This window comes from Vibrio sp. 2096 (assembly GCF_033339595.1).
GTDB classification, from domain to species: Bacteria; Pseudomonadota; Gammaproteobacteria; order Enterobacterales; family Vibrionaceae; genus Vibrio; species Vibrio alginolyticus.
In genome coordinates, this window is sequence record NZ_JAWOUX010000007.1 from 171,268 (window position 1) to 228,938 (window position 57,671).

The window sequence follows — 57,671 nt, forward strand, 5'->3', positions numbered from 1 at the left end:
TGATAGGCACCTCTTCATAGATATCATCACGCCAACCTGATATATGAGTTAACTTCGCTGCGTTTAGCAATCCTTGCTGTGTTATCACGCCTTGATAGCCTGCATTGGTCTGATGGTAGGCATAATCACGTTTAACACGTTTCATTTCACTCAGTGCATCTTCAATGGTTTCAGCGCGAACACAGTACGAAGGTGGCTGCATCAGCGTTTCGACCGTCAGTGCTCGCGCTCTATTGACGTCTTTTACAAAGGCTTCAACGTACTCATCGGCAGGATGCAGTAAAATTTCGTCTGGTGAACCTTGTTGGACAAGTTCACCGTCTTTAAGAATCGCGATGCGATCGCCAAGTCGAAGCGCTTCATCTAAATCATGAGTAATGAAAATAATGGTTTTGTGCAGCTTCTGTTGCAGCTCTACCAACTGATCTTGCATTTCGCTCCGAATCAGAGGGTCCAATGCTGAGAAAGCCTCGTCCATCAACAGTATTTCGGCGTCGGTAGCCAGTGCCCGTGCAAGGCCCACTCGCTGTTGCTGTCCACCCGATAGTTGAGCAGGATACCGGTGCTCATAACCCGTCAGTCCAACGGTTTCTAACCATTCATTTGCTTTTTCTAAGCGCGCCTCTTTATTCATTCCCTGAACTTCCAAACCATATGCGATGTTGTCGATAACAGTGCGATGAGGCAGCAAGCCAAAGCGTTGGAACACCATAGACATCTTGTGACGGCGAAACTGTTCAAGTTCTTTGTTAGAAAGTTGCATGACATCCACCCCTTCTACCAAGATCTGCCCCATGGTTGGATCGATTAATCGGTTGAAGTGGCGAATCATGGTGGATTTTCCAGAACCGGATAACCCCATAATGACAAAAATTTCACCCTTTTGAATTTGCAGGTTGATGCCTTTTAGTCCGACCGTATGGCCCGTTTCCGCTAAAACCTGCTCTTTACTATGTCCCAACTTAACGCGCTCAATCACGCTATTGGGCTTGGGGCCGAAGATTTTATACAGACCGCTGATTTCGATAAGTGGACTAGTCATGTTTTGAGTCTCCTAAATGAGCTTGAGTGCGTTTCGCATACGCTTGTGAAGCACGATCAAAAAGGATTGCTAGGGCGACAATTGCTAAACCATTGAGAAGACCAAGAGTGAAATATTGATTGGTAATAGACTTTAGAACAGGCTGACCTAAACCTTTTACCCCAATCATTGATGCGATGACCACCATTGACAGTGCCATCATGATCGTTTGGTTAATTCCCGCCATGATGGTTGGCATTGCAAGCGGAAGCTGAACCCCAAAAAGCCGTTGCCGAGTGCTGGCACCAAATGCGGTTGCGGCTTCCAATACTTCTTTATCAACTAGACGAATGCCCAAATTGGTTAAACGAATAACCGGTGGAATCGCGTAGATCACTACTGCGATAAGGCCAGGAATTTTCCCGATGCCCAATAACATCACAACTGGAATGAGATACACAAATGCTGGCATGGTTTGCATGACGTCGAGTAATGGTGTTACCACCGACTGAATGCGATTAGAGCGCGCCATAGCGATGCCGATAGGGATACCAAGTGCGATGGCAAGCATGGTACACACAGTGATGATACTGAGCGTGCGCATAGTATCTTCCCACATTCCAAAATAGCCAATCAGAATCAGCGAACCAAAACATGCAGCGGCCAGTTTCCAAGAGCGGCTAGCGGCATAAACGAGAGTGGTGCAGACACCTAAAATAATGAACCAAGGTGTAGAAATCAGAAGTTTTTCAAACCAGACAAGAAACGCAAGGAGCGGATCAAACAGAGACTCAATGAGTTCACCATACTCGCGAGAGAAATCTCTATAGGCGCCGTCGAGTGTTTTGCGAATCGCCCTGAGATCAGAGGCATCCATTTCCGGGAATTCGCTGAGCCAATTTGAGTCAGACATGTGTACTTCCTTTTTCTGATATACCTAAGCGCTTTCAAGAAACTTAATTTGGCAAGAAGAGTAGGGCACCTAGGCCAAGTAATGGTCGTTCGACAGGTTCTTTATCGAACGTATTACTCTTTAAGCTCAGGCGAATATCGTCAAACTTCTCTTTTTCGTTCCTTAGGTATACATCCTTTAAAATAAAACAATCATTAGTGTTCAAACTAATGATTTGCTTGGATTATAGTTTTTCTTCTTCAATAAAATGAACACATTAGCGTGTATTTGTATGAAAAATCTGCGCAAACTAACGTTTTTATTATCCGGTTAATTAGAATTGATCTTTTTGCTCGTTTGTCATCGAAATTTCTAAATTATTAGATGTCTAATTAATGCTGATGTATTACGTATTTGTCGTGTTGATTTTTGCAAACTTAGTTTATTGGCATATGCTAAAAATGTTATTGGCATATGCCAGTTTAAGGCGTAATTTGACTCTGTGTTTTTGAGGGACAATGATGGCAAGACCAAAGATAGAAAGACGAATATGCGGACGTGCGGCTCACCACTGCTTTAAGCCCAATGGCATTCCATTTAATCAGTTGGAGCAAGTCGCCATATTACCAGAAGAGTTAGAAGCGCTACGTTTAGCCGACTTAGAGGGGCTTAGCCAGCAGCAAGCTGCGGAGCAGATGGGCGTTTCTAGACAAACTTTTGGTAACACAGTAAAAAGTGCAAGATTGAAAGTCGCAAAAAGTTTAGTTGAAGGTCATGCATTAGTTTTTCCGAATGAGGAGTCAAACTTATGATTTATGCTATTCCTAATGATGGTGAGCGGGTGGCAAACCACTTTGTAAAAGCACCATACATCGCTATTTATTCTGATACTGACGGTATGCTAAAAAACTTAGCGAACATTGCTTCTATGCCACAAGCGGGTTGTAATGCGAAGTCTCAGTTGATTCAGTCTCTACAAGGGTACAATGTGGATGCTGTTCTTGTGCGAAATATTGGTGAACGTGTATTGGCAAAGCTACTTAGCAGTGGCACGCCAGTATTTAGGCTGTCTACTCGTAGTTCATTGGAAGATGTGCTTGCGGTTCCAAGAGAGCCTTTGATTGAGCCCTCTCAAGGACGCCCATCAAACAATCATAAGAAAAGTGTTCACAAACAAAAAGGCGGCTGCGGCTCCTGTGGTTGTGGTGGCCAAAAATCAAAAACCTCCTTGTTGGCAAGACCTAAAGCGCTACTCAAAGCAACATCTAGCCCTGCTATACTTAAGCTAGAGTCGATGGCTAATAAGGCAGGTTAATATGGTTTGGTTATTTACCTTTCTTGGTTTTCTCGCAATCATTTTGTTGATGTCACTTGGCGTCATTTTTCATAACAAGCGTATTCAAGGAAGTTGCGGCGGTTTAAACAACGTCGGTGTTGATAAAGTATGCAACTGCGAAACCTCATGCGCAGAACCTGAAAGGCGTTTATATCAAATCTCAGAGCCTAACTCATCACCTGAGCACTAAGGCTTTTGGCCCATTGCGGCAAGGTTTGCCGAAACCAGTCCAAATATTTGCTGGTCTGCGGATTCTCTCTGGAGACCAGTATGTTGACTACCTCGACAACGATCCACGCTTTTGCTAGTCCGATATCGCGCGCCAATTCTGTTGTTTCACCTCTCTCTGCGCACTTTATATATTTGTCTGCTACGTTCAAGTAATCATCAAATGTGCCCATGCCCTCGATGAGCGGCGCTAAATCTATCGCGACATGCCCTGTAGAAAAGCGCTCCCAGTCGAACAGCACCAGCTCGCCATTTTCGCGCTGTCCCCAGTTTCCTGCATTGGTGTCTCCGGAGATCAAGTTCCGCCTATCAAAAAGGTGCGCCGATCGTTGTTGTAGCTGGTGGAAGAACTGTTCTGTCTCTGAGCCCAGCTTAAGTGTAGTGAGTGCTTGTTGAGTCGCTTGTGGTGTCCACTGGTGGCGGTGATAAACACCATCTGATGTTGGTGGAAGTTGGTGCAGTTTGACGAGTTGTTCAATGACTCGATCATCTTCAAGTAAGAATGCTTGCTCGACTGCGTGGGGAACGTATTCAATGTGCAGAACGTTTTTCTGGTCGTCGAATTGAATCAAGCGCGGTACGTGTATTCCAAGCGCGTTAAACTGTTCGGCATAGCGTTGATAAAACGCGACTTCTATTTGAGTAGGGTTACGTTTTTCTATTACTTGGACGCCATCTTTTTCGATGAGAAAAACTTTGGCACTGCCCATTTGGTTGAGTTCTTGCTGCGACACCGGACTTCCTGTCTTCATGTAGAGAGAGCTCACCTTAATCGCTGCACTCACGTTTGCCAATAGCCACGACAAAGTGCCTCAAAAATATTAAATGCAACTGTTTAAATATGATTTTGTCGTTGGTGTCTAAATTTTACACAGTTACGCCTGTACTCCGATAAATTCGTTCTACGCTTACTATTCGTCTTAATAAAGGAGAACCAAAATGGCTGTAATGAAGCAGGATATTCCAAATCGTGTAACGGTTTACCATGACAATATCGATCAAGAACAAGAGCTGAAAAATGCGATGCTGCCAGAGAAACCGCGCTACTTTAACGGTGCTCCGACTTACAAAGCGAACAGCATCGAAGAGTTTGAAAGCAAAATCAGTCAGATAGGTTTGTCTCTCGATAAATAATTTTTCTTTTACCTAAAAGCGCCCTCAAAATGAGGGCGCTTTTTTGTTTATGTGATTGATTTGAATCTTAGGGAATTAACCTTGTTGTGTACTGCCTTGGCAGACCTGTTTTTGCACTGCTGGTGGCGCAGGCTCGTAATGGCTTAAGGTCATACTAAAGCTGCCTTCACCACCCGTGATAGAGCGTAATCGACGAGCGTAATCTTGCAGCTCGTTTACAGGTGACTTGGCTCTGAGTAAGGTGAAGCTGCTGTCGATTGGCTCGGTGCCTTCGATTAAGCCTCGGTTTCCAGATAAATCTCCAGAAACATCGCCAACGTTCGCGGTTGGGATGTGCAGTTCCATCTGGACAATGGGTTCTAGCACAATAGGATCTGCGTTGTTAATCGCATCTAAAAAGGCTTTCTTACCTGCGATGACAAACGCAATTTCTTTCGAATCGACGGAGTGATATTTACCGTCATAAACGGTGACTTCCACATCCTTAATTGGGTTGCCAGAAATCGCGCCTTCCTCTAACGCTTGCAAAATACCTTTTTCTACAGCAGGAATGAGCGCGGTTGGAATGGCGCCACCCACCACTTTGTTGATGAACTTAAATCCGGCACCACGTTCGAGTGGACGAACCTTCAATTGCACTTCACCAAACTGGCCTGCACCGCCACTTTGTTTTTTGTGTCGATAATGCCCTTCGGCAGGTTTGGTGATGGTTTCAAAGTATTCGACGCTTGGTTGGCAGGTTTCGACGTCCAGTTTGTACACGTTCGCCATCTTTTCTAATGCGACTTTGAGGTGAAACTCCCCTTGGCCGCTGATGATGGTTTCGTTGGTGCGAGCGCGATGTTCGATGCGCAGCGAAGGATCTTCACTGGCAATTTTATTCAGCACATCTCCTAATTTTTGCTCATCTCCACGCTTAAGAGGCTTCAAGCACAAAGAATACATGGAGTCAGGAAGGTCCAACGTTTTGAGTTGAACTCCATCTTCTTCGTGAGAGTCATGAACGATTGAATCGAATTCGAGATCATCCACTTTGGCTAAAACGCAGAAGTCGCCTGCAAGCGCGCGAGGGATCTCGGTTCTATCTTTGCCCTGCAGTTGATATAAGTGCCCAACTTTAAATGCCTTGTTGCTTTCGCCAATATAAAGCTGGCTGCCCGCATTGATTTCACCCTGATACACACGTAAGTAGGCAAGTTTTCCCATATATGGGTCGACGCTGACTTTGTACACGTGTGCGACGGTGTGCTCTAAGGTTTCGCAATTTACTTTGATTTTTTTGCCGTTCTTTTCCAGTAGAGGAGGGTTACCCTCGTTTGGCATGGGCATGATCTCCGCCAAGGTGCGCAGCAGCAACTCGACGCCCGCGCCGGTTTGTGCTGAGACAAAACAGACCGGAATCACATGTCCAGTTCTCAGTGCTTCTTCAAACGGATCATGCAGTTGCTCTGCGGTGAGTTCGGAGCCTTGTTCCAGATACAGCTCCATCAGTTCTTCATCGACTTCGATGACTTGGTCAATTAAGGTCTCATGAGCTTCATCTACCGTTGCAAGTAAGGTTTCTCGTCCCAATTCTGGTTCGAAATAGCAGTCAACTACAGATTCCCCGTCAGCCGAAGGTAAGTTGATCGGCAAGCAGTGGTCACCAAAATGCTCAACGATGTTCTCCATCAATCTTTCTAACTGATTACCGTGGTTATCGAGCTTATTGATAATGATCATCTGACATTTTTGCTGCTCTTTAGCAAAGGTGAATAAGCGATCGGAAGTTTGGTTAAGTGGGGTTTGAGGGTCGATGACAAGGGCAGATGTTTCAACGGCAGGAAAAACGCTGATAGTACGGCCAAGTAACTCGTTTTGTCCCGGAGTGTCGATGATATTGAGCCGGTGTTTATTCCAGCGCAGTGCGACTGGCGTTGCTTCAATACTGTGTTGATATTGGATGGATTGAGGGTCGAAGTCGGTAACGGTATCGCCTTTTTCTACGCTGCCTAAATGGTGCGTGGCATCGCAGGTGAAGAGCAGTTTTTCTATCAGCGTGGTTTTACCGGTCCCGGTTTGGCCGACAAAAGCGATATTGCGTATTTTGTTGATAGGCATAGAGCCTCCTTGCAAGATGGCGTGAAAAACCTACGAATTGCTAGGAAGTGGGTTGTTATAGAAACCCACGCACTGCATTGGAGTAGGGCGGGATTACCGCCTATTCGTTTTCCACGTCATTTTCCGGATGACTCGATGCATAAGACCACCTTCTTGGACTACTGGAATCTTAGCATGCCTCAATAACCATATAATTTATGTGACTTATTTCATGATGGGGCTGATTGTCTTTTAATCGAGATCATAAACTCAGAGGTTCTGACTTTTGGAGCAAAACCTCTGGATTGTTTAGGCTATTTGGAAAGAACGATTTCGCCGTCGCAATAAACCAAGCTTGGCGTTACATCTTGTCCGAGCAGCACCGGGCCATCAAGATCGACAACGCTTGCCTGAGCTGCAATAGGTAACGCGGCTCGCATCGCCAGCGACGTCCCCAACATACAACCGGACATGAGGCTAAAACCGAGTTTTTGGGCGTCGTCGGCTAATAATAGTGCTTCAGTGAGCCCGCCAGTTTTATCTAGCTTAATATTCACCATTTCATATTTGCCAACCAACTGATGCAATTGCTCTCTGGTGTGACAACTTTCATCGGCGCAAAGTGGAATGGGGTGCGGAATGCTGGCGAGTACGTCATCGCAGTCTTGTGGCAACGGTTGTTCGATCATGGTGATGTCTAGCGGTTCGAGTTGAGCAAATACCGTCGCGAGGTCGAGGCCTTGCCATGCTTCATTCGCATCTAAAACAATTTGCGCGTGCGGCGCAGCATCGCGTACTGCTGCAACGCGATCAAGTACGTGTTCACCATCCAGTTTTACCTTTAGCAGTTTTGCGCCTTGACTAACGTAAGCTTGCGCCTGTTTGGCCATCGCTTGCGGCGTGTCGATAGAAACCGTCATCGCCGTCACAATCGCCTCTGGTAACGTAAAGAGGTCGTTAACCTGCTGCTTGTGGCTCAAAAGCGCGTGAAGATGCCAAAGGGCGCAATCCAATGCATTTCTTGCCGCCCCCGCGGGCAATAACGATTGAAGCTGGCTTTTGAGAACCATGACATCAGCTTCGCCTTTGGCATACAAACTTTGCAGTTCATGTGCGGCGTGAGAAATCGCCTTAATCACCGATTCAACCGATTCACCATAACGAGGGTATGGCGTGCATTCACCTTGGGCGGTCATGCCTCGATGTTCAATTGTCACTCGGACTACGTGGCACTCTGTCCGACTGCCGCGAGAGATGCGAAATGGTGTCGCCATGGCAATCGTGACAGGTTCTACATGAATTTTCATCTCACTAGTTTTCCCTAAACCGCAGTTATTTTCTAAACCGTAAATGTTTCTTAAATCGTAAGGAGCCTATCTGCAACCGCATCAACGCCAAAACGTACAGGGTCGGTGACGGGCACTTGGTATTTGTCGCTCCAATCCTGGCATAACTGGGCAGCATCTTCTTCGCTGAGCGCCGAAGTGTTTAAGCAAATACCCACTAATTGAGCGTTTGGATTTGTTAGGCGAGCAGCGGCCAGATTCGCTTCTATCGTTTGTTCAATGGTTGGCAAGCTCGCATGTGGTAAGTTGCGGATGTGCGGGCGACCAATCTCATGGCACAGTATCAGAGCGTCAGCTTGTGCGCCGTGAAGTAAGCCCAAACTTACGCCAGCAAACGAAGGGTTAAACAATGAACCTTGCCCTTCGATGATGTCCCAATCGTGATCGGTGAACTCAGGGCTGATCGCTTCTACTGCGCCGGAGATAAAATCGGCAACTACGGCATCAATCGAAATGCCACTGCCTGCGATGAGAATTCCGGTTTGACCCGTTGCTTTGAACTCTGCACGACAGTTTTTACGCTTCAATGCATGCTCAATGGCAAGGGCAGAGTACATTTTGCCAACGGAGCAATCTGTCCCTACAGTAAGTACTCGCTTGCCTGCACGAGCTTTGCCATTGCCGACCTTGAGCGGGGCATCATAATGGCGAACATCATACAGTTTGGTTAATCCGCGTTGTTCTAGATCGGCAAGAGGAGCAAATTCCGCCAAACGTTGGTGCATGCCCGATGCAATTTCAAATCCCATTTCTGCGGCTTCAAGTAAGGTTGTTTGCCAAGCTTCGGGAATGACGCCTCCTGGATTTGCCGTGCCGAGCACCAGCGTTTTTGCTCCTTGCTGCTGCGCTTGTTGTATTGTCATGTCGGTTAAACCAAGCGATACGGTTTCTGGCGTCAGGCGGATTTGGCCAAGGCAAATCTCAGGTCGCCATTGGTAAATGCCACGCGCGGTTTTTGCTGCAAGTGGATCGGTTACATCGCCAAGAAAAAGTAGGTAAGGTTGAGCAATTTGCATGATGGTTCCCTTCGTCATCGTTATTGCTCATTAATTTAGCCAGACTGATTTAGGAAACCGAATGCTTATTTGTTAGGCAGGTATAACTTCAGGTTATACCTTTAAACCATCTGTTGTTTTAGAGCGGTGATAAATTGCTTTGTCGCAATGGATTGAGGTGTGTGCTCTGCGAATAAAATAGAGACAGAGAAGGACATATTTGGCTCCAAAGCATGCACGGAAACGGCATTATCTTGGCGATATTGTTTTGCAGTCCAAGGGTCTACAATCGCGAATCCTGCTTCGTTTTTCACCAGTTCAGCCGCCGCGGAGTAGCTGCGGACGGTAATGGCATGTTGATAATGCTCGTCACGCGCTGACAAGGTTTGATGTAACAGCAAGCCCAGAGGGTCTCGGCTATCTAAACCGATAATGGGTAAATCGTGACTGATGAGTTCTTCTAAAATGACGGTTTTTTCTGCGGGTATCGCTGCGCTTTTAGGAGCGATCAGTGCTAAGTTTTCTTTCAATAACACGTGCCCCATGATCGCTGGTGGTGTTTCTTCACCGAACGCAATGGCGACATCCAGTTCATGTTTCAGTAATCCTGAGCACAGCTCATCGCGATTGGCCGTTAATAGCTCAAAGGAGATGCCGTGCTCTTTCGACAACAACGCGACAGTCGGCGCTAACAAGTGCGCGGCCAAAACAGGCGGGGCACCGACTCGTAAATGTTGAGTTCCCTGTTTGACTTTGTTGGTCAGAGAGCGAAATTGTCCGAGTTGTTGATAGACTTTTTCAGCCTCTGGCAATAAGGCTTTGGCTTCTTGAGTGGGAACGAGGCGACCTTTTACACGCTCAAATAAAGCGAAGCTCAGTTGTTGTTCTGTATGGGCGAGAACTCGAGTGACATTAGGTTGGGAAACGTGCAGTAAGCGAGCCGCGCCTGACACCGTTCCTGCTTGCATAATGGCGTAAAAGACTTCTAATTGCCTTAAGTTCACTGCGATTTCCCCCTGCTCATGTTGGTCACCTCAGAATACCCAACCTTGCTGATAAGCGATAGAGGCAAAAGTGCTGGCGTAAAAAATAGGAAGACGATGTTGGTTGCCTTCTTATCTCGCTTTTTCAATTTCTCAACTTCTCAACTTCTCAACTTCTCAACTTCTCAACTTCTATGCTTCACTTTGCTGCTGCATGAAGGGGCAGGTCGTTAAACGGCTCGACGTCTCGGCTGAGTAATCCCATCAAAACCACTGCTAACACCATGACAACAGCTGCTATTGCAAAACCGTATTGTGTTAGCTCGTAATGACTTAACATCGCGATTAACACGTAACTGAGAGATTGAATGGTGGTGGCAAACATGCTGATGCCGCCATCGACGCGACCTCGTTGATGAACCGCTACGGTATGATGCATCCAGTTGACTCTCGCAATGCGATTTAGCGCGTTAAATACGCCAAACAGCGCCGTAAACAATAAGATGGTCAGCGGGCTCATCGCAAAACTCATACCGATAAGCGCAAAAGAGACCATAACCATCGAAGCGAACATAATGTGGCTATGGGAGGCACGGCTTAGCACTTTGGTGACAATAAAGCCGGTTAGCAACGAGCCGAGGCCAAAACTGATGTTGAACCCTGCAAACCAATCGCCAGAGATGCCTTGTTCAGAAAACCAAATCGGCACCAGTTTGCTCAAATACGTCAATGCAGGATAAGAGAGGCAAGAGAGCAGAATAAAGCCATAAAATCGAGGTTCGAGACGGAATATTTGTTTGCTCTCTTTGAGTTGCGCGATGAAAGCAACGGATTTTGATGCCCTTAATTGTTGGGTATAAGGCGTCAGAATATAGAACATCGCTGCTAACGCAGAGGCGCTGGCCGCAAACAAAGCAAACTCTTTCATACCCCACATTTCAAGCAAAACAATACCCAACGCGCCAGCTCCGAGGGTTGTGGATTGCATTACAATTTCTTGCTGACCCGAAATTTTCGCATACTCATGGTGCTGATAATTTTCTTGGGTGAAGGCGTTGTTGGTCGTCCATGCAAAATTACTCGAAACCCAATACACCAATTGTGCAAAAGCCAGTAACCAGTGTGACTCAAACCCTAACCAATAAGCAATGAACACCACCAAAGCCATACCCGATTGAATCCATTGATTGAGCACGAGTAGTACTTTGCGTGAATGTCGGTCAATTAAAGTGGAAAAGAAAGGCGTTGCTAGAAAAGAAATCGCGGTGCAGCTCAGAGAAACTAAAGCGACGAATGTACCCATGTTAGGTTCGGAAAGCATGACCCATGGCAGCGCCATCATGAATAAGCCAGAGGAGATACTGTCGAAGAAGCGGCCAGCTAAGTACGGCTGAGTTTTATTTTTCATTATGTTTGCCTCTAACTCCCGATGTATTTCAAAAGGTTGATGTCCAACTGTCTTGTGTTTAACAACCAAGTCGTTCGCGCTGAACACATTATCTTGAGCTCGCCGGGGTTTAGCGTTAATTAAGATGGTGCAACTTTAAAACCTCAAGTAAACTTGAGGTAAAGCGTTTTTTTAACAAAATTGATATACAGGGAGTCAAGGATGGAAATCAGCGTAGGAGAAGTGGCAAAACGTTCTGGAGTGAAAGTATCTGCCCTACATTTTTACGAGCAAAAAGGACTGATTTCGAGTTGGAGAAATCAAGGTAATCAGCGTCGCTACCATCGCAGTGTGTTGCGCCGTGTTGCGGTGATCAAAGCAGCGCAGCAAGTTGGGTTGTCGTTAGAAGAAATTAAACATGCGTTAGATGAACTGCCGAAACACCAAGCCCCTAACAAAGCGCAATGGGAAGAAATGGCAAGCCATTGGCATGAACAGTTAGAACAAAAGATTCAAAAACTTAAAGCGTTGCAAAACGATTTAGGCGGATGCATTGGCTGCGGGTGCTTGTCGTTAGAAACCTGCGCACTGCGAAACCCAGAAGATGTATTAGGGAAAGACCACTCGGGGTCGAACTTAACGTTAGAAGAAGAGTAGCGATTATCTCTATTCTTTGTCGAAACTGTCGACTACGATCGCGCCCATCGAAGCAGGCATTGTGATGACGATAACGCGCTTTATCGCAACCAAAGGCTCATTCATGAGTGGCAGCTTATCAAGACAGAAAAGAACTAACGCTACCACAACTGCCGCAATGAGGTACGCGATAACCACACGAAAAATAAAGATGGATACGCGATTCTTGATGTGGCTTTGAAACACGCTTTGATACGCGAAAAAACTGAGGAAAATGACAGAAAGACTTAACAGCATGAGCAAGTTTGCCATTGGTAGGCTCTCACCCAATCGCCACGCTTCCTCCGAAAATGAGATCGGGACTGCTAGGGCAAAAGCGCCAACCAATACTTGGCTAGCGTCTTCTAGATTAAAGTGGCTGCTCATGCTGTTTATTCCATTATTCGCTTGCTAGATGTAAGAGCTTTTCAAAACGCTCATTACCGTGCAGCAATTCGAGGTCTCGTTCTTCGGCAAGTAAATCACGAATGGATGGGCTGTATTCAATTGCGCGTTCCAAGTCTTCAATAGCTTGCTCTTCGATACCAAGGCGAGAGTATGCACACGCGCGTTGATACAGTGCAGGGCCGTTGGTGTAATCGACTTCAAGTACGCGGTTACAAATGCTAAGTGCCCAATGGTATTCGTTGATTTCCATCGCTGCGTCGGCTTTGTAAGTCAACGCTTCTAAATCACCTGGACGAATTAATAAGATTTCATCATAGATCTCAATACGTTGTTCTGGAGTTTGAGAGCTTTGTGCACGTAGCCATAAGTTATGGATCTCGTTGATTTTCTCAATCTCTTTGTTGTTTTCGCTGATAATGCGAGTTTTGCGTTTTAAATCTCGCTCAAGGGCGACAAACTTTTTCTCGTATTCTTGGGCGATCTTCTCCAATCGTTTATCAGCCATCTCTTTGGTGTTGTGTTTAAACTCGCGCAGAGATTGCCATCCGACAAAGGCAATCAGCGATGCGACACCAGCAATGATGTAGAAGAAGTATGTAACGGTCACGTTGGCATAGTTCAACGATTTATCTGCGACCGTTAGCTCGCGATCGGTGATCTCTGTGATCATTCGCTTTTCTAGGCTTTGATAGTCCTGACGCAGCGCTTTTAGTTCATCTAAAATATAGCGTTCCATTAATGGTCTATCTAACAGATCCGATTCTGAATACTTTTCCTCCGATGCCATTGTTGGCAAGGCAAGTATCAGCGAGAAAAAAATACCAATAAATAAGCGCATATAACGTCCTTTCACGAGAAGAGTACAGATAGACCATGCAACAATAGCAAATAGCACAAACGTTTAGCAAAGTTATTACAAAAGAAATAACAGTCGTCTTCGTAGAAGTCATATTCTTGTTGTTTTTCAGTTTGTTCCTGATGGTTATTTGTTGTGATATCTTTTATCCTCCTTGCGAATTTATGATTAATGGAGTGAGCATGGACGCGCGAGCTAAGGATTACTTAGAACAATTCCTAGAATTATTATCACCAGAACAAAGGGAAGCTGTACCATCAGTCAGTGCTGACTATTATTGTGCCGACGAATACAACGCGAATGTATGCGCAGATTTGGTTCGTATTGGACAGAAAACTGCATCGTGCAGTTTGGAGCTTTGGTATCGAGAACATGGTGAAATCATGCCCCAAGTCGGTCATTTACAAGTAGTGACGAATTGGGATGGGGACCCAGTTTGCGTGATACGAATTACTGACGTAAGTACATGCAAATATGAGGATGTAACCGCAGAGTTTGCCTTCGCAGAAGGCGAAGGTGATAGAACCTTAAACTGGTGGCGTGATGCTCATACTGCATTTTTTAGAGCTGAATGCGATGAGTTGAACATCGATTGGCATGAGAAACGTACGCTGGTTTTAGAGCGTTTTGAAGTGGTGTATCCCGTCAATTAATCTCTGATAGCAGCACTGATTTGAAGTGCTGCTTTCTTTACTGAGAGACCATTTTTAGCGCTTTCGAGCGGTCACACTAAACATGTGCCAATGTTTTTGGCTTCCGACTACAGTGGTCCCGTCTTCATCTCTTTCATGCAATGAAATGAGGTCGTAACCTTCGAATAAGCTTTCCACTTCCTTTTTTGTTAATGCGGTAATGTTTGGGTGCATTTCGAAGGTAACCCAGGAGTCTTTCACTCCCAAGAAATCACCGGAGAAGATACCGCCCGGTTGTAATGCGCTGTCTATTTTTGTCCAGACTTGTTTGAAGCCTTTGTCAGGGCAAAAGAACAAACTGGCATTTGCGATAACCAAGCTGCACTGAGGATAATTAAACTCAGTAAAACAGCACTGCGAAACTGAAAATCGCTTATTACCTTCAAAGCGTGTTAAACAAGTTTTTACTGCATCTTCATTGCTATCACATGCGTGAACCTTAAATCCCTGTTCGAGGAGAAAGTGACTGTCTCGACCTATTCCGCAGCCAATATCAAGAGCGACTTTGCCTTCTATCTTAAGTAGGTTCAGGGCATTTTCCACGTTTGGGCGGTGAGGTTGGCTTAAAAACTTCTGATAGTATTCATTCCATTGCGCTGGCATTGAACTTCCTTATGTTGGTTGTGTCCCCTGCCCAAAACTAGCGTCCATTTTGTTTTGCTTGACTGGGGAGATTTGCAGTATTGGCAACTGTTATAGCTGATCTTCAATCGGTAATATTCCGGAGAACCAAGCGCCCATTTTTCGCCATACTCCTGCTTCTGGTTCGGAGTCGTATTCTTCGCCTGTTTTTACGTCGATCCAGACAATGTCCCCGTCGCGCAGAGTTAAGGCGTAGGCGTTACTCGACAGTTGATTCGGCAGTTGTTCTAGAAACATTTGCACATATTCTGGCTGTTCGATAACAACGGCCATTTCGGTATTCAAAGCTGCCGAACGTGGGTCCCAGTTCATTGAACCAACGAAAAGTGTTTTGTTATCAATCGTCATTGCTTTAGCGTGTAAACTTGCTCTGCTACTCCCCGTGAGGCTCCACTTACTTTTGAGTTTTGCGCTCGCTTTTACTTCCCAAAGCTTGATTCCAGCTTCGAGTAGATCTTTTCGATATTTTGCGTACCAACCATGCACGGCAAACACATCGTTAGACGCGAGGCTATTGGTCACAATCGTGATATCAACGCCTCGCTTGGCCGCGTTACTTAATGCTTGAGTACCTACTTTAGTAGGAACGAAATAAGGAGAAATGAGCACAAATGAATCCTCAACACTTTTAACCAGTTCCGACAAATTATCAATAAGTTGGCTCTCTCGGGTTGCGACTTTATCGGGCAGATCAAACCATACTTTCGCTTCTCCCCAGTAGAGCTTGAGTTTGCCTTGTTTTAGATCTTGGTACATATCCAGTTGTGTGAAGTCATAGCGGCCGGTTGAAAACTTTTCCTCTAACCGGAGTTTATTGACCTGCTTTTGAATCGCTTGGTCGGTAATTTGCTGTGAATTCGGTGTAATCCATTCCATTGGTATCGCATAGGCGCTATTCCAGTAGAGGTCGAACTGATCGGCAGTTTGTTGTACCGCCTCACCATAGAGCAGAAGATCAAAATCACCAAACTCAACTTGCGATTCAAAAGAGAAGTATTCATTGCCGATATTTCTACCTCCGACAATGGCGGAAACACTGTCTGCAATCAGAGACTTATTGTGCATACGACGATTAAGACGTTCAAAATCGCTAGCAAGAGCGAACCAACGGGAGTCGCGATACTGATGCGGGTTAAATAAGCGGATTTCTATATTAGGATGTGCATTGAGGGCAGCCATCACATCGTCGTTTCGCTTTTGCATATCGTCAAGCAACAGCCTTACTCGAACACCACGCTTTGCCGCTTCATACAAGCGCCACGTTATTAGCTGACTCGTTTCGTCACCACGGTAAATATAGTATTGAAGATCAAGGCTTTTCTGGGCGGACTCGATCAAAGAGGTTCGAGCAAGAAGGGCATCGTGTCCCTGATTTAACGGTGCAAAGCCAGTTATGGACTTAGGGTCTCTCCCGTAAGCTTCAAAGTACTGCGCAAGAACAGAATCCTTTTGATAACCGAGCTGAAAGCTGGTGGACTTTTCACTGGCGTCATTCAACGATACGGATGAGCATGCCGATAAAATAGTGAGCAGCGAGGGGAAGAGCAACTTGGCGAGTGTTTGTAACAAAGCACATTTCCTTGTCTTACAGAGTGTTACCTACTCCAAATTATAGACTTAAGCTGACGCCACATGCACCCAGAACCGTTTGATAACGAGCGATTAATCAATGAATTGCCATAGAGCCTGCACTAAGTTCAACTTTTAGAGCGCAGATAATCATTTATTTTAATTATCATTATGGCCGTATTGGTCATAATCACTAATATCTGGTGATTATGACCAATAGCACACTGGATAAAATAATGATTTTTATATAACCATATGATTTTTAATAAATAAATGCTTGGCATGTCATTTGCTGTTTAGAACAAAAGTTAAGTCAGAGCAACTTGCGCAGTTGGTTAATTTTTTGTTAATTTTATTAACTTTGAATTGGCAATAACTATCTAGTTCGCTGCTTAAAAGACTAGGCAAGCGCCGCTTTGATGTTTATTCAAATTCAATTCTCTCATCACCATGCTTACCGGGAGCAATGGACTGAATAAAAGTGTGGTGTTGAAAACAACAATAAAAAAGGATTTTCGATGTTAGCAAAACCCATATTACGTTGGCTTTTACCCTTCGTCGTCGTTGGAGGCTCTTATGCAGGATATGCTGCAATTGCCGCAACTGCGCCGGAAAAAGAGTCAACCAAAGATGCAATTACAGAACCTACTGTTCAGGCTTCTTCTCTTTTTCCTACTGATCACAAAGTGGTGATTACCAGTCACGGTGAATTAGTCCCTTTTGAAAAAACACACCTTTCCGCGCAAGTCAGTGGTGAAGTGATAAGTTGGCACCCGAATTTTGTAACGGGTGGCATCGTGAAACGAGGAGAGGTTCTTTTCACAATTGAAAGCGACAACTATGAAGCGTCGGTTTTACAAGCTGAAGCCGATTTAGCTAGTGCACGCGCAAACTTGATTGAGGAACAAGCGAAAGCCGAAGTGGCAAAACGTCAGGCAAAGAGACTGAGCGATAAGCAAGTGACGGATCTGTATTTACGCAAGCCTCACGTTTTGAGCGCACAAGCGCAAGTAAAGTCGGCTCAAGCGGCACTCAAACGAGCAAAAAGAGAGTTAGAAAATTGCAAAGTCGTTGCACCTTACGATGCGCTGGTTGTTGAGCGTGATATTGGTGTTGGTCAATTTGTTACATCTGGTTCTCGAGTTGCCACATTAAACAACATCGAAGTGGCAGAGGTGCACGTACCCATTGCCGGTTTTGATAGTGCATTTTTACCCGAATCCATTGGTGAACTCACTGCGACAGTGACGCAGCAAGGTGTGTTTTCTACCACTAGAGAAGGTCGAGTAGTTCGTGATCTAGGCATGATTGATAGCGCTACCCGAATGATTAACATGGTCATTCAAATCGCGGACCCATACGGTGTCGATAACCAGCAGCCTCCAATTAAATTCGGCTCCTACGTTGAAGTGAGCTTCACTGGTAAGGAACTTAAGCACATCTACCGCTTGCCACAGGAATTAGTTAAAAACCGTACCGTGTGGGTGGTGAATGGCGATAATCAACTTCAACCCAGAACTGTCACGGTTTTGAGAGCAGAAGGTGAGTTTTTGCTGGTGGGCGAAGGCTTAGAGCAAAGTGATAAGTTGGTACTGACCTTACCAGAGTACCCTCAAAAAGGCATGGCGGTACAAATCGCAAAAAAGAGTGACGACTCCGAAACCGTCGTACAGTAAGTAGGAGTTTGTCATGGAAGATACTAAACAAAAGGGCTTAATTGCCTATTTTGCGAATAACCCCGTCGCTGCCAACCTTTTGATGGTGTTCATCATTATCATGGGTGTGGTGAGTTTTCTCTTTATTCAAAGGCAGATGTTTCCGAATATTGAGGTGAACTACATTGATGTTCGTGCGACTTATCCTGGCGCTTCTCCTCAAGAGATAGAAGAGAGTATTCTCGTTAAGGTCGAGGAATCGATTAAAGACGTCACCGGGATTAAAAAAGCAGTCTCAACGGCCTCTAGAGGTAGCGCGTATGTTTCCATCGAGGTAGACGTTAATGCCGATATCAAGCGTGTCTTAGATGATGTAAACCAACGTATTGATACCTTGTCTAACTTACCAGCGGGTATGGAACCAATCAATGTCTACCAAGTTGAATGGCGCCAAGATGTAATCGAAATGGGGTTAGTTGGGGACCGACCGCTCGAGGAGCTTAAACCGCTTGCTAAGCAAATCGAAGATGAATTACTTCAGTTAGAAAACGTCATGCTGGTGTATCTGAGTGCGCCAGAAGAAGAAATAGCGATTGAAGTAGACCCACTTGTTCTTCGTAAATACGACCTGACGTTGAGCGATATCAGCAGCGCGATCAGCCGTTACTCAGCCAACTTTTCTGCGGGCGAAGTAAAAACAAACTCAGGGATGATTGCAGTAAGGATTGAAAACCAATACTACCGTGGTGATGAGTTTAGAAATATTCCTGTAAAGCTTGGCGCAAATGGTGCGAAGGTTTTACTGCAAGATATCGCCACGATCAAAGATGGCTTTACGGAAGAAGAGCGCTATTTTGAATACTCAGGGCAAAATGCGATCTACATGTCTGTTGAAGCAACTCGTGATCAGAACATTATCCCTGTTGCACAGTCCGTTCGTAATTATATTGAAGCAAAAAACAAGACATTGCCGCAGGATGTTAAGCTCAAAGTCTTAGTTGATACGACTTATTATTTAAATGGGCGTCTCGACATGATGTTGAAAAACTTGCTGCAAGGTGCTGCATTAGTCGCGATTATGCTGACCATTTTCCTACGTTTCCGCTTGGCTATGTGGGTAATGATTGGGCTACCTGTCTGTTTCCTCGGTGCTGTAATGATGATGCCAGCTTTGGGTATTACAGTGAACATCGTCTCGCTGTTTGCTTTCATCATGGTGCTCGGAATTGTGGTGGATGACGCCATCGTCATGGGAGAAAGTGCGTACAGTGAAATCGAAGAAAAGGGCGGCGGTGTCGATAACGTGGTACGCGGTGTCAAACGTGTTGCTACGCCAGCGACATTTGGTGTTCTGACAACGATTGCTGTATTCGCACCATTCTTGTTGTCTAGTGGTATTGATAGTGCCTTCTTTTATGGTATCGCGGGGGTCGTGATTCTGTGTTTGATCTTCAGTTTGATTGAATCGAAGCTGATCCTTCCTGCACACCTTGCGCATACTCATTTTAAGCCAGTTAAACCAGGTGGTTGGCGTGACCGATTTAACCAACGTTTTTTTGGTTTTGTAAATGGTCCATATCGGAACTTTGTAACAACATGCACCCATTGGCGCTGGACAGTGTTTGCGGTGTTCTGTGGTTTACTGCTGATCAGCGCGGCTTTGATCAACGCGAATTATGTTCGGGTGATCCCCAACCCTAAAGTGCCGACTGACTATCCTGCGATCACTATTGAAATGAATGATACCGTTTCAAGTGAGCAGACAATCAGTGCACTCAAGACTATTGAACGTGTCATGCAAAAGATCGAATCTGAGACCATTGCAGAACATGGTCAAGGAATGATTCGTGATGTGCTGTCGTACAACAGAAGCCGCACCGAAGGTCGTGTATTAGTACCTCTGGTTGATGAAGAGTTACGCCCGTTCAATACATTTGAACTGGCTCGACGTTGGCGTGAAGCTATGCCTGTTATTCCCGGTATGAAGAGCATCAAAATCCGCGAGCAGAGTGCGGGTGGTGGTGACAGAGATGAGTTTGGCTACTTGTTGTTTGGTTCTAACATCAATGAGCTCAACGAGGCTGGGCGTTACTTGATAGAGCGTTTACAGCAGGAAGAAGGGTTATATGATATTTCATCTTCTATTGATTCTGGAAGCAAAGAAGTACTCCTGTCTCTTGCGCCTGTAGCGTACGATCTCGGTCTGGATCTCACCATGATCGCAGAGCAAGTTGGTGGCAGCTTTTATGGTGGCGAAGCACAGCGCATTATTCGTGATGGTGAAGAAATTAAAGTTATGGTGCGTTACCCGCAATTGACGCGTGAAGCATTCTCATCATTGCGTTACGCTGTGATTACCACACCAGCAGGTAAGAAGGTCATGTTGGGTGATGTGGTGAAGATCAATGAGCAGCCGGGCGTGAGTAGCATTCGACGTGAAGGCGGGTATCAAACCGTTTATGTCTATGGTTCCATAGACGAAGAATTGGTTGAACCTCAAGAAATCGTTAAGGTCATTGACGACAATATCTTACCGGACATGAAGCAAGCCTTCCCAACTGTGAAAACAGAATTGGGCGGTGATATTGAAGAGCAGGCTGCGCAGCGTAATGAACAGATTTTGTTCTTTATTGCTGGCATGATCATCGTCTACATCTTGTTAGCTGTACCGTTAAAAAGTTATACCCAACCTTTGATTGTAATGTCCGTTATTCCGTTTAGTCTGACGGGGGCGATTTGGGGCCATTTCTGGCTAGGTTTAGACATCAGTATGATGTCGACATTTGGTTTGATCGCCGCTGCTGGCGTGGTTATTAACGACTCTCTGGTTATGACAGATTACGTAAACCAAGTGAGAGAAAAGGGTATGAACATCAAACAAGCGGTTGTTGAGGCGGGTTGTGCTCGTTTTCGAGCTATCACGCTCACCTCAATAACGACGTTTGCGGGTGTATTGCCGATAATGTTTGAAACGAGTTTGCAGGCGCGTTTTGTCATACCGATGGCTGTCGCTTTGGGCTTTGCGGTGTTGTACGCAACGGTTCTGACTTTAGTGTTGGTGCCTTGTTTGTATTTAATGCTTGAAGATATTAAAAATATTTTCAGATCGATTAAGAGGTTTATCCATCGTTTGATTAATCGTTTCAGAAAGTCGCCAGTGACGTCGAGCGTTGAAGCAAGCGTATCGAGTTAACAAGCTTGATGTTAACGATTAGGAGCAGCCTTCGGGCTGCTTTTTTGTTTCCGCATTTTGATTCAAAGCGATTTTTTAGTGGGCAGTTACGTAATTATCTGATGAGAAAACTGCCTGACAAAGCATTTTCAATGTGTATGTTTCTAATGTTTTAAATTCGTATGGTTAATTTGACACTTGGTTAGCGAAATTTACCAGACGAAGATAACGTTGAATATGAGGGTTTATTTAAGTTGTTGAAAAATAACAAAATAAAAGTTGGCATCGTATGTGCAATATATAAATTGTAATTAAAATTAACTGCTAATCCTCAAGGAGCTTATTATGAAAAGCGTATTTCTATCTACTCTAAGTCTTATTGCTGTAATGTCATCACCAATCGCTGCTGCTAACACTTTAGACAAAGAGGAGTGGAGCTCAGATTTACGTCAGGACTTTTCTGAAATGAAACATGAAGCTATAGCAGATATTCAGCAAATGAACATGGATGCCATTCACGCACGTGATGAGCGTATCGTGAAAAACATTAAAGATGAGCAAGAACAGTTAGTAAAGGTAACGTGCCACAAAGAGAAAGCAAGCAAGTCATAAACGCCGATAAAAGAGACTAACAGACGAAAATGAATCCAATACGAGTTCGGTGTTAGTTAGCAGTAAGCACTGACCTTGTTGCTCTACTTGCCAGCCTTTTAAGGCTGGCTTTTTTGTTTCTCATTTCATGGGTGGAGATCAGATCCTCAAGCCTATTATCAATAGTTGGCGTGTTTGATGAGCTATTGCTGGATGGAGCGGATGTAACTTTTAAAAGTGTAGATTTCAGTAAAGTGGAGGTGATGTTAGATATTTAAAATTTTGAAAAGATCCGATCTCCTTTTTGACCTTCATAATACCTTAGTATGTGGCTTACCTTTACTTGAATTAGAACTCATATTGCAGGCGTTCGTTTAAAGGTATTGATGCATATTTGAAGAGTAAGAGATAGACATATGAGTTTTATTAAAATGTGTAAAGATGGTTTTAGAGGAAAGCCGGATTTCTCTGACTTATTACATAATGCGTTCCAGATAGATGACTTAGTGCTGTCATTTGAGTGTCCGAACAACATATATGAAGGACATGTATACCAGGATCTTGTTAATTTAGAACAGTTCGATGTTGAATCAAAAATAGAGAGGCATGAAAGGTTTGTAAAGTTAGCTACGGTATATTTTTTGTTTCAGAAGAAAATATTAAACCCTTTGCTTCCTATTAACAAACAAGGTGGATTATATATTAGGCTACGGGTTAAATCTACTGGAGAAGATATTGATAATATTAGTCAATTGTCCTCATTTTTAGAGAGAGAATATTATGATTTTTATCATGCCCCGGAGCAAAGTGAAGGCTCTATGAGGGGGTATCATACAGACTTGATGAAAGAATTGACTAAGCGTGCGAATAAACAATGGGGAGAAATTCCAGAAAGTGAACACCGAAAAAGAGAAAAAGAAGAATATTTAATTAGAGGTTTCTTAAGTGGTTATCCACCAATAAAGTGTGAGATAGTTGAAGTTGGAAAAAACAAATACTCAAAATACTCAGAAGGTAATCTTAAGTATAAGAGTGAATTACGAAGAGTATACAATTTACCCATAAAAAATGAATTCTACCTGAGCATCGAGTTTTGGTATAAGTACGAATCGATGTTTGCTAAGCAGAAGTTTTTAGATTGGGTGAGAAGTGCGGATGAAACCTTTGAAAAAAAAGTATTGGAATTACTGGATTTGTCTCCGCTCATCGACTCGTATACAGCCAAAGCGGTAAAGGGATTGAACGAAAAAACTAAGGCAGAGTAACACAGCGTCAAGAAAAGCTAGCAAAGTATGTAGCCATGAGAGAAAAATGAATCAAATTGGATGTCTATTTACCTTTGTACGCCATGGCGCATATAAAGCCAATGGATTTAGTATAGAGCCTATCACAAATATCAATACATATTTAAATAACAAGAGATATAAATATGAATTTTATCAAAATCTTTAAAGATGGGTTTAGAGGGAAACCAGATTTTGCACACTTGTTACATAATGTATTCCAGATAGATGACTTAGTACTATCATTTGAATGTCCGAACAATATATATGAAGGTCATGTATACCAAGATTTTATTGAATTACAACGATTCAATATTGATTCAAAAGTAGAGCGGCATGAAAAGTTTATAAACTTGGCCACGATTTATTTCTCTTTTCAAAATAAAATAATAAATCCACTATTACCAATCAATAAACAAGGTGGTTTATATATTAGGTTAAGGATTAAGTCTGCAGATAAATATATTACTAGTGTTAATCAACTATCTTCATTTATAGAGAAAGAGTACGTAGATTTTTATCATGCTGTAGAGTCACCTGACGGTTCTCAAAAAGGTGATCATACAGAGTTGATGAATGATGCCATTGCGTATGCAAATCATCGTTGGGGAATGGACCCGATAAACGAAGAAAAAAAGAGAGCGAAAGAAGAGTTCCTTGTAGGAGAGTTTCTTCGTGGTTACCCTCCAATCAAATGCCAAGATATCAAGATTGGTGGAAATACATTTTCAAAATATGTAGAAGGAAATTTGGAGTATAAAAAAGACTATCGAAGAGTGTACAATTTGCCTATCAAAAATGAGTTTTACTTTAGTATTGAATTTTTATATGAAATCGAGCCTATGTTTGCTCAAAAAAAGTTTTTAGATTGGGTAAGACACGCGGATGAAATCTTTGAAAAAAATGTTTTAGAGTTGCTAGCACTGTCTCCGCTTATTGATTCGCATACTACCTCCAAATCCGAAAGGTTGGCAAAAAAAAGTTGATCCAGAGCGTTCATACTTAACTTAAAGAAAAAAGCCCGCGAAGAATGCTTTCACGGGCGAAAAAAGGGCACCAAATTGGGTGTCTATTCATTTTGGAGGTGGTCGAACGTCCATATAAAACTGACAATAGGCTTGGTGAGAGGCTTACCACCAGCGCGACCAACGAGGCTAAAGTTAACATTGTTGTAATGATTGTTAAAATGTTAATTCTTCAATCAATGTTTTCATTATCGTGAGTTTAAATTGTGAATGTGTTGCCTGCGTGTATTTTTACTCTGTGAAATGCCGTTTTTGACAATAAAACATATTATAAATCTTGTGTTGGTTATTTGATTTGGTTATATAAAGCTCAACATACTTAATCCTTAACTGTTCATATTTACACTTAATGAGACACAATAACCCTCTGTTTGTTAAGTGATTGTGTGTTTTTTAACGCATTGGTATTGAACAAAAAGCGACCTAAGCCGTTCTTGTTCATTTTGATAAGTTTACTTATCAGTCGTTTTAGATTTCTTCGTGCTTATGGACTAGGCCGAAGTCAGCTAAAATGGCATACGCAGCAGGGATCATAAACAACACCAGCAGAGTGGATGCGAAAATACCAAACACGATGGAGATAACCAGTGGTTGGATAACCTGTGCTTGCAAACTGGTTTCAGTCAGTAACGGAAGCAAACCTGCTGCAGTGGTCATTGATGTTAGGAATACTGCTCTAAAGCGTTCCCGACTGGCTTTGACTACTGAGTCATGTACATTATCCCCTTCATCCACATGATGGCGTATGTACTGAACTAACAGAATCGAGTCATTCACCACAATCCCTGCTAATGAGACGAAGCCCATCATACTTGGCATACTTAATGAGTGACCGAGTAGGATGTGTCCCCATACCACGCCAATAAAGGCGAGGGGAATCGCAAGCATGACGACGAATGGTTCCAAATAACTGCGGAATTGGTAACTCAGAATCGCAAACACGCCAAATAAACCAAGCAAGAAGCCTTTACCCATTGATGAGCCAGTTTCAGCGGTATCTTTGGCTTCACCTTCAAAATCAAAGCGAAGACCAGGATACTTTTGCATAAGCTTTGGCGCCTCATCCTGTTGGAACTGACGAATAATGGCGGTTGAGTTGGCTTTCGTATTGTCGATATCGCCGAATACGCTCACAGTCCTCAAGCCATCAATGCGCTGGATTCTTACGTAATTACGTTGGAAATCCAAAGTCGCAATGGTTGCGAGGGGGATTTGACTGCCATCGGACAAGATAATCGGAAAGTTTGCCAATTGCTGTAAGTCACCGGCTTGTGCTTTATCGAGGCGAACTTCGATGGAAATGTTTTCTACCCCAACTTGGATCTCGTCTGCGGTTTGGCCAAAGAAAGCTGCACGCAATTGATTGGCGATGAGTTGGCCGTTAATCCCGTAAGCTTCTGCGCCCGGACGCAGTTTTACCAAGACTTCTTCTTTACCCATACGCATGTCATCCAACACGCCATGGACACCGTCAAACTCATTTAAGTACTGTTGAATGTCGATAGAGGCGGCTTTGAGCGCATCCAGTTCATCATGCTTCGCTCGAATTTCAATCGCTCGTCCACCCGGCCCCATGGTCGGTTGTTTAAATACCAGTGAGATAGGATCCGCAAGTTCACCAATGTCTTCACGCCATGCGTCGATAAATTCATCGATGAGTGTGTTACGACTCTCGGCGCCCAGCAAATCCAGACGTACCGTGGCAATGTGAGGGCCAGATTCATTCGCGTCGGCGTTAGCGTTGAATTGACTGGTGATGTGTAGAACCAATGGATTGCCGTCTTCCACTTTCTCTGTCCATTCTTTATCTAGCTTTTGAGCGGAAGCGACGATCTTATCGACGACAGCTTCCGTTTGAGACAGAGAAGAACCCGGAGGAAGAATAATGCGCGCTTCTGCAATGTCGCCATCCAACTCAGGGAAGGGTTGGAACTTGAGTAAACCACCTACTAACGTGGCAGCGGAGATAAGAAGTAATGCAACTACGCCACCCATAAAGGCATAGCGATACTCGACCACTTTATCCACTGCGTTGACCAAGGTGGTGTTACGGAAGTTTTCAAAAGAAGCGAGCAGCTTTTGTTTAAACTTCGGTGTCTTTCGCTCTTGCTTTTGTTTATGTAGCGAATGAGAAAGGTGGTTAGGTAGGATCAAGAAGGCTTCCACCAAACTCAAACTCAAAACGAGGATCAGAACTTGAGGAACTGCTTTAAGTACCGCACCCATTTCACCTTGCAGGAATAACAAGCTACCAAAAATACACACCGTAGTTAGGAAGGAAGAAATTACCCCTGGCAGTACCTTTTTCACTCCTTTGATAACGGCATCATCGATCTCTTCTCCTCGGTCGAGGTGAGCGGCAATCGATTCGGCAATAACGATGGCATCATCCATCATGATACCGATGGCCATGAGTAACCCGACCAAAGACATGATGTTGATGGACAGGCCAAGTTGCGCCATCAAAAATAACCCACCTAAGAAGGCAACGGGTAAACCAGCTGCGACCCAAAAGGAATAGCGAAAACTAAAGAACAACCACATGGTGGCGAAGACCAGAATGATACCTTGCCAACCGTTTTTGACCATCATGGTCAGGCGATCCCAAAGCACGGATGAAAGGTCATTGGTCATTTGTAGCATCACACCGTCTGGCGCGATAGCTTGTTGTTCTTCGACAAATTGAGCAACCCGTTCCTTGATACGCAGTGCGTCATCTTCTTTGTTTTTGCTGACTTTTAGTAGGGCAGAAGGGTGACCATCGAAGAGGACTTTCTGTTCGTCCAATTCAAACCGGTCGGTAATCGTCGCAATATCTCTTAGACGGATGATTGAGCCATTTGTACCAGAGCCCACGACGATAGTCTCAAGCTCTTCCGGCGTCACGCGTCGTTCGTCAAAGCGGATCAGAAAGTTCTTATCTGGCGTTTCGACATTACCACTTGGCAACTTGACGTTTTGACGACCAATCTGGTCCGCAATATCACCAACACTCAAACCAAGTTGTCGGATAGCTTGAGTGTCTAACTCTACTCGGTATTGGTGGTCAGAGAAGCCAGCAACTTCAACCAAAGAGACATCGTAATCGATTTTTAACGTGCGTTTAAGCTGTTCGGCATACGCTTTTAGCTCTGGCCATGTGGTATCTGCGGTGATCGCGACATCCACAACTGGCTCGTTCCAATCGAGCTCTTGGACCACAGGAGATTCAATCTCTTGTGGGAAGTCGTTTATCGAGTTGATCTGGGTTTGAACATCAACCAACATGCGCCCAATGTCGGCTTCTTCATTCAGTTTTAAGATAAGACGCGCAGAACCCTCAATCGCTTCACACTGAGTTTCTTTAATGTTGGCAAGGCCATCGACAGCATCTTCCATTCGGATACAGATGCTCTCTTCTACCTCTTGAGGGGAAGCGCCGGGGTAAACCACACCAGCTAGGATGTAGGGCGGATCAAACTCAGGAAAAGTTTCACGCTTAATCGTGGAAAGTGAAGAAATCCCCAATATCAGCAGCGTTAGCATCAGCAAGTTGGCTGCTGTTGGATGCTTGGCGAAGAATCGGATCATGAATCAGACTCCTCAATAGCCGTTTCTGACTGTTCAGGTGACTCTTTCAATAGCATGCCGTTAATCGCAGGCAGCAAATCGTTGATGATCAGCTTCTGACCTTGCTCTAGTTCACCATCGATCACCACTTGGTTATTGCGACGATATAACACTTCAACCGTGACGACTTGCAGACGATTGTCATCGCCCATCAGGTAAATCTTATTGCCATGAAGCGCACGCTCTGGGATGACCCAACTCGGGTTCTCTTGTCCCTCAATCAAGGCACGCACAAACATGCCGTTCACCAATGGAGGCGCAGACGTTGGGTTTAATGCACGGTAGTCTTGTTCAATTTCCAGAATCACACCGGCAGTCGCTTGGCTTGGATCAACCGTTTCACTGATGCGTGCAACTTTCGCAGGCCAGCTTGCAGAGAGGTTACCGCTGCTGAGTTCAATGTTGGCATGAATCGCATTCATATCAGGTTGTGGAATACCAGATTCATCACGGACAAACTCACCGATGCTCGCCGCCAAAGTTTGCATGTCATGAATGGATAGTTGAGCTTCCACTTCCATGACATCAATACCATGTCCTGTCACCATGGTTTGTTGGAGGTTAACCACTTGCTTTTTCTCAATTTCTACGTCAGCAATACGCAAATCGTAAGGAAGCGTGATGATGGTTTTATCAAGCGAGCGTTCGGCCTCATCCACTTTTGATGCATTAACTTTAACTAGGGCTTCCGCGACTCGTTTCTCATCCGGCATCAAACCAATTTGATTTTCAATATCCAGTACTAACTTACGTTGAGAGAGCGCGCTTTGCTCTTGCTGATCTACATCCGATTGCGAGGTTAAGCCTTTCTTACGTAGGTTTTGTTTACGGTCTAACTCTTTGTTGGCGATAACCAGACGGTTGGCTTCTATCTTGAGTGTGCTTTTGAGATTCGCTTCTTCTTGGTTCAGCTTAGCCAGAGAGGTTTGAGCAGATTTGAGATCGGCTTGAGCTTGAACCAGTTTCAACTCGTAATCGAGTGGGTCGATTCGCAAGATTTCCGTTCCTGCTTGCAGCACTTGTCCTTTTTCCAGTTGCGGATGACGGTAAACCACTTTACCGGTCACTTCGGCTATCGCTTTCCATTCAACTTTCGGTGCGATTTTACCAAAGCCAATAGCAACAGGTGCAATCGCTTTCAGCTCAAGTGGAATCGTCTCGACCAACCGTGCACGATCTCCAGCGGGTTTTACGGGCAAATCTGGTTTGAGGCTAATCGCCAAAAACAGAATGACGACCCCCACCGCAAGAGCAGGAAAGAACAGCAGCTTTTTATTTATCTTCATATTGGTCGCCCGAGTCTAAAAATCCATGTTTCATCAGTTGTATGTTGTGTTCGAATAATCGGTTCAAGAAGGCTTCAGAAAGTTCAATGCCATGAATGGCGAGCAGTGCTGGTGGTGCCATAAAAGGAAACACCATCAAGCTGATGTAAGAGACGCGACAAAGTTGAGGGTCGGCGTCTTTTCGTAAAACGCCACTGTCAATCAACTTATCAAAGATCACGCCTTGCATTGGCTTGCTGATATCTGCGAAGACTTTTTCGAGCAGTTTGCGTTGGGTTTCCGATGGGGGCATATGCATAACTTGGGCAACTAAGCGTGGGAACTGTGGTACCTTGATCATTTCGCGGTAGTAGGTACGCATTAGATCGAGAAAGTTTTGCTCGTTACTGTTGGATACCAACGTCTGCATCTGCTTTTGCATCGGTGACAGTGTTTCGCGCAACATGGTCTCGAACAGGCCTTCTTTGTTGCCAAAGTAGTAGCGAATCATCGCAACGTTCACGCCTGCTTTCTGCGCGACTAGGCGAGTAGAGACCTTGTCATAAGCCATAATGGTGAAGAGTTCGCGCGCGTGGAAAATCAGTTTTTCCCGTGCGTCGATATTATCTGTGGGTCTTCCCGCCCTTCGATGCGCTTCCGTCACAATCTTCTCTCAAAATATTAAACATTTGATTAATTATAAGACGCTGATTTCTCATGCGACATGTGAAAAATTAATCAGTATTTAATCAAGTGATTAATTTGTGATGAAGAGAAGTAAAAAAGAGCAGAAAGAACTGCTCTTTGAACAAATAGAAAAGTATTTACTTAGGAAGAACGGTCTTGTGAGGCTATATCACCCCCAACTTAACACACTCCAATTCGGTCTGTTGGCGTGTTCTTTTAGTTGTGGGCATGGATTTACCAGATAAGCGTAGTTCGCGTATTCACAAAGCGGTAAATCGTTGATTGAATCGGTATAGAAATGGATTTCGGAATAAGGCTCAGGCTGATTTTCTAGCCACTGTTTTAATCGCGTGACTTTGCCTTCACGATAACTCGGGATACCGTCGATTTCAGCAGTATAACGGTTGTTTTTCTCGATTAAATCAATTCCGAGTGCGGTTGGAATATTAAGACGGCGACCAACGGCTTCCACCAAAAAAGTGACGCTGGCAGAGATGATAACCATATCTATACCATCACGAGACAGTTGCTCAATCAGGGTTTTGGCTTGAGGGAACTGTTTAGGCAAAATATGGCTTTCAACACATTCTTCAACCAAGGCGTTTACTTCTTCAATCGGCATGTTTTCTAGTGGCTTCATGGAGAACGCTAGGTAATCTTCCATGTCCATTTTGCCTTCAGAGTACAAGGCCATTAGACGCTGATCTTCCATAATAAATAAAGGATCAGTCGCGATGCCTTTCTCAACCATAAACTCGTTCCAAATCATTGCGCAGTCAGCGTTTATTAGGGTTTCATCCATATCAAAAACATACAAAGGTTTGGACATGTTTAGGCTCTCACTGGTTGAATTTCGTTTAGGTTAAAGAGTAGTTCTAGTTGGCTGCCATTCGCTAGTAAGCGTTCTGAAGAGCGGTTAAGTAAGTCAACAGTGAGCTCACACTCTTCAACGTTCACTTGATAGCGAATAACATTACCTAGAAGCTGGTGGTTGGTGATCGTACCTACTTGTGGCGCTGAGATGTGGCTATCATATTGACGACCTTGCTCTTTTACATATATAGACTCTGGGCGAATCGCCACTTTCCATTCGGTATCAATGTTGAAGAGTTGCTTGGCTTTATTGGCCTCTACAAGGTTGTAGTGCCCCATGAAACCGGCCACAAACTCGTTAGCAGGATGAGTATAGATTTCTTCAGGTGTTCCTGCTTGAACAATTTCTCCTTTACTCATTAGGAAGATACGATCAGACATAATCATCGCCTCTTCTTGGTCATGAGTTACGAAGATAGTGGTGAGATTCATCTCTTTCTGAATATCTCGGATTTGCTGACGAAGGTGTTTGCGGATTTTGGCATCAAGCGCAGAAAGTGGTTCATCAAGCAATAATATGCGAGGTTTCACCACCAACGCTCGAGCGAGTGCGACACGCTGGCGCTGACCGCCAGAAAGTTGATGCGGATAGTGTTTTTCTTTACCTGCCAGATCCACCAGTTTGATGACTTTAGCCACTTCACGTCGAATATCATCATTCGTAAGCTTTTTCATTTTTAAGCCAAATGCAATGTTGCCTTCGACGGTCATATTGGGAAACAGCGCATACGATTGAAAGACCATCCCAATACCACGCTCTTGCGGGACTTGATGCGTGATATCTTCTCCGTTTACCCAAATCTCGCCTCCATCGACAGGGTTAAGCCCAGCAAGGCTGCGAAGTAGTGTCGATTTACCACAACCGCTAGGGCCTAAAAGCGTAATGAATTCACCTTGCTCGATGTTAAAGTGAATGTCCTCAAATACGGTGTTATCACCAAAACGTTTAGTCAGATTTTTCGCTGTTACGTAGCTCATTGTTTGACTCCTCGGCTGAAACGACTTGCCAACCAAGTCAGTAAAAAAATAAATAGGAAGTAGGTCATCACTAAGGCAGACGTAAAGTGGCCGCTCGTCTGACGCATGTTATACAAGTAGATTTGCAGGGTTTCATAACGTGTGCCGACTAAAATATTGGCGAACACAAACTCTCCCAATAGAAATGAAAATGAAAGGAAAAGCGATGCCATCAGTCCTTTTTTGAGGTTAGGTAAAATGACCATCAAAAACGCTTTGGTTGTGCTTGCCCCTAGCAAGTGTGCAGCGTCCATTAAATCGTTAAGGTTAATTGCTTCGAAGCTATTAGAAATCGCACGATACATGAACGGTAACGCGATGGTGAAGTAAGTACCTACTAGAATCCAAGGAGTACCGATAAGGGAGATTTCACTGTCAGCATAAAGTTGAAGCAAGCCGACGGAGGACACCACTGGTGGTACAGCGAATGGTAGCAAAATCAATACGTTCATGAGCTTATCGAGCTTCGGAAAGTAGTAAAACACCACGAATATCGCTGGCAGAACCAGAATCACACTGAGGGTTAGCGAAGCAATACAAATAAACAGCGAACGCCCAAACGCTTGCAAAAAGCGTGGGTCGGTCAGCAATTTAACGTACCAATCAAAAGTGAAACCATCTGGAAGCACCGTGGCGCCCCAGCGTGATGAAAGCGAATAGACAAAGGTCGCTAAAATCGGGATGAGCATGATCCCAACAATGGAATAAACCACCGTTTTATGGAATCGATTATTAACGTTGTGCATGACTACTTCCTACCTGCATAGCTTTTCGAAATGAGCCATTGGTTAATCACTGTGATAAAGGCAAGTAACGCCATTAGAATCACCGAAATTGCAGCGGCGAGATTAGGTTCAAGGAACAGGTCTCCCGATACCAGACTCGCAATTCGAATTGTGATGACGTTATAGTTACCGGAGGTCAACGCATAAACACTCGCATATGCGCCAATTGCGTTGGCTATTAAGATAATAAAGGTACCGAATAAGGCTGGTGAGAGCACTGGCAGAGCGATTTTCGCCCAATACTGTGATGTTTTGGCTCCCAGTAGCGCAGCAGCTGCTTGCCAATCATCACTCAACGCATCGAACGCAGGGTAGAGCAACAACACCGCCAGCGGGATTTGGAAGTAGATGTAAATGGCCAGCAGGCCCCATTTACCATAAAGGTCGAAATCACCGAGTAAGCCATACTGCTTGAGCAAAAGGGTAATCGCCCCATTGGTGCCCAAAATAATAATAAAAGCGAATGACAGAGGTACGCCTGCAAAGTTGCTGCTCATGTTCGTAAACGCAATCACACCGTCGCGGACTTTAGAATCGACTCTGCGCAGAGAAGAGACCAACAGAGTCGCAATGGCTAAGCCAAAAATGCTCGACCATATAGCTAACCACAAACTGTTGCCAAACGCCTGCATCATAAAGGCGGAGTCGAGCACTTCAATGTAGTTATCGAAGGCAAACTCGCCATCGTAGATAAAGCTGTTTAACAGCACCCAAATCATCGGTGCGAGTTGAAATAGGTAGAAAAACAGCGCGAAAGGCACCAACCAAATGGCTGGCTTAAAGCGCTTTAACCAAGTACTTGCCAAATTTGAGCGTGATTCGCTGGAGCTTGGGGAGAGGACTGAACTGCTCATAGTGCTAACAATTCCTGAGTGTATGGCTTCGTGTGGTCAAGGTTTAGCAATTGACAAACGGTGCCACAAATATCAGTTTGCTTAACATGACAATCTTGATGGGTAAACTTATCACCAATGACAAACAGGGGAACTTCTCGCTCTTCAGGTAAAATCCCACCATGAGAAAGATCGTTGTTCATGCCATGATCGCTGGTCACAATGATTTGATACCCATCAGCAAGCCATTGATCGATGTAGTTGGAAAGAATAATGTCTGCACCTCGCGCACAATTGCGGTATTGGCGAGAGTCTAGGCCAAACTTATGTCCTGTATCGTCGATATTCATCGGATGGATCAATAAAAAATCAGGTTGATAGTTGCGACGTAAATACTCTGCGTCCAGGAACAAGGCTTCATCAGGATAATGATCCCAATGGTAAAAGCAGCCATGCTGGATATTCAGGGTTTCATCATGCGTGAAACGATCGCGAACAGGTTCAAATGGCGCGCGATTATAAAGCTCACTTACCCAATGGTAGGCAGCCGCAGCGGTCACTTTTCCTTGGGCTTTTGCCAAACTGAAAATGGAATCGTGTTTGGATAGACGAACGATATTGTTGTTTACGATGCCGCTTTCTACAGGGCGAACGCCCGTTAAAATGCACTCATAAAGTGGGCGAGACATAGAGGGCAGCTCACACTGCACAGGATAAAGCGTTGCGCGAGTTTCTTGTTGGGAACGACTTTGTTCTAGAAGACCATTGAGGTAGCCCATGCAATCACGGGCTACCTGATAGTTCAGTCCATCTAGAACAACAAGGATGACCTTATTGCTCATAACGACTTACTCTTATTGCTGGTGGATTAAGACACTTTCTTGCCATTGACGTGGCAGCTTACGTGCGGACTTTTCCCAAGCTGAGAAGTCAGTCACTGGGTGAACATTGCTGTATTGGTCATTAGCAATTAGCTTGTCTTGCACTGCTTGAGGCAGTGTGATGTTGGTGCGGATTGGACGCGCATAACCTTCTGCTAAGTTGATTTGCCCTTGATCGCTGAAGATGTATTCACGAGCAAGCTTTGCTGCATTAGGGTTCTTCGCGTATTTATTGATTATGGTTGTATAACCAGAAATCACAGAGCCATCTTGAGGAATGCTCACTGTAAAGCGGTCGCGGTCAATTTTGTCGCGGTAGTTCAATGCATTGAAGTCCCACATGATCGCCACTTCAACTTCGCCTTTTTCTAGGTTGGCGATGTTCGGATCGGTAAATGAAAGACGACCTTGCTTCGCGAGTTCAGAAAAGAATTTGAGCGCAGGCTTGAGGTTGGATTCGTCCCCACCGTTGGCGAAAGCTGCGGCGAGAACCGCGTTGTTTGCCTGTGCTGCTACGCCTACGTCACCTACGGTCACTTTGTAGTCGCCTTTTAATAGGTCATCCCACGTTTTTGGCGCGTCTTTTACGAGGTTATTGTTGGAGATAAAAGAAATAGTGCCAGTGTAGGCAAGTGCCCAATGACCATCTTCGTCTTTTGCCCAATCTGGGATGTCATTCCAAGTTGTTGGTTTATATGGCTGAGTGACGCCTTTTTTAACCGCTACACGTGCGAAGGCAAAGCCTACGTCACCAATGTCTGCGGTCGCGTTTTTCTTCTCAGCTTCGAATTTTGCGATTTCTTGAGCCGAGCTCATATCCGTGTCTTGGTGCTTAAGGTTGTAATTTGACTTTAAATCAGCCCAAGTGTCTTTCCAGTTTGCCCAACTGTCAGGCATACCCACACTGTAAACCGCCCCTTCTTTTTGTGCTGCTGCTACCAAAGATTCAATATCGGCTTCTTTCGCTACTGTTGGCGTAGCGAGCGTTACCGCAATGATTGCCGCTGGTGCGGTAATTGAACGACTTAGCAAAGTTTTCATTGTCTCCATCCTTCTGGACTAGGTCAGTAAGTTCGCTTTGTATGCTATGGATGGAATGTGACGATTTAGCGCAAGTAATTTGACAGTTTTGCTGATTTTATATGGCACTTATATTTCATACGTTCAGTATGTGTTCTGTTGATTAATGTCATATTTTTGTTACGTAAACGCCTTATGTTATTCGTCAAATTATCGTTGGACTAGATCAGAATGAGAGCGACAGGCACCGGACAATTTGGTACCCAATTAGGAAAAATTAGAAGCAGCTTAAAACAGCAGATTCTTTCCGGCATCATGTCGGAAGGACAAAAACTGCCGTCAGAGAGAGAGCTCAGTGAGCTGTTTTCTACAACTCGAATCACTATCAAAGATGCGTTGGTGTCTTTAGAAACTGAAGGTCTTATTTATCGAGAAGAGCGCCGGGGTTGGTATGTATCTCCTGAGCGTATCTGTTACAACCCGTTGTCTCGTTCTCACTTCCATCAGATGATTCGAGAGCAGCATCGTATTGCAGAAACTAAGTTACTCAACGTGCGAAGTGAAATGGCCGCAGGTGAGTATGCCAAATCGTTAGAGGTGGAGCTAATTACCCCAATTTATGTAATTGAACGGTTACGTTTTATTGATGGGCGAGCGGTATTGTTTGTTGAGAACGTGCTCAAAGCGGCACTGTTTGAGGGTATATTGTCTGAGAACCTCACCATGTCCCTGACGGGCATTTATCGTGAGAAGTATGGTTACGAGACAAAGCGCTCTCGTTTTGATGTGATTCCCACGTCAGCTCCTGCTCATGTCGCTAAGGCGTTGAACCTAGCTGAAGGACAACCCGTTCTGAAAATTCGGCGGGTAAACTACAAACAAGATGGGCATTTAATGGACTGCGAATTCGAGTATTGGCGTCCAGATGCAGTGATGATTCGCATTGATAGCGTAGGATAAAGCGCAGAATTAAAAAGAGCCCAATGAAGGGCTCTTTTTCGCATATTGGTTAGAGAGGCGGTTTAAACGAGGCCTTGCTCTTTTGCCATTCTGCTTGCAATGCCGGGTGCTTTCCAAATGCTTGGCAGCAAAATGAAAGACACAGGCACGGCAGTAATTACAATGAAAGACTGCAATGCAGAAATACCACCAGAGCCCATTGAGATAAGCGCAATAGCGACAATACCCATAATCAGACCCCAGAACGAGCGAATCACTGCGTTTGGTTCTGTTGAGCCCGTCATCACTACACTGATTGTGTAAGTCATCGAGTCACCCGTCGTCACGATAAATGTTGTCGTTAAGATCAGGAACAGAACCGAAATGATCATTGGGTAAGGTAATTCACCAGTAATCGCTAGCAGTGCTGCAGGCAAGTTAAAGCCTTCAAACGCAGATGAAATCAAACCAGGGTTATCAAGTTCAAACGCAAGGCCACTGCCACCAACGATACTAAACCAGAAGCAAGTAATCAGCGGTGCCGCGATGCTAATAGACATGATTAATTGGCGAATTGTACGACCACGAGAGATACGAGCAATAAAGATCGCCATCATTGGGCCATAACCGATAAACCAACCCCAGAAGAATACTGTCCACCAACTTAGCCAGCTTGTATCACCACGGTAAAGTGCCATAGGGAAGAAGTTATCCACCATACGACCAACGCCTTGCACGTAGCCATCAACGATAAAGCTTGTCGGCCCGAAGAACAGGATGTAACCAATTAATAGTACAGACAAAATGATGTTGTAACGACTGACGATTTGAATACCCTTGCTCAAACCGCTCAGTGCGGAAAGGGTATACATCAGGATCGCCGCCATGATAACCATGCTTTGCGTTACGAACGTATCTGGCAGGCCAAACAATGAGTTTAGCGCGTAGCTAATTTGTAAACCTAAGAAGCCGATAGGACCGATGGTTCCTGCTGCTACGGCAATGATGCTACATGCGTCAGCAACATCACCAATCCAGCCTTTAATGGCTTTATCACCAAAAACAGGGTAAAGCAGAGTACGCGGCTTAAGAGGCAGGCCTTTATCGTAATGCAAGTGCATTAAGACAATGGAAGATAGACCACCAAGGATCGCCCAAGCTAAGAAGCCCCAGTGCATAAAAGACTGAGATAGGGCATTGATTGCGGCAGTTTTCGGTGAGGCTTCCCCGTATAGAGGCGGAGCAGTTACAAAGTGCGCGATAGGCTCAGCAGCGGCCCAGAACACACCACCACCTGCAAGTAGAGTACAGAGTACGATTGACAACCACTTAAAGTTATCAATATCAGGTTTCGCTAGACCACCTAGGCGCACATAACCAGTGCGACCAAACGCAAGAGCCAAACCAATTAGGAAATTCAGAAGAAGCAGTACTTGCCAGTAAGCTCCGAAATATTTAGTAGCAAAGCCGAAGCCGGTGTTAACCATTGCGGTTAGAGAGTCGGTATTCGTTAGAGCAAGTAAAACGAATAGAGTGAGGAAGCTACCACTTAACCAAAAGACAGGATTGGTGAGTTCGAGGCGCTTGAGTAAAGATGGGGGATGAATAGCAGAATAGTCAGCATCCTGAATAGGCGCTGTGTGGGAGGCGGCATTCGTCATATTTGACATAATTACTTCGCTTTTTAGGGCTATGAAGCCGTGCATTTCCCCTCACATCGTTTCAACGAAAAGTGTGAGGATGTTCAAAAAGCCGATGATGTTAACATGTCGAAGTTGCAAATATAACCTTAGATTTCGATTAATTTTTAACAGGTTAGCCAAGTTGCTGATTTTTGGGTAGAGATCAAAAGAAAGAGTTTTTACGTGAAATGCACCGCATTTCGTATGTAATTAACATTTCCCTTGTTTTTGCATGGGATTGTCAGGATTACATTGAGAAAACATGTTTTTCCCAAGCTAAGGTGTCACTCGATGGCTCACTTCGAACTTAACGGGCAGTGGATGCTTACCTCGCCACAGCGTCCCAATCTTGAAATTCCAATGTTTATTCCGGGCGATAATGTGTCGGCGCTTTTACAAGCAGAGCAGATTCCAGATCCTTATTTTGCCGATAATGAAAACAAAGCTCGATGGACTGAAGAGTGTGAGTGGCATATCTCACGTGAGTTTGACGTCGACGCGTTTACGTTGTCTGCCAAGCAAATTTGGATGACGCTAACTCGTGTAGATACCTTGGCAACCTTCTATGTTAATGGTGAGTTAGCACTAACTTGCAGCAACATGTTTACCCAGCAACGTGTGGATATTAAACCGCATTTAAAGCAAGGTACTAACACGATTCGGGTTGAGTTTGCTCGGGTGGATTTAGAAGGTATCGCAAGAGCAAAAAAACTGCCATTTCCTATTCCATCGGCAATGGGCAACAACCAAATTCCACACATGAACTTGATCCGCAAAACACAATGCCATTCCGGATGGGACTGGGGCATTTGCTTGATGGTATCGGGTATTTACGACCCCATTCAAATCGACATTGTGAATGAGCTTTGGCTCAAAGGCTTCTCGACAGAGCAGCAATGGCAAGCCGATGGGAGTGTGTTTCTTGATGTAGTAGTTGAAGTGGAAACGGACAGTCAACGCCATGAAATGATGGTTGAATTTAATGGTGAGCGTCAATGTATTCAAACAAAAGGAAGTGGTCACTATCATTGCCAGTTCCACATTTTGGAGCCTCAACGCTGGTGGCCATCGGGTTATGGCGAAGCGTATCTCTATCCCATTACCATTTCTTGCAGAGAGCAAAAGTTAACGCACAACATTGGTTTGCGTCAGTTAACCCTAAATAACCAAGCTGATGAGCACGGCTCTGCAATGGAATTTATCGTCAATGGCGTACCGATTAATGCTAAAGGTGCCAACTGGATCCCTATTGACGCAATGCCGGGGCGAGAGTACGAAACACGTTATCGCAACCTTTTGCAAAGTGCGGTTGACGCCAACATGAACATGATTCGCGTATGGGGCGGTGGTCAGTACGAGAGTGAAACCTTTTATAACCTTTGTGATGAACTTGGCTTGTTGGTGTGGCAAGACATGATGTTCGCCTGCTCGTTGTACCCATCAAACGACGAGTTTTTAAAAGACGTAGAAGAAGAACTTAGATTCCAAATCCCGAGGCTTAAGAAGCACCCATCAATCGCACTTTGGTGTGGTGACAATGAAGTGATTGGAGCTATTGGTTGGTATGACGAATCTAAGCGCAGCAAAGTCAAATACACGGTTAACTACGATCGCCTCAACCGCATGATTGAGAAGGAGATTACCGAGCAAGATAGCACTCGCCGTTTCTGGCCAAGTTCCCCATGTAATGGTGAACTGGATTTCGGTGATGCGTGGCATGATGATAGTAAAGGCGATATGCACTTTTGGGACGTTTGGCATTCAGGAAAATCATTCAGTGCCTACATTGACGTGAATCCTCGTTTTTGCTCTGAGTTTGGTTTTCAATCTTGGCCATCTTTTGCTGAAGTTAAGCGGTTTGTCCCTGAGCAAGACTGGAATATTACATCCCCAACTTTCGAACAACATCAGAAGAACCCGCGTGGTAATAGTATTATCACAGAGATGTTCACGCGCTATTTTCGTTTTCCCTCTGGATTTGAGAGCATGCTGTATTTAAGTCAAGTTCAGCAGGCAATCGCGATCAAAACTGCATGCGATCATTGGCGTGCCATTTCTCCAGTTTGTCGCGGCATGCTGTACTGGCAACTCAACGATAACTGGCCTGTCAGCTCTTGGTCTAGTTTGGAATACAGTGGTCGATGGAAGCAGTTGCACTACCATGCGAAGCGATTTTTTGCGCCACAGTATTTGGTATTTTCCGAGCATACAGGCAAGTTGAGCCTACATTTGCTCAATGATGCCAAAGAGTCCGCAAGCGTCAACGCACTGCTTAAGTGGGTAGATTGGCAAGGGGAAGAAAAGCAATGTTGGAGCTTAGAACAAACAGTCATAGCAGACAGCAATACGATTTTGTGGCAGTTGGATGAATTGATCGAGAAGGATGAACTTACGTCAGGCTTCTTCTATGTTGAAGCGCAAATCGGTGAAGACAGAATAAGCAACACATGGTTTAGTACTCACGAGCTAAAAACCTTGCCGATAGCGAAAGCCAATATAGGTGTCTCTATTGAAGGGAGGAAAATTACATTGATTGCGGATAAGCCTGCGTTTTTTGTTCATTTGGAGAGTGATGCTGATGGAAGGTTCAGTGACTCTAGTTTTACTCTGTTGGCCAAGGTTCCAATGACGGTTGAGTATTTAGGTGATGATGTTTCAGGTATGCAGCAGTCGTTGAGGGTATGCCACCTTAATGATTAAAGCGGGCATAGAACATCTACATGCTGATAACTAAAAAGGGAGCGTTTGCTCCCTTTTTAGTTACCAAGTATCCGTTATTAAGCTCAGGTTGAGACAGAAGTTTATTTAAGTTTCTGATGGACCCGATAGCTAACGACAAAGCCAATGTAGAATAGTGCAGCAAGAGTAATCACTGCCGTCGCGTACGCCAGCAGGCTGTTTAACCCTAAACCAAAAGCCAAAGTGAAGGCGATACCATGAATGGCTTCCGCAGGGATTCGGTACCAAGCAGCGTGGACGGAAGATCCGAAGAGGATAAAGGTACTAAGTAAGACAATCGTGCCGCCTATAAAGCCGACCCATCTGCTGTTGTTCATGTTGCAGTCTCAGGGGTTACCGAGGTAACGTAACAAAATATTTCAGGATCGTATTATACAACCGATCATCGCGAAAAGCGCTAGAGAAATTTCGCGGATAAAACAGAGTGTTTTAATTCGAACAAAAGAATACGACCATAGCCAACTTAATACAGGAATAACAAAACATGTTGAGATTTATACAACGTCGTCGCATTAAGAAAGTGATTAAACTAATGAGTACCAGATTGGTGGTGGGATACGGCAGTCGTGAGTATTTTTCGGTTGGTCAGGTAAAGACGAGCACCAGTGAGTTAAGCGCGTGCCAACAAAAAATTGCGTTGGCATTATATGCGGATCCGCAAGATCTTGATTTGGAAAATCAACCAGAGTTGCAAGCAATACGCTCAGACGTGGCGCATGATTTCTTTTCTGGTGCCGACTATACCGCTCAAGATGTGCTTAATTTACTCGGCTCTGGTGGCTGGAAAGGCGGCCGAATGGAAGATGGAATGTCTCATCATTTTGGTATGCACAGTCGCTATTAAAAACATGCGTTAATTTTATAAATTCGATAAATATTTTTGCTGTTAAAGATTAATTAAATTTTCTTTCAATTGGGTAACAATTACCTAATTATGCACCCGAATCCCAGCGCGTCGCTGGACTGGTTGGATTGCATACCATGAAATTAATCATCAAAGGATTGGGGCTGAGTGCTCTTGTGCTCAGCATGTTTGCTCATGCAGATAGCAAAACGTTGAACGTTTATGCATGGGGTGGCTATTTGCCGGAAGCATCGTTAAAAGCGTTTGAAAAACAAGAAGGCGTTACGATTAATTATTCGACCTTTGAGAATAATGAATCAATGTACACTAAGCTAAAATTGCTAAAAGGTTCTGGTTACGATGTGGTTTTTGCTTCTGCGTACTTCATTGAAAAAATGGGTCGAGAAGGGCTGCTTTCGAAAATAGATCACGCTCAAGTGCCAAACATGCAAGACACAATGGACGGCTTACTTGGCCAAGCGCACGATCCGAAAAATGATTACTCGCTGCCTTATATTTGGGGCATTACAGGGATCAGCTACAACGAATCCATGGTTGAGCAACCAGTGACAAAATGGGCTGACTTATGGGAGTCTCAATACGAACAACAAGTTATGTTGATTGATGACGTCCGCGACGTGTTCGGTATGGCGCTGAAGAAAAATGGCCATAGCGTGAACACAAAAGACGAAGCTGAAATCGAACAGGCTTTTGATTCTCTAGTTGCGCTGAAAAACAACGTATTACTGTATAACTCAGATGCGCCGCAAGTCCCTTACGTGTCCGGTGAAACATCGGTCGGCATGCAATGGAACGGCAACGCATTCCAAGGACAGGTTGAAATGCCTGAGCTGAAGTTCGTGATGCCGGAAGAGGGCGCGGTATTATGGATGGACAACTTCACTATTCCGTCTGGCAGTAAAAACAAAGCATTGGCGCATAAATTTATTAACTTTATGTACCAATCAGAGAACCAAGCGGAAATCGTGACCAGTTTGGGTTATGCGTCGGCAACGAACGCTGGGCGTGACAAATTGCCAGAAGAGTTGAAAAATAACCGTACTATTTTCCCTTCATCAGAAGACATGAAAAAAGGCGAGTTTATTAATGATGTTGGCGCAGAAACGTTAGCGATTTACGAAAAGTACTGGCAACGTTTAAGAACGCAATAAGCAACGCCTTTGCCTATTGTTAGGCTTAAAATCGTTCAAATTTGAATTCCCCTCATCACGAAAGCGGTGAGGGGAATTTTTTATGGGCTTTGTACTTCGAGTGTTACTACGCGGCACGCTTCACGAGGCAGAAGTGCTTTTTACCGCGTTGCAGTAACCAATATTGATCAAACAGTGGGAAGCTCAAACTTGGGTTATCAGCCGCCACTTTTTCACCGTTTACACTGATGGCGTTGTTGCTGATGTGTTCGCGTGCAACACGCTTCGAACTTGCTAAACCCGACTCAATCAACAGCTCAACCAAATCTTGTTGTGCGCTCTCAATGCTTGGTAAACCATCCAACTCCAATTGTTTTAATTCACCCAAACTCAGTTGTTGCACATTACCGCTGAATAAAGCTTGAGTGATGCGCTCGGCGCTAGCTAGGCCGTCTTCGCCATGAACAAATCGCGTCATTTCCTCAGCGAGGATACGTTGTGCTTGTGGCTTACCTTGGCTTGCTTGGTCTTGCGCTTCAATGCTGGCAATTTCTTCGCAGCTCAAGAATGTGTAGTAACGCAAGAAGTGGTAAACGTCTGCGTCTTCTGCGCCAAGCCAGAACTGGTAGAACGCGTAAGGAGAGGTTTTGCTAGGATCTAGCCATACTGCACCGCCTTCGGTTTTGCCAAATTTGGTACCATCGGATTTGGTGATCAGCGGCAGAGTTAAGCCAAATACTTGCTCACCATTTTGACGGCGAGTTAAATCGATCCCGCTGACGATGTTTCCCCATTGGTCATTGCCACCGATTTGCAAACGGCAACCGTATCGACGGTTTAGCTCGGCAAAATCGTACGATTGCAGTAGGGCGTAGCTAAATTCGGTGAAGGAGATACCTTGGTCAGGTCGTTGCAGGCGTTGTTTTACCGATTCTCGGTTGACCATAGTATTGATCGAGAAGTGCTTACCCACATCGCGAAAGAAGTCGATCACATTGATCGCTTTCATCCAGTCAGCATTGTTCACCATGATCATCGGCTTGGTCAGTTGGTGGTTCATCAACTGCTGAATTTGATTAGAAAGATCGTTAACCCAGCCTGAGACGATTTCTTCTGAGTTCAGACTGCGCTCAGTCGCTTTAAAGCTTGGGTCGCCAATCATGCCCGTTGCACCGCCAATCAAGGCAACAGCTTGGTGTCCGGCATCTTGAAAGCGCTTAAGCATAATCAAAGGCACGAGGTGGCCGATATGTAAGCTGCCAGCTGTAGGATCGAAGCCGCAGTAAACGGTTTGTGGCTGTGAGAGAAGTGTCTGAATTTCTTCCAAATCGCTGGCTTGTGCAATCAAGCCGCGATCTTGTAAATCTTGCAGTAATGGTGTCGTCATTCTTTTTGTCTGTTTTAGTGGTTGTTACATTCAGACTAAAACGCGACACCTTTTCTCGATATATCCCTTAAGGGACAGTTTTTTATCTTGAATGGAGAATGAGGTGATTGAGGAAAAGCTGGAATAACTCACTCAATGAAGACACATTTAATTGCGAGTAAATTCGCTTTCGATGATTTTTGACCGTGCCTTGAACTAAGTGTAACCGCGCGGCAATTTCTTTGGTGTCAAACCCTTGAGCGAGAAGCGAAGCCACCTCTTGTTCGCGACGGGTGAGTGATTCTACGCCAAACGTTGCTAAAGCTTGCTCAATGGCTAATCGCATACTGCCAGAATAAGCACTCTGTGCAAAAACAGGCTCAGAAAAGGTAAATTCCGTTTGTTTCCAATGCTGCTGACAAAGCGACTGAATTATCGGGAAATAGGGCTTTAGCTTATTTATTTGTTGCTGAGAAAAGTATTTTCCATCAGTCATATATCCGAAGTACAGCATGACCCAACGGCCAGATTCAACTTCGACTAGCATGCTAAGCTCGTCTTTCCACCCTGTTTGATGATAGAACTGCTCGCAGTATGAGGTGAAGTCAACGCCTTTACGCGCCACGTCTTTGAGCGTAAATACGCCTTGTTGCTTTGTCTCGTTTAGTTTGAGAAAAAAAGGGTCATTTTGAAATGAGTCAGTAAGGTAGCGTTGAAAAAGTAACTCTCGCTCGTTCTCAATTGAGTCGTAGAGATAAATAGGATGTTTACCTTCTCGGTAACCTAAAATAACTGCGCAATCAAAATGAAAAAGAGTGCGAATGACACGCATAAGTTTAGGAGTAAAGTTAGGCGTGTTAAGAGCAGAAATTGCTTCTGCTAGCAGATTATTAAAGTTATTGTCAGGCATGGGATACCGAATTGCAGGTGGTTTTGCGCAAGCATAACCAAAAGCAATCCAACGAGAAAGGGAAGTCGCCATCTTCTGGTGACTTCCATAGAGAAAGTTGCGTAAGTGCTCAGTTTTGAGGAATCATATCCCCGTTAACTTATTGATAAGGGTGCATGACAACGGTTTTATTTAAGCGATTAGTTGCTATGCATTACTGCGAGTTAGTGAGCTCTTCGTTAACCCAATATTTAGAACCAGACACGTTAGCATCGATGAGCAAACCTTTAGCGTTCAACTGATAGACGGCGACGCCGCTGTTAAATTGTTTTGAAAGTTGCTCTGAATCTTCGCCCGCAACAGCAGAGGCTTCACTTGTGGCCTCCCATCCTTCGTTGACGAACGTATCAAAGTCTTCTTTGCTCTCAAACAGAACCACTTGTTGGTAAAATTTTCCGCCAGCCCCAAGTGCAACGCCCAAACCAAACATATTCATATAAGTGCGTTCTTCTGTTTCCTTATTCACTGCGACTCCTGACCCTGAGTTGGTGTGAAACAGCAAAGATAATTTACGAGAATCAAAGACCGCGTAGCCGTGCGCGTTGTCGTAAATAGCTTTTGCCTCCGGCTTTTCATTAAATAACTTGAGCAAAGCGCTATCTGCCATTAAGTCCACGGCTTGGCGAGCTTCTTCTGGCGTATCGCCTTCCATCAGCTCATCAATTTTTTTGTCGGCAGCATCTATCCATTCTTTGCTTTTCTCGATGCTGGCTTCTGTCCATTCGCCTGCGGTATTGATCGCTTCCTCGGACCAATTCGTGAAATCTTGCCACGCTTGTTTTGAAAACGCTTTGGTGTCGTCCCAAGCATCTTGGGCAGTATCAGAAACTGCGTCGCCAAGCTCAGACATTTTATTGGAAATTTCATCCCAATCGGCATAAGCAGGGGATGCCAGGAGCATCAATGTAGTAAGGAGTGCGATAGGCTTTTTCATCAAATTCTCTCTGGAGTTATCAATATACCATTCATTTTAGGTCATCAGACTTTGATAATGAAATTGACTAAATGACGAACTTGAGAGAGGAATCACGAACTGATTGTGAAATGACGTGTGAATAACAAAGCCCTCACAAGGGGAGTGTGAGGGCTAGAGTTTATCGTGTGTTACTTGCTGCTAACTTTACCTAGTTTTAACCAAGTATCGATAACCGTATCTGGGTTTAGTGATACAGAGCTAATACCTTGATCCATTAGCCATTCCGCTAGGTCGTCGTGGTCTGATGGGCCTTGACCACAAATACCAACGTATTTGCCTGCTTTTGTTGCCGCATCAATCGCCATCTGAAGCATCACCTTAACCGCTGGGTTGCGCTCATCAAATAGATGTGCGACATCGCCAGAGTCACGGTCAAGACCAAGCGTTAGCTGAGTCATGTCGTTTGAGCCAATCGAGAAGCCATCAAAGTACTTCAAGAACTCATCGGCAAGGACCGCGTTGGATGGCAGTTCGCACATCATGATGACTTTAAGACCCTGATCGCCACGGCGCAGATCAAACTTCGCTAGCAAATCAATCACTGATGCTGCTTCGCTTGGTGTACGCACAAATGGGATCATGATTTCAACGTTTTTCAGACCCATTTCGTTACGAACGCGTTTGATTGCTTGAGTTTCTAGCTCGAAGCAGTCTTCAAACACTGGAGAAATGTAACGAGACGCGCCACGGAAGCCAAGCATTGGGTTTTCTTCATGCGGTTCGTATGCTTTACCGCCAACCAAGTTGCTGTATTCGTTAGACTTAAAGTCAGACATACGAACAATAACGCGTTTCGGCCAAAATGCCGCAGCAATGGTTGCGATACCTTCTGTCAGTTTGCTTACGTAGAAATCGATAGGATCTTTGTAACCACGAATACGCTGAGTGATTTCTGCTTTTAGCTCATCGCTTTGTGCATCAAAGTTAAGTAATGCTTTCGGGTGGATACCAATCATCTTATTGATGATGAATTCAAGACGAGCAAGACCAACACCTTCATTTGGAATTTGTGCGAAGTCAAACGCACGATCAGGGTTACCCACGTTCATCATCACTTTTGTTGGTAGCAGTGGCAGTTCATCAACAGAAGAGCGTTTTACGTCAAACTCAAGTTCACCTTGGTAAACGTAGCCCGTTTCACCTTCAGAACAAGATACGGTCACGGTTGCACCATCGGTTAACTTGCTTGTCGCATCGCCACAGCCAACGATCGCAGGAATACCAAGCTCACGAGCGATGATGGCAGCGTGGCAAGTACGGCCACCACGGTTGGTTACGATTGCAGATGCTTTTTTCATCACTGGTTCCCAATCTGGGTCAGTCATGTCTGTAACTAGCACGTCACCTTCTTGGACTAGAGACATTTGGTCCAGAGAGTCAACCAAGCGAACCACGCCTTTACCGATGCGCTGACCGATTGCACGACCTTCAACCAAAACATCTGCTTTGTTTTGTAGTTCGTAGCGCTCAATCACATTTTGTTCCGTTTGCGAACATACGGTTTCAGGACGCGCTTGAACAATGTACAGCTTGCCATCAATGCCATCTTTTGCCCATTCAATGTCCATTGGACGCTGATAGTGCTTTTCGATGATCATTGCTTGCTTTGCGAGCTCTTTGATCTCGTCGTCGTTCAATGAGAACGTGTTGCGCTCTTCATCAGAAGTATCAACGATATCAACTTGTTTGCCGATTTCTTGGTTATCTGAGTAGATCATTTTGATCAACTTAGAACCAAATGTTTTCTTAACGATTGGGTGTTCGCCTGCTTCAAGCATTGGCTTGTGAACGTAGAACTCGTCAGGGTTTACTGCACCTTGAACGACCATCTCGCCTAGACCCCATGAAGAGGTGATGAAGACAACTTGGTCGAAACCCGATTCAGTGTCTAGTGTAAACATAACACCCGACGAGGCTTTATCTGAACGCACCATACGTTGGATACCCGCAGATAGCGAGATGCCACGGTGGTCGAACCCTTGGTGAACGCGGTAAGAAATCGCACGGTCGTTAAATAGAGAAGCGTAAACGTGCTTAGTTGCTTCTAGTACTGCGTCGATGCCTTTCACGTTCAAAAACGTTTCTTGCTGACCAGCAAAAGAAGCATCAGGTAGGTCTTCTGCCGTAGCAGATGAACGAACTGCGACTGAAAGCTCAGGATTGCCTTCGATCAGTTCTTGGTAATTTTCACGAATTTCTTGTTCAAGGTCCGCAGGGAAAGGGGCCTCTAATACCCATTGACGAATGTTTGCACCTGTCTTACGCAGAGCTTCTACATCTTCAACGTCTAGTTCATCGAGTAATTGGTGAATACGCTCATCCAAACCTTCGTGGTCAAGGAATTGGTTAAACGCGTATGAGGTTGTCGCAAAACCATTTGGTACAGAAACGCCTGCGTTTGCTAGGTTAGAAACCATTTCGCCAAGTGAAGCATTCTTACCGCCGACTTTGTCGACATCATCCATGGATAGGCCATTGAACCAGAGGGTGTTCTTTTGCATGTCTTTCTCCAGAAACATTGCAGCTTAGTAGGGGGACTTAAATCGATCTAAACAATCGCATGTTGGCTGTTATTACACGTTGACCATACATTGCTTCATTTAGATTGATATCAAAGGCAAACGATTACGTTCTGGCTGAAAAAAATTCAAAAGAATTTTTAAAGCTGTGGTGAACCTAACTGAAAGCCAAACTGATTTATTAATATTATGTGTACCATCCTACTCAAAAGATTTTGAAAAATTAAACAGAAATGCAAATAAATAACCAAAGTCGTGATGTATTCTATGTTTCTGACGGTACGGCGATAACATGTGAGACATTAGGGCATGTTGTTCTCGGTCAATTTCCGTTCATTCCTAACGAAAAAACCTTTCCGTTTGTAGAAAGCCAGGACAAAGCTACTGACGTAGTCAAAGAAATTGAAACTTCCTACCAGCGCAATGGCGTCAAACCTCTGGTCTTTTTCTCAATTGTCGTTCCAGAAGTACGTGAAATGCTGCTTGAAGCGCCGGCATACAGTTACGATGTGTTGGAGAGTATTGTGCAGAAAGTGCAAGACGACATTCAGATGGCACCAAAGCCTAAGTTGCAGCGTTCTCGCAGTGTGGGGAAAGATTCCGACACCTATTTTGACCGTATTGCGGCTATTGAATACACATTGGCGCATGATGATGGCATCACGCTAAAAGGGTTGGAACAAGCCGATATTATCCTGCTGGGAGTATCGCGCAGCGGAAAAACGCCGACTAGCTTGTACATGGCGATGCAATTTGGTTTACGTGTTGTGAACTATCCGTTCATTGCGGAAGATGTGAAGATGATGCGTTTGTTGCCTGAGTTTGAGATCCATCGTCATAAGTTGTTTGGGCTGACTATCGATCCCGAGCGCTTGACTGAAATCCGTGAAAATCGTTTGTCTGGAAGTGATTACGCTAGCACAGAGCAGTGCAAGCTGGAGCTAGACACTGTTGAGGCGTTGTTTAGAAGAGAGGCGATCCCATATATCAATACGTCCTCTCTGTCTGTTGAGGAAATTACTACGCGTATTCTGGAAAAAGCAGGAATGAAGCGTCGCTTGTTTGGCTAACAAGAGACGCTCATGTCGCTATGTGTAAGAGGAGGTAAGGTGTGTACCTCCTCTATCGAATGAACCTTAGACAGAATTAATAGTATTGGAACATCTTTTGGATGTCTTGATAGTTTTTGGTCTGAGTCAGTGACAGCATCAGTAAGATACGTGCTTTTTGTGGGTTCAATGTACCAGCGGCAACAAAGCCGTATTTTTCGTCATCAATTTCAGCATCCAAAGTGGTTGAGCCGCTAGGCGTTCGGGAGCTTCTTACAACAACAACGCCATCTTTACTCGCCTTCTCTAGCTCATCAAACACAGTGTGGTACAAGTTACCATTACCGACACCAGCACTTACGATGCCGTCAAACTTCGCATCCACAAAGGCTTTCACTGGCAAATTGGAGGCATTTGCATAGTTATAAACAATACCGACCTTAGGCAACTTAGTAAGCTTTGATACATCGAATGGGGTTTCTGTCGTATGTTTACGCTCTGGGCTTCGTTGATATTTGGCATCGCTATTATGAATGTAGCCGATAGCACCAAAGTTGGGTGACTGGAAAGTGCTGACGGAGGTTGTATTGGTTTTTGTCACATCTCGCGCATCGAAAATCGTGTCATTCATTGCGACTAGCACGCCACGTCCTTCTGAATCTTCATCGGTGGCTGTTACGACTGCATTGTATAAGTTGACTGGTCCATCAGCACTCATTGCGGTGGAAGGACGCATTGCACCGACGATCACGACAGGCTTTTTGCTCTTGACGGTCAGATCAAGGAAGTAAGCGGTTTCCTCTAACGTATCCGTACCATGAGTAATGACGATGCCGTCAACATCATCTTGAGCGAGTAGCTCATTAACTCTTTTCGATAATTTTAGCCACACTTCATCATTCATATCTTGTGAACCGATACTGACCACTTGCTCTCCAGAAATATCGGCAATGTTGGTCATACTCGGCACCGCAGAAATCAATGATTCAACGCCGACTTTACCTGCTGTGTAGTTTGACTCTGTTGCAGATTGACCTGCGCCTGCTATGGTGCCGCCAGTGGCAAGAATTTTAATGTTCGGAAGTTCGGATTGCGCGAAAGACAAAGAACTAAGGCACAAACCAAGGGTTATCGTACTGAGGCGGAAAAGATTTTTCGTCATGGGAATCACCTGCTGTTAGGTTGGATGTTGGGGAACTCATCTATCCTAAAAACAGTGGGTTAGATTTTTTGAGTACTAGTTCAACAAATTGCAGATGAAGATCGTGATCAACTAATCACTTAAAGAATATCAAATCAACCAGTTAACCTAATTGACGTGCTTCTTTAACAAGTGAGATGTGCTAGTAACGTGCACAACGTGTTAAGCCCTATAATTTATTGATTTATAAATAAAGGAGGTAGGAGTCTCGTGATGAGGTTACTAAACATGAATTTAGCCGTGCAATTTTCCAAAGTTTACAGTGTAAAAAAAAAGCGGCTTTACCCCGGAACAGATAAAAGCCGCTTGCCAATGATGTGTTAATTCACATCTTATCGCATAATCATTTGTTCACGACCAGGACCCACAGACACCATTTTTACTGGTACGCCCATGAGTTCCTCAATGCGTAGAACGTATTTCTGTGCTGCTACTGGAAGCTCTTCAAACTTACGACAACCAGTGATGTCCTCGCTCCAGCTTTCCATCTTCTCGTAGATTGGTGCAAGAGAGGCAGTTTGAGGCCAGATTGGGTTTTCGTTGTGGTCGCCTTCGTAGCCAACACAGATTTTCAGATCGTTAAGGCCAGTCAAACAGTCTACTTTAGTTAGCGCAATTTCAGTTGCTGCTTGCAGTTCAACACCATTCTTAGTAGCGACTGCGTCGAAGTAGCCCATATCGCGTGGACGACCTGTAGTTGCACCGAACTCGCCTGCAAGTTCGCGGAAAGCATCTTGCTCTTCCATTGCAGTGATCAACGTACCAGTACCTACTGATGAGCTGAATGCTTTTGCAACCGCAATAACGCGCTCAGGGCGAAGTGCCGGAAGACCACTGCCGATACCCGCGTACATTGATACAACGTTAGAAGATGTTGTCCAAGGGTACTCACCGTAAACAAGGTCACGACCTGCGCCAAGCTGTGCTTCGAACAATAGAGTTTTGTCTTTCGCTTGTAGTTCTTTTAGAGGAAGCGTTACGTTGCAAATTGAATCGCGCCAAGGTGCAGAGACTTCTAGCAGCCAGTTCGCCAGTTCTTCAGCGGTTTGTTCAAACTCGAACGTCGGGTAAAGTGCACGCAGTTGCGGCAGTTTCCAATCCATCATGAATTGAAGGCGTTCAACCAATACTTCTGGTTGCTTCAACCAACCAACTAGGATGCCTTTCTTCATTACGCGGTCACCGTAAGCAGGTGCAATACCTTGACGAGTTGAACCGTATGCTTTGTCGCCTAAACGTTGTTCTTCTAGCGTATCTTCTAGTGCGTGTAGAGGTAGACACAGTGTTGCGCGATCAGAGATGCACATATTCACTTTTACGCCCGCTTCTTCAACTTCCGCAATCTCCTGAGACAGCAACGCAGGGCTGATAACCATACCCGGACCTAACACTGCCAAACAGTCTGGGTTGAATACGCCACTTGGTAGCTGGTGCAGCTTAAACGTACCTAGATCGTTAACCACGGTGTGACCCGCGTTGTTACCACCTTGGAAACGAATGCTCGCAGAAGCTTGCTCTGCCAAAAAGTCAACGATGCGGCCTTTGCCTTCATCACCCCAGTTTGCACCCACAACAACGATAGACGACATAATTTAATCTCCAAAAACAGATGCAAAAATCTTAAGGTGTTCGCCATAATAAGAGAAATTAATTATACTCATTAACTTGATAAGAATCTCATATCGGAATTGGCAATGTTAGATTTGAACTGGCTGCGAACCTTCGTCACTCTTGCAGAGGTAAAACACTTTGGTAAAACAGCGACGGAACTGCACATGACGCAGCCGAACGTAAGTTTGCATATCAAGCAGTTGGAGCAAGCCACGCGTACGAAATTGATTGAGCGAAATCCCGTGCAGTTGACGCAAGCGGGGAAGCGTTTGTTAGCTACGGCGCAGCGGATGCTCAATGAGCTGCAAATTTGTCAGTCAGATCTCAATGCCATCAACGATCTTACGCAGGGGACGCTTTCTATTGCGGCGAGCGATATTGTTTCACGTTTACTGCTTATCAAACCATTTCAGCAATTCAAAAGTGAATATCCGGGGATCGACTTGGCATTGTTCAACACCACATCTTCTCAAGCGGTGGATTTGGTGAAAAGTGCGCGTGCCGATATCGGCTTTGTTATCGCACAAAAAGAGAGTCAACCGCTGCATTTTACGCCTCTCACGCAGATTCACTGGTGTGCGTTTGGCGATAACTTTTTTGAGTGGCAAGACAATGGAAAAGAGAGCCAGACGCTGATCCTGCTAGGGCACGATACTCGAACCCGAGAGCTGATTGATGCGTCTTTACCTGAGCTAAATCTGCCTAAGCATCGCGTGATGGAAGTGGGCAGTGTGGAAGCACAAATCGACTGGGCGGAAGCGGGATTTGGGACTGCTATTGTGCCGGATTTCTCGCTCGATCCGAGATTAAAGCTTTCTCGTGAAGTTACGCCTTTGCCAAGTTTTCCAAACACTGATTTCGGCTACATCGTGCGTCAAAATCAGGTGTTGTCCAAAGCTGCAAAACAGTTGTTGGCTTGGGTTGGCGAGAATGTGTCGGTGGTTGAGGGCTAAGGCGATGAAAGAAAAAGCCATGAAAGAGACGGAGATTACGATTTCGCTCCCATCCTTGATTCACCGTATTGGTGGCGACCATGCCAAGCGAGCGAAAACACTCGCAGCAGAAAAACAGTGCGATCTTAAGCGAATTAGGCGATCTCGTAACTGGCAAATCTCGGGCGAGGCTTTGGATGTAAAAGCGTTTTTAGATCATCTTAAAAGCGAAGAGGCAGAGGTGATGCGCTTTGCGATCAACAAGATCGAGCAAGCTCTACTCGCTCACCAAGACAAGTTGGAACCTTTGGACGTGAAGTTGATACGTTTGGTGAGACAAAACCCAAACATCACCTTAGCTGAGTTGATGGCAGAAACGAACTGCACGTTGGTTCAAGCTCGCACGGCACGATTTGACGCCGAGTTGCTTTAAGATTGGTTTGTGGTTTACTCACTTTATTAACAGATGTTAGGGTACCGATCAAAATCACTCACTAAGACCATTTTATTATGGATATTTGGCAGCTTCTCTTTTTTATCCCTGCTTGCTTTGCTCTCAATATGGCTCCAGGCCCAAACAATTTATTGGCAATGAATAATGCTCGTTGTTACGGCTTTAGGGCCGCGTTTACGGCTAGTTTAGGCAGAATTGCCGCTTTTTCAGCGATGATTGCGTTGTCTGCATCAGGTCTGGCTGTGATTTTGTATACGTCAGAAATGCTATTTTTGGCAATAAAGTTGGTAGGGGCGCTGTATCTACTATGGATTGCGTTCAACCTTTGGCGCTCAGAGTCCAGCCCGATCTCTGACTTGGACAATTCGCGCAACTACGCAGGACTGGCGAAACAAGAATTTACGCTCGCTGCTGGCAACCCGAAAGCGATTCTTATTTTTACTGCATTCTTGCCGCAATTTGTTGATGCCAATGCCAACGTTCAAGAGCAGTTTTTTGCCCTTGGCTCCACGTTTTTGATATTAGAAATGGTCGCCATTTCAATCTATGCCATCTTTGGTTTGTACTTGAGACACTGGTTTTCAAACCCCAAAATGGCGAAACGTTTCAATCGCGGATGTTCGTTGTTTTTAGCCGCATCAGGTGCGAATTTGCTACTAAGTAAGCAATAACAACACATCATCTCCGTAGATTATTTTTCTATAAAAAGAGCCGCTGATGTTACATCAGCGGCTCTTTTAGTTGATGCATCGATTATTTATTGTTACCACATCAAATCGTCAGGCACGACGAAATCTGCGTATGGATCGTCTTCTGCTGGAATGTCCGATTCAGGTTCTTTTTGTTCGATGATGACGGACTCATCACGCTGAGCAATTTTATTCGCTACTCCACGTGGAATGACAACATAGCTTTCACCAACAATTGCGATTGCCAAAATACCTTTGATCAACTGCTCGCGGATAAGTGAATCTACATAAAGAGATTTCACTAGCGTACCGTGAGTGAAGTTGTATTTGATGTCGCCATCTTTTAAGTCGATCTTGTTCATCTCAATCAATTGATTGATCTGCGCTTTGATCTCTTTATTTAATCGCTCAGCATTTTGCTGCTCGCTCAATTGTTTATCACGCTCTAACTGTTGGCGTTTATTCTCTTCAACCGCCGCTTTTACTTCGCGTGCTTGAACGCGTGATTTTTTAGAGCCTTTCTTCGCTTTCTTTAGTTTCTTTTCATTAACTAAGCCAGCTTTCAGCATTTGTTCTTGAAGGGTAAGTTTTGCCATGTTTTATCCAGTTAGTGCGCAATTTTGGGCATTTTACCCACTATTGCCACTTGTAGTAAATAATAGTGCTTCCTATGGGTCTAAAATGTTTGGTTGGCTTGTTATCTCTTTAAGGAAAGTGCAAAGCGGGCCTTCTCCAAAGCCCGCGAGCGTTACTGAAATCTAGGTGGGTTATGGCTGCCACTGTTTAGATGTGACGAGGTTATCCATCACTTTGTTTACCGCTTGATGCGCTTTGTCGACAATGGTGTCTATATCGTTACGATTCGCGATAAGCGGTGGAGCAAAACCGAGGATGTCACCATGTGGCATAGCGCGAGCGATTAAGCCTTGCTCTAAACAGGCCGTCGCGATTTGCGGGCCTACTTTCAAGTTTGGATCAAAGTGTGCTCGGCGAAGCTTGTCTGAAGAAAACTCCAACGCATGCAACAAGCCAACGCCACGAGTATCACCGACTAATGGATGATCGTTAAACGTCTCTGCCATACGTTGCTGCAAGTAAGCGCCGACTTCGGCCGCGTTTTGCACTAAGCCTTCACGTTCAATGATATCGAGGTTGCAGTTCGCGGCTGCCGCTCCCATTGGGTGACCAGAGTAGGTATAACCGTGTCCGATAGCGCCCCATTGGTCGGTGCCGTTTTCTAGCACACTCCAAACTCGTTCACCGACGATCACGCCAGACAGCGGTTGATACGCTGAGGTTAACCCTTTCGCTACCGTGATGAGATCTGGTTTCATGTCGTAGTGCAGTGAGCCAAAATCGGAGCCGAGGCGACCAAAGCCACACACCACTTCATCCGCAATCAAGAGTACATCGTATTTGTCGAGTACTTTGCGAATCGCCTGCCAGTACCCTGCTGGTGGTGGCACAATACCGCCAGTACCGAGCACTGGTTCCGCAATCATTGCTGCTACCGTTTCTGGGCCTTCTTCCAAGATCATCGCTTCGAGTTGATCTGCGCAATATTGAGAGAATTCAAGCTCAGACATACTCTCGTCTTCACGGCGATAATAATATGGCGCGATGGTGTGTTTGATACGCTCAAGTGGTAAATCAAAATGGGCGTGGAACAACGGTAAACCTGTCAGTGAACCGGACGCGATACTTGAACCATGGTAGCCGCGGTCACGCGAAATGATTTTTTTCTTCTCTGGTAGACCACGAGCATTGTTGTAATACCACACCAACTTAAGTTGAGTTTCGTTCGCGTCGCTGCCTGACATGCCGTAGTAAACTTTGCTCATGCCTTCAGGCGCCATTTTGATGATGCGATCTGACAGTGTCACGAGCGCTTCGTTCGTATGGCCGACGTAAGTGTGGTAGTACGCCAGTTCTTTGGCTTGTTCATAAATCGCATCGGCCATTTCAGTCCTGCCATAGCCAATGTTCACACAATACAACCCGGCAAAGCCGTCTATCAGCTCGATGCCTTCTGAATCGGTGATGCGTATTCCGCTTCCGCTCGAGATAATTCTTCCCGAAAGCTCCCCGGCCGCATACTGCTTCAGGTGGGTTGAGGCATGAAATACTCTCTGACGATCGATCTCTAAAAGTTGTTGGGTTTTGTTACTCATGATCCTTCTCCTCGAATAATTGGATATCCATATTTCGTGCCTCAACTGCCACTGACGGTTGGTAAAGCGCCTAAGCAGCAGTATTTGATTTCACTGTATTCTTCAAATCCGTGACGGCTTCCTTCTCGTCCAAGACCAGACTGTTTCACGCCGCCGAATGGGATAGGGTGCCCTGTCATTTTGACGGAGTTCACGCTCACCATGCCAAACTCCAAACCGCGCATGCAGTGCCAAATTTGGTGAATATCGTGACCATAAACATAGGCAGCTAAGCCGTACTCAGTGTCGTTGCTCATTTCAATCACGGTATCTAAGTCTTGGTAAGGCAATACGCCTGCCACAGGACAAAAATTCTCTTCGCGATACACCGCCATTTCTGGGGTTACATCGGCTAGCAATGTCGGCGCGAAGAAGTTTTCGCCTGGTACGGGCTGGTGGTATCCCGCTACCAATCGCGCGCCTTTGTCGAGCGCGTCACGCACCAAATCATGCGCTTTATCCACCGCAGTGCGATTAATAAGCGGTCCCATGGTGGTTTTTTCGTCTAAGCCATTGCCCAAAACGATGTGGCTCATTTCTTTGGCAAACGCTTCCAAAAACGCTTCGTACTTATCGTCAGGGACGAAAATACGGTTTGCGGCCAAGCAGTCTTGTCCTGCGGTTTGAAACTTCGCATCCACGGCGGCTTTGGCTGCTTGCTCGACATCCATATCTGGCAGCACGATGAAAGGGGCGTTACCACCGAGCTCCATACTGCACTTCTTCACGGTTTGTGCCGCGTCGCGTAGCAATAGTTTGCCTACTCGAGTTGAGCCAGTGAACGAGAGCGCTTTGACTTTATCGGAGTGGCACAAGGTTTGTGACACCATCATCGCATCGCCAGTGATAACGTTAAATACACCAGGTGGAAAGCTAGCTCGGTCTGCTAACTCTGCCAACGCTAATGCAGAAAAAGGCGTTTCACTGGCGGGCTTAATGAGCACCGGACAGCCTATTGCTAGTGCGGCTGCGGCTTTGCGTGTGATCATGGCATTAGGAAAATTCCATGGTGTAATCAGAGCTGCGACACCAATCGGCTCGCGTACCGTCGATAGTTGCGCATTCGGGATATGACTTGGGATGGTTTCGCCATAACAGCGGCGTGCTTCTTCGGCAAACCAACGAACAAAGGATGCGCCGTAGTCAATCTCACCTACAGCATCACCTAGTGTTTTTCCTTGCTCCATCACCATCAAATGAGCAAGGTCTTGCTTTGATTCTAGAATCAGGTCGTGCCAACGCATGAGAATTTCAGCGCGCTCTTCTGCTTGCATTTTTCGCCATTGACGAAAGGCTTGGTCGGCTTCATCAATCGCTTGATAGAGTTGTTGCTGAGATAGCTTAGTGATGTAACCGATGACCGTGCCATCTGCTGGATTATCCACCGGATGAAATTGATCACCACTTACCCATTTGCCATT

51 protein-coding genes (2 of these 51 only partly in view) are annotated in these 57,671 nt (G+C 44.9%); 19 read left to right on the forward strand and 32 right to left on the reverse strand.

Annotated features, from left to right (window positions below):
- Together R7Q41_RS15090 and R7Q41_RS15095 are read right to left on the reverse strand one after the other, a co-directional pair.
- A protein-coding gene (locus tag R7Q41_RS15090; RefSeq protein ID WP_258481259.1) for a glycine betaine/L-proline ABC transporter ATP-binding protein crosses the window boundary here: on the reverse strand, nucleotides 1-1,042 show its 5' portion. 188 nt of this gene lie to the left of the window's left edge; 1,042 of the gene's 1,230 nt are visible here — the first part of the coding sequence; it begins with the start codon at nucleotides 1,040-1,042; the stop codon falls past the left edge of the window.
- A complete protein-coding gene (locus R7Q41_RS15095; protein ID WP_005373926.1) occupies nucleotides 1,035-1,934 on the reverse strand; it encodes an ABC transporter permease in 900 nt (299 codons plus the stop codon). Before R7Q41_RS15095 ends, R7Q41_RS15090 begins: the two co-directional genes overlap by 8 nt.
- 500 nt (nucleotides 1,935-2,434) lie before the next feature.
- Between R7Q41_RS15095 and R7Q41_RS15100 the strand changes: the two genes are divergently transcribed.
- Genes R7Q41_RS15100 through nqrM form a run of 3 tightly spaced genes read left to right on the forward strand, consistent with a single transcriptional unit; the run spans nucleotide 2,435 to nucleotide 3,439 of the window.
- Entirely contained in the window at nucleotides 2,435-2,725 is a 291-nt protein-coding gene (locus tag R7Q41_RS15100; protein WP_005373924.1) for a DUF134 domain-containing protein, read from the forward strand.
- Complete coding sequence (locus R7Q41_RS15105) at nucleotides 2,722-3,228, forward strand: NifB/NifX family molybdenum-iron cluster-binding protein (RefSeq protein WP_005373923.1); 507 nt, start codon at nucleotides 2,722-2,724, stop codon at nucleotides 3,226-3,228. Before R7Q41_RS15100 ends, R7Q41_RS15105 begins: the two co-directional genes overlap by 4 nt.
- Before the next feature lies 1 nt (nucleotide 3,229).
- Nucleotides 3,230-3,439, forward strand: a complete 210-nt coding sequence (gene nqrM, locus R7Q41_RS15110) for a (Na+)-NQR maturation NqrM (RefSeq protein WP_005373922.1) — start codon at nucleotides 3,230-3,232, stop codon at nucleotides 3,437-3,439.
- On the opposite strand, the gene R7Q41_RS15115 is transcribed toward nqrM, so the two are convergent.
- On the reverse strand, nucleotides 3,417-4,229 hold the full coding sequence (locus R7Q41_RS15115) for an aminoglycoside phosphotransferase family protein (protein WP_085569197.1): 813 nt from the start codon (nucleotides 4,227-4,229) through the stop codon (nucleotides 3,417-3,419). The two genes, nqrM and R7Q41_RS15115, sit on opposite strands and share 23 nt — an antisense overlap.
- Before the next feature lie 187 nt (nucleotides 4,230-4,416).
- Between R7Q41_RS15115 and R7Q41_RS15120 the strand changes: the two genes are divergently transcribed.
- Nucleotides 4,417-4,611, forward strand: a complete 195-nt coding sequence (locus R7Q41_RS15120; RefSeq protein WP_005373920.1) for a hypothetical protein — start codon at nucleotides 4,417-4,419, stop codon at nucleotides 4,609-4,611.
- A 75-nt stretch (nucleotides 4,612-4,686) separates the two neighbouring features.
- Here R7Q41_RS15120 and fusA read toward each other — a convergent pair whose 3' ends face one another.
- The 5 genes from fusA to R7Q41_RS15145 form a co-directional block, all read right to left on the reverse strand.
- Nucleotides 4,687-6,711 carry an elongation factor G gene (gene fusA, locus R7Q41_RS15125; RefSeq protein WP_029853012.1) on the reverse strand — a complete coding sequence of 675 codons (2,025 nt, stop codon included), beginning with the start codon at nucleotides 6,709-6,711 and terminating at the stop codon, nucleotides 4,687-4,689.
- 293 nt (nucleotides 6,712-7,004) lie between these two features.
- On the reverse strand, nucleotides 7,005-7,997 hold the full coding sequence (dgcA, locus tag R7Q41_RS15130; protein WP_005373910.1) for an N-acetyl-D-Glu racemase DgcA: 993 nt from the start codon (nucleotides 7,995-7,997) through the stop codon (nucleotides 7,005-7,007).
- A 50-nt stretch (nucleotides 7,998-8,047) separates the two neighbouring features.
- Nucleotides 8,048-9,052 (reverse strand): N-acetyltransferase DgcN, encoded by a 1,005-nt coding sequence (gene dgcN / locus R7Q41_RS15135; RefSeq protein ID WP_318144567.1) that lies wholly within the window; start codon nucleotides 9,050-9,052, stop codon nucleotides 8,048-8,050.
- A gap of 101 nt (nucleotides 9,053-9,153) precedes the next feature.
- Nucleotides 9,154-10,035: a LysR family transcriptional regulator gene (locus tag R7Q41_RS15140; protein ID WP_025767997.1), complete on the reverse strand. Its 882-nt coding sequence runs from the start codon at nucleotides 10,033-10,035 to the stop codon at nucleotides 9,154-9,156.
- A 178-nt stretch (nucleotides 10,036-10,213) separates the two neighbouring features.
- The gene (locus R7Q41_RS15145; protein ID WP_025767996.1) at nucleotides 10,214-11,422 is read right to left on the reverse strand and encodes an MFS transporter; all 1,209 of its coding nucleotides are present in this window, start codon (nucleotides 11,420-11,422) and stop codon (nucleotides 10,214-10,216) included.
- A gap of 201 nt (nucleotides 11,423-11,623) precedes the next feature.
- On the opposite strand from R7Q41_RS15145, the gene soxR reads away from it, so the two are divergent.
- Nucleotides 11,624-12,058: a redox-sensitive transcriptional activator SoxR gene (gene soxR / locus R7Q41_RS15150; RefSeq protein WP_005373898.1), complete on the forward strand. Its 435-nt coding sequence runs from the start codon at nucleotides 11,624-11,626 to the stop codon at nucleotides 12,056-12,058.
- A gap of 9 nt (nucleotides 12,059-12,067) precedes the next feature.
- Here soxR and R7Q41_RS15155 read toward each other — a convergent pair whose 3' ends face one another.
- Together R7Q41_RS15155 and R7Q41_RS15160 are read right to left on the reverse strand one after the other, a co-directional pair.
- Nucleotides 12,068-12,463: a DUF2391 family protein gene (locus R7Q41_RS15155; RefSeq protein ID WP_005373896.1), complete on the reverse strand. Its 396-nt coding sequence runs from the start codon at nucleotides 12,461-12,463 to the stop codon at nucleotides 12,068-12,070.
- A 13-nt stretch (nucleotides 12,464-12,476) separates the two neighbouring features.
- The gene (locus tag R7Q41_RS15160) at nucleotides 12,477-13,322 is read right to left on the reverse strand and encodes a tetratricopeptide repeat protein (protein ID WP_005373890.1); all 846 of its coding nucleotides are present in this window, start codon (nucleotides 13,320-13,322) and stop codon (nucleotides 12,477-12,479) included.
- Nucleotides 13,323-13,522: 200 nt separating this feature from the next.
- Between R7Q41_RS15160 and R7Q41_RS15165 the strand changes: the two genes are divergently transcribed.
- Nucleotides 13,523-13,993, forward strand: a complete 471-nt coding sequence (locus R7Q41_RS15165) for an ASCH domain-containing protein (protein ID WP_186585498.1) — start codon at nucleotides 13,523-13,525, stop codon at nucleotides 13,991-13,993.
- 54 nt (nucleotides 13,994-14,047) lie between these two features.
- Here R7Q41_RS15165 and R7Q41_RS15170 read toward each other — a convergent pair whose 3' ends face one another.
- Together R7Q41_RS15170 and R7Q41_RS15175 are read right to left on the reverse strand one after the other, a co-directional pair.
- Nucleotides 14,048-14,635: a class I SAM-dependent methyltransferase gene (locus tag R7Q41_RS15170; protein WP_318144560.1), complete on the reverse strand. Its 588-nt coding sequence runs from the start codon at nucleotides 14,633-14,635 to the stop codon at nucleotides 14,048-14,050.
- Between the two features lie 90 nt (nucleotides 14,636-14,725).
- On the reverse strand, nucleotides 14,726-16,243 hold the full coding sequence (locus R7Q41_RS15175) for a phospholipase D family protein (RefSeq protein ID WP_171344242.1): 1,518 nt from the start codon (nucleotides 16,241-16,243) through the stop codon (nucleotides 14,726-14,728).
- Between the two features lie 518 nt (nucleotides 16,244-16,761).
- Here R7Q41_RS15175 and R7Q41_RS15180 point away from each other — a divergent pair.
- The 5 genes from R7Q41_RS15180 to R7Q41_RS15200 all read left to right on the forward strand — a co-directional run bounded on the left by R7Q41_RS15180 (nucleotide 16,762) and on the right by R7Q41_RS15200 (nucleotide 23,930).
- Nucleotides 16,762-17,919, forward strand: a complete 1,158-nt coding sequence (locus R7Q41_RS15180) for an efflux RND transporter periplasmic adaptor subunit (protein ID WP_025767993.1) — start codon at nucleotides 16,762-16,764, stop codon at nucleotides 17,917-17,919.
- Nucleotides 17,920-17,932: 13 nt separating this feature from the next.
- On the forward strand, nucleotides 17,933-21,091 hold the full coding sequence (locus tag R7Q41_RS15185; RefSeq protein WP_033906309.1) for an efflux RND transporter permease subunit: 3,159 nt from the start codon (nucleotides 17,933-17,935) through the stop codon (nucleotides 21,089-21,091).
- Nucleotides 21,092-21,415: 324 nt separating this feature from the next.
- Nucleotides 21,416-21,682: a hypothetical protein gene (locus R7Q41_RS15190; RefSeq protein ID WP_005373876.1), complete on the forward strand. Its 267-nt coding sequence runs from the start codon at nucleotides 21,416-21,418 to the stop codon at nucleotides 21,680-21,682.
- A gap of 395 nt (nucleotides 21,683-22,077) precedes the next feature.
- Nucleotides 22,078-22,926, forward strand: coding sequence for a hypothetical protein (locus tag R7Q41_RS15195; protein ID WP_005387103.1), 849 nt, complete (start codon nucleotides 22,078-22,080; stop codon nucleotides 22,924-22,926).
- Between the two features lie 164 nt (nucleotides 22,927-23,090).
- Nucleotides 23,091-23,930, forward strand: coding sequence for a hypothetical protein (locus R7Q41_RS15200; RefSeq protein WP_033906310.1), 840 nt, complete (start codon nucleotides 23,091-23,093; stop codon nucleotides 23,928-23,930).
- Between the two features lie 507 nt (nucleotides 23,931-24,437).
- Here R7Q41_RS15200 and R7Q41_RS15205 read toward each other — a convergent pair.
- The 9 genes from R7Q41_RS15205 to R7Q41_RS15245 all read right to left on the reverse strand — a co-directional run bounded on the left by R7Q41_RS15205 (nucleotide 24,438) and on the right by R7Q41_RS15245 (nucleotide 34,960).
- Nucleotides 24,438-27,539 carry an efflux RND transporter permease subunit gene (locus tag R7Q41_RS15205; RefSeq protein ID WP_033906311.1) on the reverse strand — a complete coding sequence of 1,034 codons (3,102 nt, stop codon included), beginning with the start codon at nucleotides 27,537-27,539 and terminating at the stop codon, nucleotides 24,438-24,440.
- Nucleotides 27,536-28,864 (reverse strand): efflux RND transporter periplasmic adaptor subunit, encoded by a 1,329-nt coding sequence (locus R7Q41_RS15210; protein WP_025767987.1) that lies wholly within the window; start codon nucleotides 28,862-28,864, stop codon nucleotides 27,536-27,538. Before R7Q41_RS15210 ends, R7Q41_RS15205 begins: the two co-directional genes overlap by 4 nt.
- Nucleotides 28,851-29,507, reverse strand: a complete 657-nt coding sequence (locus R7Q41_RS15215) for a TetR/AcrR family transcriptional regulator (RefSeq protein ID WP_025767986.1) — start codon at nucleotides 29,505-29,507, stop codon at nucleotides 28,851-28,853. Before R7Q41_RS15215 ends, R7Q41_RS15210 begins: the two co-directional genes overlap by 14 nt.
- 192 nt (nucleotides 29,508-29,699) lie before the next feature.
- Nucleotides 29,700-30,359, reverse strand: a complete 660-nt coding sequence (locus R7Q41_RS15220) for an HAD family hydrolase (protein ID WP_017633566.1) — start codon at nucleotides 30,357-30,359, stop codon at nucleotides 29,700-29,702.
- Between the two features lie 2 nt (nucleotides 30,360-30,361).
- A complete protein-coding gene (locus R7Q41_RS15225) occupies nucleotides 30,362-31,381 on the reverse strand; it encodes an ABC transporter ATP-binding protein (RefSeq protein WP_318144561.1) in 1,020 nt (339 codons plus the stop codon).
- Nucleotides 31,378-32,166: an ABC transporter permease gene (locus R7Q41_RS15230; protein WP_033906312.1), complete on the reverse strand. Its 789-nt coding sequence runs from the start codon at nucleotides 32,164-32,166 to the stop codon at nucleotides 31,378-31,380. The genes R7Q41_RS15225 and R7Q41_RS15230 overlap by 4 nt, the downstream gene beginning before the upstream one ends.
- A gap of 2 nt (nucleotides 32,167-32,168) precedes the next feature.
- Complete coding sequence (locus tag R7Q41_RS15235; RefSeq protein WP_033906313.1) at nucleotides 32,169-33,059, reverse strand: ABC transporter permease; 891 nt, start codon at nucleotides 33,057-33,059, stop codon at nucleotides 32,169-32,171.
- Nucleotides 33,056-33,880, reverse strand: a complete 825-nt coding sequence (locus tag R7Q41_RS15240) for an alkaline phosphatase family protein (protein ID WP_033906314.1) — start codon at nucleotides 33,878-33,880, stop codon at nucleotides 33,056-33,058. The genes R7Q41_RS15235 and R7Q41_RS15240 overlap by 4 nt, the downstream gene beginning before the upstream one ends.
- Before the next feature lie 12 nt (nucleotides 33,881-33,892).
- On the reverse strand, nucleotides 33,893-34,960 hold the full coding sequence (locus R7Q41_RS15245; protein WP_005373851.1) for an ABC transporter substrate-binding protein: 1,068 nt from the start codon (nucleotides 34,958-34,960) through the stop codon (nucleotides 33,893-33,895).
- A gap of 210 nt (nucleotides 34,961-35,170) precedes the next feature.
- Between R7Q41_RS15245 and R7Q41_RS15250 the strand changes: the two genes are divergently transcribed.
- Nucleotides 35,171-35,899, forward strand: a complete 729-nt coding sequence (locus R7Q41_RS15250; RefSeq protein ID WP_258658249.1) for a UTRA domain-containing protein — start codon at nucleotides 35,171-35,173, stop codon at nucleotides 35,897-35,899.
- A 62-nt stretch (nucleotides 35,900-35,961) separates the two neighbouring features.
- Here the strand turns inward: R7Q41_RS15250 and R7Q41_RS15255 are convergent, their stop codons facing one another.
- Nucleotides 35,962-37,548, reverse strand: coding sequence for a BCCT family transporter (locus R7Q41_RS15255; protein ID WP_196358483.1), 1,587 nt, complete (start codon nucleotides 37,546-37,548; stop codon nucleotides 35,962-35,964).
- A 303-nt stretch (nucleotides 37,549-37,851) separates the two neighbouring features.
- On the opposite strand from R7Q41_RS15255, the gene R7Q41_RS15260 reads away from it, so the two are divergent.
- Entirely contained in the window at nucleotides 37,852-40,260 is a 2,409-nt protein-coding gene (locus R7Q41_RS15260) for a beta-mannosidase (protein ID WP_318144562.1), read from the forward strand.
- Nucleotides 40,261-40,361: 101 nt separating this feature from the next.
- Here R7Q41_RS15260 and R7Q41_RS15265 read toward each other — a convergent pair whose 3' ends face one another.
- On the reverse strand, nucleotides 40,362-40,616 hold the full coding sequence (locus tag R7Q41_RS15265; RefSeq protein WP_005387084.1) for a hypothetical protein: 255 nt from the start codon (nucleotides 40,614-40,616) through the stop codon (nucleotides 40,362-40,364).
- Between the two features lie 167 nt (nucleotides 40,617-40,783).
- Between R7Q41_RS15265 and R7Q41_RS15270 the strand changes: the two genes are divergently transcribed.
- Together R7Q41_RS15270 and R7Q41_RS15275 are read left to right on the forward strand one after the other, a co-directional pair.
- Nucleotides 40,784-41,143: a DUF6559 family protein gene (locus R7Q41_RS15270; protein ID WP_017819807.1), complete on the forward strand. Its 360-nt coding sequence runs from the start codon at nucleotides 40,784-40,786 to the stop codon at nucleotides 41,141-41,143.
- 137 nt (nucleotides 41,144-41,280) lie between these two features.
- Entirely contained in the window at nucleotides 41,281-42,315 is a 1,035-nt protein-coding gene (locus R7Q41_RS15275; RefSeq protein WP_047102765.1) for an ABC transporter substrate-binding protein, read from the forward strand.
- A gap of 106 nt (nucleotides 42,316-42,421) precedes the next feature.
- Here the strand turns inward: R7Q41_RS15275 and tyrS are convergent, their stop codons facing one another.
- The 4 genes from tyrS to ppsA all read right to left on the reverse strand — a co-directional run bounded on the left by tyrS (nucleotide 42,422) and on the right by ppsA (nucleotide 48,086).
- On the reverse strand, nucleotides 42,422-43,681 hold the full coding sequence (gene tyrS / locus R7Q41_RS15280; RefSeq protein ID WP_318144563.1) for a tyrosine--tRNA ligase: 1,260 nt from the start codon (nucleotides 43,679-43,681) through the stop codon (nucleotides 42,422-42,424).
- Nucleotides 43,682-43,763: 82 nt separating this feature from the next.
- Nucleotides 43,764-44,570 (reverse strand): response regulator transcription factor, encoded by an 807-nt coding sequence (locus R7Q41_RS15285; RefSeq protein ID WP_021707696.1) that lies wholly within the window; start codon nucleotides 44,568-44,570, stop codon nucleotides 43,764-43,766.
- Between the two features lie 193 nt (nucleotides 44,571-44,763).
- A complete protein-coding gene (locus R7Q41_RS15290; protein ID WP_285399887.1) occupies nucleotides 44,764-45,543 on the reverse strand; it encodes a hypothetical protein in 780 nt (259 codons plus the stop codon).
- A gap of 170 nt (nucleotides 45,544-45,713) precedes the next feature.
- Nucleotides 45,714-48,086: a phosphoenolpyruvate synthase gene (ppsA, locus tag R7Q41_RS15295; protein ID WP_005373822.1), complete on the reverse strand. Its 2,373-nt coding sequence runs from the start codon at nucleotides 48,084-48,086 to the stop codon at nucleotides 45,714-45,716.
- Nucleotides 48,087-48,337: 251 nt separating this feature from the next.
- On the opposite strand from ppsA, the gene R7Q41_RS15300 reads away from it, so the two are divergent.
- Nucleotides 48,338-49,174 carry a pyruvate, water dikinase regulatory protein gene (locus R7Q41_RS15300; RefSeq protein ID WP_005373820.1) on the forward strand — a complete coding sequence of 279 codons (837 nt, stop codon included), beginning with the start codon at nucleotides 48,338-48,340 and terminating at the stop codon, nucleotides 49,172-49,174.
- A 76-nt stretch (nucleotides 49,175-49,250) separates the two neighbouring features.
- Here the strand turns inward: R7Q41_RS15300 and ansB are convergent, their stop codons facing one another.
- A complete protein-coding gene (ansB, locus tag R7Q41_RS15305; protein WP_017819810.1) occupies nucleotides 49,251-50,315 on the reverse strand; it encodes an L-asparaginase 2 in 1,065 nt (354 codons plus the stop codon).
- A gap of 371 nt (nucleotides 50,316-50,686) precedes the next feature.
- Complete coding sequence (locus R7Q41_RS15310; RefSeq protein ID WP_017819812.1) at nucleotides 50,687-51,943, reverse strand: adenylosuccinate synthase; 1,257 nt, start codon at nucleotides 51,941-51,943, stop codon at nucleotides 50,687-50,689.
- Nucleotides 51,944-52,048: 105 nt separating this feature from the next.
- Between R7Q41_RS15310 and R7Q41_RS15315 the strand changes: the two genes are divergently transcribed.
- The 3 genes from R7Q41_RS15315 to R7Q41_RS15325 all read left to right on the forward strand — a co-directional run bounded on the left by R7Q41_RS15315 (nucleotide 52,049) and on the right by R7Q41_RS15325 (nucleotide 54,022).
- A complete protein-coding gene (locus R7Q41_RS15315) occupies nucleotides 52,049-52,918 on the forward strand; it encodes a LysR family transcriptional regulator (RefSeq protein ID WP_062731066.1) in 870 nt (289 codons plus the stop codon).
- Between the two features lie 19 nt (nucleotides 52,919-52,937).
- Nucleotides 52,938-53,330: a ribosome recycling factor family protein gene (locus tag R7Q41_RS15320; RefSeq protein ID WP_062731091.1), complete on the forward strand. Its 393-nt coding sequence runs from the start codon at nucleotides 52,938-52,940 to the stop codon at nucleotides 53,328-53,330.
- Between the two features lie 77 nt (nucleotides 53,331-53,407).
- Nucleotides 53,408-54,022, forward strand: coding sequence for a LysE family translocator (locus R7Q41_RS15325; RefSeq protein WP_062731065.1), 615 nt, complete (start codon nucleotides 53,408-53,410; stop codon nucleotides 54,020-54,022).
- Nucleotides 54,023-54,114: 92 nt separating this feature from the next.
- Here the strand turns inward: R7Q41_RS15325 and R7Q41_RS15330 are convergent, their stop codons facing one another.
- The 3 genes from R7Q41_RS15330 to R7Q41_RS15340 all read right to left on the reverse strand — a co-directional run.
- The gene (locus tag R7Q41_RS15330) at nucleotides 54,115-54,636 is read right to left on the reverse strand and encodes a DUF2058 domain-containing protein (RefSeq protein ID WP_017633576.1); all 522 of its coding nucleotides are present in this window, start codon (nucleotides 54,634-54,636) and stop codon (nucleotides 54,115-54,117) included.
- A 171-nt stretch (nucleotides 54,637-54,807) separates the two neighbouring features.
- Nucleotides 54,808-56,211 (reverse strand): aspartate aminotransferase family protein, encoded by a 1,404-nt coding sequence (locus R7Q41_RS15335; protein WP_062731064.1) that lies wholly within the window; start codon nucleotides 56,209-56,211, stop codon nucleotides 54,808-54,810.
- 41 nt (nucleotides 56,212-56,252) lie between these two features.
- A protein-coding gene (locus R7Q41_RS15340; protein WP_062731063.1) for an NAD-dependent succinate-semialdehyde dehydrogenase crosses the window boundary here: on the reverse strand, nucleotides 56,253-57,671 show its 3' portion. The gene runs 102 nt beyond the window's last position; 1,419 of the gene's 1,521 nt are visible here — the last part of the coding sequence; its start codon lies beyond the right edge, outside the window — the gene reads right to left on this strand; it ends in the stop codon at nucleotides 56,253-56,255.

What these genes read in the sequence shown, in the direction of transcription:
- R7Q41_RS15290 (WP_285399887.1), bottom strand. Translation starts at nt 45,543, where the DNA reads ATGAAAAAGCCTATCGCACTCCTTACTACATTGATGCTCCTGGCATCC.
- dgcA (WP_005373910.1), bottom strand. Translation starts at nt 7,997, where the DNA reads ATGAAAATTCATGTAGAACCTGTCACGATTGCCATGGCGACACCATTT.
- R7Q41_RS15315 (WP_062731066.1), top strand. Translation starts at nt 52,049, where the DNA reads ATGTTAGATTTGAACTGGCTGCGAACCTTCGTCACTCTTGCAGAGGTA.
- R7Q41_RS15220 (WP_017633566.1), bottom strand. Translation starts at nt 30,359, where the DNA reads ATGTCCAAACCTTTGTATGTTTTTGATATGGATGAAACCCTAATAAAC.
- tyrS (WP_318144563.1), bottom strand. Translation starts at nt 43,681, where the DNA reads ATGACGACACCATTACTGCAAGATTTACAAGATCGCGGCTTGATTGCA.
- R7Q41_RS15095 (WP_005373926.1), bottom strand. Translation starts at nt 1,934, where the DNA reads ATGTCTGACTCAAATTGGCTCAGCGAATTCCCGGAAATGGATGCCTCT.
- R7Q41_RS15160 (WP_005373890.1), bottom strand. Translation starts at nt 13,322, where the DNA reads ATGCGCTTATTTATTGGTATTTTTTTCTCGCTGATACTTGCCTTGCCA.
- R7Q41_RS15255 (WP_196358483.1), bottom strand. Translation starts at nt 37,548, where the DNA reads ATGTCAAATATGACGAATGCCGCCTCCCACACAGCGCCTATTCAGGAT.
- R7Q41_RS15245 (WP_005373851.1), bottom strand. Translation starts at nt 34,960, where the DNA reads ATGAAAACTTTGCTAAGTCGTTCAATTACCGCACCAGCGGCAATCATT.
- R7Q41_RS15200 (WP_033906310.1), top strand. Translation starts at nt 23,091, where the DNA reads ATGAATTTTATCAAAATCTTTAAAGATGGGTTTAGAGGGAAACCAGAT.
- R7Q41_RS15260 (WP_318144562.1), top strand. Translation starts at nt 37,852, where the DNA reads ATGGCTCACTTCGAACTTAACGGGCAGTGGATGCTTACCTCGCCACAG.
- fusA (WP_029853012.1), bottom strand. Translation starts at nt 6,711, where the DNA reads ATGCCTATCAACAAAATACGCAATATCGCTTTTGTCGGCCAAACCGGG.
- R7Q41_RS15165 (WP_186585498.1), top strand. Translation starts at nt 13,523, where the DNA reads ATGGACGCGCGAGCTAAGGATTACTTAGAACAATTCCTAGAATTATTA.
- R7Q41_RS15210 (WP_025767987.1), bottom strand. Translation starts at nt 28,864, where the DNA reads ATGAAGATAAATAAAAAGCTGCTGTTCTTTCCTGCTCTTGCGGTGGGG.
- R7Q41_RS15250 (WP_258658249.1), top strand. Translation starts at nt 35,171, where the DNA reads ATGAGAGCGACAGGCACCGGACAATTTGGTACCCAATTAGGAAAAATT.
- ppsA (WP_005373822.1), bottom strand. Translation starts at nt 48,086, where the DNA reads ATGCAAAAGAACACCCTCTGGTTCAATGGCCTATCCATGGATGATGTC.
- R7Q41_RS15155 (WP_005373896.1), bottom strand. Translation starts at nt 12,463, where the DNA reads ATGAGCAGCCACTTTAATCTAGAAGACGCTAGCCAAGTATTGGTTGGC.
- R7Q41_RS15275 (WP_047102765.1), top strand. Translation starts at nt 41,281, where the DNA reads ATGAAATTAATCATCAAAGGATTGGGGCTGAGTGCTCTTGTGCTCAGC.
- R7Q41_RS15240 (WP_033906314.1), bottom strand. Translation starts at nt 33,880, where the DNA reads ATGAGCAATAAGGTCATCCTTGTTGTTCTAGATGGACTGAACTATCAG.
- R7Q41_RS15100 (WP_005373924.1), top strand. Translation starts at nt 2,435, where the DNA reads ATGGCAAGACCAAAGATAGAAAGACGAATATGCGGACGTGCGGCTCAC.
- R7Q41_RS15205 (WP_033906311.1), bottom strand. Translation starts at nt 27,539, where the DNA reads ATGATCCGATTCTTCGCCAAGCATCCAACAGCAGCCAACTTGCTGATG.
- R7Q41_RS15310 (WP_017819812.1), bottom strand. Translation starts at nt 51,943, where the DNA reads ATGTCGTCTATCGTTGTTGTGGGTGCAAACTGGGGTGATGAAGGCAAA.
- R7Q41_RS15120 (WP_005373920.1), top strand. Translation starts at nt 4,417, where the DNA reads ATGGCTGTAATGAAGCAGGATATTCCAAATCGTGTAACGGTTTACCAT.
- R7Q41_RS15115 (WP_085569197.1), bottom strand. Translation starts at nt 4,229, where the DNA reads ATGAAGACAGGAAGTCCGGTGTCGCAGCAAGAACTCAACCAAATGGGC.
- R7Q41_RS15285 (WP_021707696.1), bottom strand. Translation starts at nt 44,570, where the DNA reads ATGCCTGACAATAACTTTAATAATCTGCTAGCAGAAGCAATTTCTGCT.
- R7Q41_RS15265 (WP_005387084.1), bottom strand. Translation starts at nt 40,616, where the DNA reads ATGAACAACAGCAGATGGGTCGGCTTTATAGGCGGCACGATTGTCTTA.
- dgcN (WP_318144567.1), bottom strand. Translation starts at nt 9,052, where the DNA reads ATGCAAATTGCTCAACCTTACCTACTTTTTCTTGGCGATGTAACCGAT.
- nqrM (WP_005373922.1), top strand. Translation starts at nt 3,230, where the DNA reads ATGGTTTGGTTATTTACCTTTCTTGGTTTTCTCGCAATCATTTTGTTG.
- ansB (WP_017819810.1), bottom strand. Translation starts at nt 50,315, where the DNA reads ATGACGAAAAATCTTTTCCGCCTCAGTACGATAACCCTTGGTTTGTGC.
- R7Q41_RS15190 (WP_005373876.1), top strand. Translation starts at nt 21,416, where the DNA reads ATGAAAAGCGTATTTCTATCTACTCTAAGTCTTATTGCTGTAATGTCA.
- R7Q41_RS15270 (WP_017819807.1), top strand. Translation starts at nt 40,784, where the DNA reads ATGTTGAGATTTATACAACGTCGTCGCATTAAGAAAGTGATTAAACTA.
- R7Q41_RS15145 (WP_025767996.1), bottom strand. Translation starts at nt 11,422, where the DNA reads ATGAAAAATAAAACTCAGCCGTACTTAGCTGGCCGCTTCTTCGACAGT.
- R7Q41_RS15195 (WP_005387103.1), top strand. Translation starts at nt 22,078, where the DNA reads ATGAGTTTTATTAAAATGTGTAAAGATGGTTTTAGAGGAAAGCCGGAT.
- R7Q41_RS15300 (WP_005373820.1), top strand. Translation starts at nt 48,338, where the DNA reads ATGCAAATAAATAACCAAAGTCGTGATGTATTCTATGTTTCTGACGGT.
- soxR (WP_005373898.1), top strand. Translation starts at nt 11,624, where the DNA reads ATGGAAATCAGCGTAGGAGAAGTGGCAAAACGTTCTGGAGTGAAAGTA.
- R7Q41_RS15230 (WP_033906312.1), bottom strand. Translation starts at nt 32,166, where the DNA reads ATGCACAACGTTAATAATCGATTCCATAAAACGGTGGTTTATTCCATT.
- R7Q41_RS15225 (WP_318144561.1), bottom strand. Translation starts at nt 31,381, where the DNA reads ATGAGCTACGTAACAGCGAAAAATCTGACTAAACGTTTTGGTGATAAC.
- R7Q41_RS15325 (WP_062731065.1), top strand. Translation starts at nt 53,408, where the DNA reads ATGGATATTTGGCAGCTTCTCTTTTTTATCCCTGCTTGCTTTGCTCTC.
- R7Q41_RS15235 (WP_033906313.1), bottom strand. Translation starts at nt 33,059, where the DNA reads ATGAGCAGTTCAGTCCTCTCCCCAAGCTCCAGCGAATCACGCTCAAAT.
- R7Q41_RS15180 (WP_025767993.1), top strand. Translation starts at nt 16,762, where the DNA reads ATGTTAGCAAAACCCATATTACGTTGGCTTTTACCCTTCGTCGTCGTT.
- R7Q41_RS15170 (WP_318144560.1), bottom strand. Translation starts at nt 14,635, where the DNA reads ATGCCAGCGCAATGGAATGAATACTATCAGAAGTTTTTAAGCCAACCT.
- R7Q41_RS15335 (WP_062731064.1), bottom strand. Translation starts at nt 56,211, where the DNA reads ATGAGTAACAAAACCCAACAACTTTTAGAGATCGATCGTCAGAGAGTA.
- R7Q41_RS15320 (WP_062731091.1), top strand. Translation starts at nt 52,938, where the DNA reads ATGAAAGAGACGGAGATTACGATTTCGCTCCCATCCTTGATTCACCGT.
- R7Q41_RS15330 (WP_017633576.1), bottom strand. Translation starts at nt 54,636, where the DNA reads ATGGCAAAACTTACCCTTCAAGAACAAATGCTGAAAGCTGGCTTAGTT.
- R7Q41_RS15185 (WP_033906309.1), top strand. Translation starts at nt 17,933, where the DNA reads ATGGAAGATACTAAACAAAAGGGCTTAATTGCCTATTTTGCGAATAAC.
- R7Q41_RS15105 (WP_005373923.1), top strand. Translation starts at nt 2,722, where the DNA reads ATGATTTATGCTATTCCTAATGATGGTGAGCGGGTGGCAAACCACTTT.